Source organism: Lutaonella thermophila (genome assembly GCF_055387725.1).
Genome location: NZ_AP043783.1, coordinates 461218 through 518888 on the forward strand (window position 1 = coordinate 461218; position 57671 = coordinate 518888).

The following is a 57671-nucleotide window of genomic DNA, read 5'->3' on the forward strand; positions in this document are numbered from 1 at the left end:
TAAAAACGTTTTCTTATTTTCTAAAATATCACCTCCTACTTGTTTACCAAAGGTTTCGGGATTTCCAAAGGCATCAAGATAATCGTCTTGAATTTGAAAAGCCAATCCTAAATGCACTCCAAAATCATACATGTGTTGTGCATCCTCTTCTGATGCATCAGCAATATAGGCTCCCATTTTTAATGCACACCCTAATAAAACAGCTGTTTTGCCTTTAATCATGTTTAAATAATCTGAAAGCGAAACCTGTTGTTGTTGTTCAAAATCCATATCATATTGCTGTCCTTCGCATACGTGTAGTGCTGTTTCAGAAAAAAGCTTAATCAATTTTACTTGCAACTCTGCCGGATATGTTTCAAAAAATTGATAGGCTTTAACAAGCATGGCATCTCCGGATAATATTCCTGTATTCACATCCCATTTTTCATGAACAGTTGGTTGCCCTCGCCTTACAGGAGCATCATCCATAATATCATCATGTATTAATGAGAAGTTATGAAAAAATTCTACTGCTAATGCTGCCGGAATCGCATCGGTATAACTTCCAGAGAAAGCATCGGCAGTCATTAAAGTTAAAACCGGTCTTAAACGTTTACCGCCCAACTGCAAAATATATGCTAAAGGACGGTAAAGCCCTTGTGGCTGCTTTTTAAAACTATAAGCCGTTATGGCTTGCAATATTGTTTGCTGGTATTGTTCTGTACTACGCATACGGTAAAATTAGCTCGACTAAAATACTATAAAGCCAACGTAAATTAAGATAAATGTAATGTTAAAAAATTGTAAAACTTTGGAAACTTTTATTGTTTATAAAGTTTCCTGGGCTATATTTGCGCTCCTTTATTATAGATTACATGCGTAATAAAATTTTAGAAAAAGCAGCCGATTTATTTTTAACCTATGGTTTTAAGAGCGTTACCATGGATGATATTGCCGATGCGCTGGGCATATCTAAAAAAACCATTTACGCACACTTTGAAACTAAAACTGCTTTAGTTAAAGACGTTTCTTTTTATATGTTCGAAATTATATCGTACGGTATAAATTGTATCTGCGATTTAAAAAAGAACCCCATTGAAGAGCTCTACGAGATAAAGAGCTTTGTTATGCATCATTTAAAAGACGAAAAATCCTCCCCGCAATATCAGCTTCAAAAATATTACCCTAAAATTTTTGAAACCCTTAAAAAAAAGCAATTCGAAGTAATGAATGCTTGTATTACAGAAAACCTAAACCGAGGTATTGAGCAAGGTTTTTATCGTAAAACAATTGATGTTGATTTTGTTACCAAAATATACTTTAACGGTATTATGGGCTTAAAAAACCCTGAATTTTTTTCACCTAAACACTATGCCATGAACTCTTTAATGGAGATGTATTTAGAATACCATGTAAGAGCCATAGCAACAACAAAAGGATTAGAAACTTTAAATGCTATTTTAAGTTCACAACATGAAAAATAAACTACTGTTTACATGCTGCTTTATGTTTAGCCTAAGTATTGTTGCACAGCAACAACCACAAGAGTTTTCTTTAAACGAGGCTATTGCTTATGCATTAGAAAATAATTACAATGCCATAAATGCCAATAGAGATATAGAGGCTGCTAAAAAACAAAAGTGGGAGACTACAACCATGGGGCTTCCGCAAATAGATGCCAGCATAGACTACCAGAATTTTTTAAAACAACCGGTTTCGTTAGTTCCGGCCCAATTTTTTGGTGGTGAGCCCGGAGAATTTGCCGAAGTTGTTTTTGGAACTAAGCAAAATGTAAATGCAACCGCAACATTAAAACAATTAATATTTGATGGCTCTTATCTGGTTGGTTTACAGTCTGCCAAAGTATTTCTGGAAATCTCAAAAAACGCCAAAGAAAAAACTAATCTAGAAGTTAGAAAGGCGGTTATTAATGCCTACGGAAATGTGCTTCTTGCAAAAGAAAGCGTTACTATTTTAGAGAAAAATAAAGCTACACTACAAAAAAATCTTTTTGAGACTAAAAAACTCTATGAAAATGGCTTAACCGAAGAAGAAAATGTAGAGCAACTTCAAATTACGTTAATGGCTACAGAAAACAGTTTAAACAATGCTAAACGAATGCATACTATTGCCAAAAAACTGTTTAATCTTACTTTAGGAATAGATGTTGACATACCCGTTAAACTAACCGACGAGCTATCTGCTTTAGCGCTAAAAAATATAGACAGCACATTACTTTCTGCAACAGAAGATGTTACAGAAAACATTGATTATAAAATAGCCGAAAACAACAAGCGCTCTAAAGAGCTCTTAGTAAAGCTCGAAAAAAGCAAAGCCTTGCCAACCTTAAATGCTTTTATAAATGGTGGCTACACCGGAAACAGCAACGAGTTTAACTTTTTTGATAGCGAGCAACAATGGTTTGGCTCATCGTTGGTTGGAGTTAGTTTAAATATTCCAATTTTTAGCTCTTTAGGTCGTACCGCTAAAACTCAGCGCGCTAAAATTAACTTAGAAAAAGCCAAAACAGAGTTAACCCAAAAAGAGCAAGAACTTAAAATGCAGATTGCTGCAGCTAAAAGCGATTACAAATTTGCCATAGAGCAATTTACAACTGCACAGCAAAATCTTGCCTTGGCAGAAAGAATAGAGCAAAAAAATCAGACTAAATATTTTGAGGGTATTGCAACAAGTTTTGATTTAAGGCAAGCGCAAACTCAGCTATACAATTCGCAACAAGAATATTTACAATCAATGCTTAACCTTATTACTAAAAAAGCAGAATTAGAAACACTTTTAAATACCGTACCACTTAATTAAAACAATACTTATGAGAAAAATAGTTATCATAATACTACTTGCTTCTTTTGTGTTATCATGCGGAGGCGGTCAAAAAAAATCTGTAGAGGCCATAATAGAGAGTGGTGATTTAGAAAGTATGCGAGCTAAACGCTCAGAATTGGTTATTCAGCAACAAAACATTAGCAATCAATTACAAGAATTAGATAAAGCTATCGGAGCATTAGATACCATAAAAAAACTACCTCTTGTTACCACAATAACCGCAAAAGACACTGTTTTTAAGCACTATTTAGAGCTACAAGGAAGTGTTACCACTAAAGAAATGGTAACCATATACCCCGAATTTTCGGGCACGCTTACACAGGTGCTAGTAAAAGAAGGGCAAAAAGTAGCTAAAGGACAAATTCTTGCTAAAATAGATGATGGTGGTTTAAGCCAACAATTAGCGCAACTTAAAATTCAGGCAGATTTAGCTAAAACTACTTTTGAGCGTCAACAACGTTTATGGGAGCAAAAAATTGGCTCAGAAATACAGTACCTGCAAGCAAAATCTAATTTTGAAGCACAACAAGAAGCTGTAAAACAAATGCAAAGTCAGCTGGAGAAAACTATAGTTAGAGCGCCATTCTCTGGTGTTATTGATGATGTAATTACAGAACGTGGTACCGTGGTAGCCCCCGGAACCCCATTAATGCTGCTGGTTAATTTAAACAACATGTATATTGAAGCTGATGTGCCGGAAAAGTATATAACTAGTGTTACACCGGGTAAAGAAGCCAAGGTTTATTTTCCAATTTTAAACGAAACACTTACAACAACAGTACGTCAGGTTGGTAATTATATTAAGCCTAACAACCGTTCTTTTAGAGCCGAAGTTGGTATACCAAATACTAACAATAAAGTAAAACCCAACTTAACCGCCAAGGTACATATAAACGATTATACCAACCCTAATGCCATTTTATTACCGCAAAGTATTATTTCTGAAAACGCTAACGGACAACAATATGTTTATGTTGTAACTAACACTAACGGTAACAACGAAGCTGTTGCCAAACGCACCTACATTAAAACAGGAAAAATACAAGGTGATTTTGTAGAGATTGTAGAAGGACTTTCTAACGGTGATTTAATTATAGAGGAAGGCGCCAGAAGCGTACAAGACGGACAAAAAGTTAAGATATTAAACTAATCTCTTATGAGCGATTTTAATAAAAAGGTTAATAAAGAATTTAAACTGTCTTCTTGGGCTATAGACCACACAACCATAATGTATGTGATGTCTGCCCTATTTTTAATAGTTGGCTTATCGGCATATTTTAGTATGCCCAGAGAGAGTTTCCCGGAAATTAAAGAAACCAAAATATACATAAGCACTCCTTTTCCCGGGAATACAGCAGAAGATATAGAAAAACTCATTGTAGATCCGCTTGAAGAGCGCTTAAAAAATGTTAGTAACGTTGTAGAGGTAACTTCTACATCGCAAGAAGATTACGGTATTATAATTGTTGAGTTTGATGAAGACATCTCTGTAGAATCTGCTAAACTTAAAGTTAAAGACGAGGTAGATGCTGAAAAAGCCGGAGAAGATTGGCCCACCTTTAACGGTGCAAAAGTAGAGCCGAATGTATTTGATTTAAACTTCTCTGAAGAGATGCCTATTCTTAACATAAACATCTCTGGAGATTACCCTGTAGAAAAATTAAAAGAATTTGCAGAATACCTTGAAGATGAAATAGAAGATTTACCCGAAATTAAACAAGCCGATATTAGAGGGGCACAAGAAAAAGAGGTAGAAGTTGCTGTAGATATTTATAAAATGATGGCTGCACAAGTAAGTTTTACCGATGTAATAAATGCCATCAGAAACGGTAACGTAACCATCTCTGCAGGTAGTTTAATTAAGAGCGGGCAACGCAGAACGTTGCGTGTTCTGGGAGAAGTAGAAAACCCCTCTGAGCTTGAAGAATTTGTAGTAAAATCAGAAAAAGGAGCTATTTACTTAAAAGACATTGCTTCTGTTAACTTTAGAGAAAAAGATAAAACCACCTACGCAAGAGAACTTGGGCAAAACGTTGTAATGCTCGATGTTAAAAAGCGTTCCGGTAAAAATATGGTTGCTGCAGCACAGCAAATACAACAAATAGTTGCAGATGCCAAAGCCAATGTATTCCCATCAGATTTAAAAGTTTCCATTGCTAACGATCAGTCCGAAAAAACCATAAACCAAGTAGACGACCTTGTAAACAACATTATTTTTGGTATTATACTGGTTGTAACTGTATTAATGTTCTTTTTAGGGTTTAGGAATGCTCTCTTTGTTGGTTTTGCCATCCCTATGTCTATGTTCATGTCGTTCATGATATTAAATGCCTTAGGCTACACCATGAACACCATGATTTTATTTGGCCTTATTATGGGGTTAGGAATGATGGTAGATAACGGTATTGTTGTGGTAGAAAACGTTTATCGTTTAATGGATCAGGAAGGCATGAGCCGTATAGAAGCTGCTAAAAAAGGAATTGGCGAGATTGCTTACCCAATAATTATATCAACTGTAACTACGGTAGCTGCTTTTGTTCCGCTTGGTCTATGGCCGGGTGTTATGGGAGAGTTCATGATTTATTTCCCAATTACTTTATCAGTTGTACTTGGTTCATCATTATTTGTGGCCATTTTTATTAACTCTGTAATGGTCTCACAATTCATGGAAGTTGGCGAAAAACAACTTACCAAAAAACAACTAATCAGGCTAAGTATTTTACTGGGTGGTTTTGGTATTTTTATTTATTTGATAGGTGGTCAGGTAAGAGGCCTCGGAACTTTAATGATAGTGCTTGCGGGAATGTTTTGGCTATACCGTTATTACATTAAACAAGCTACACACTTCTTTCAAAACAACATATTATCTAAATGGGAAAACTGGTATGAAAAGTCAATCAGATTTGCCCTTAGTAAACGTAAACCTTACCTGTTTGCTTTCGGTACAGTGCTATTACTGGTTATATCGGTAATGATGTTTGGCATGTCGGTTGGTAGCGGAAGAACCAAAGTTGAGTTTTTCCCTGATAACAAGCCTAACCAAATTGTAGTTTATATTGAGTATCCGCAAGGTACCGATATTACAAAAACCAATGAACTCACAAAAGATATAGAAAAACGTGTATATGCCGTGTTGTATGATGAAGAGTATATGGATGGCGATTATAACTTCATGGTAGAATCTGCCGTATCTCAAGTTGGTGAAGGTGCCGGCAACCCTCAAACTGACGGAGGGTCGGCTGCCGAAATGCCTCATAGAGCAAAAATAACAGCTACCATGAGAGAGTTTAAATACAGACGTGGCAAAGACAGCGAAGTGCTCAGAAAAAAGGTTCAAGAAGCGCTTAAAGGCATTTATCCCGGAGTAGCTATTTCGGTAGAAAAAGATCCGGTAGGACCTCCGGCAGGATATCCTATAAATATAGAGCTTAAAGGTGATGATTACGATTTACTAATTGCCACTGCAGAGCGCATGCGCGATTTTATAAACAGTAAAAACATTCCGGGTATAGAAGAATTAAAAATAGACGTAAATAAAGCCAAACCTGCCATGGAAGTTACTATAGATAGAAAAAAGGCCGGAGAATTAGGAGTCTCTGTAGGGCAAATTGGCACACAATTACGTCGCTCTATTTTTGGAGAAAAAGCAGCCGTTTATAAAAAGGATGGTGAAGATTATGATATATATGTTCGATTTAATGAAGAAAACAGGTACAATAAAAACTCATTATTTAATCAGAATATAATTTTTAGAGATCCTGCTTCCGGACAAATTAAAGAAATTCCGGTTTCGGCTGTTGCAACACAACAAAACACATCGTCTTTTAGTGCTATTAAGCACCGTAACTTAAAACGTGTTGTAGTTGTATATTCCGGCCTGGCACCCGGTTATACTGATGCCGGAGCAATTGTATCTCAAATACAAGCAGAGATGGCTGAGTTTGACAAACCAGATGGTGTTGAGTTTGATTTTACAGGACAAATAGAGGAGCAAAACAAACAGATGTCGTTTTTACTTAGCGCATTAATTTCCGGTTTAGGCCTCATAATGTTTATTCTGGTATTCCAGTTTAACTCGGTTTCTAAGCCTTCTATAATCATGACGGCTATATTCTTGAGTTTTATAGGTGTATTTTTAGGATTAATTGCTACCGGATGGCCTTTTGTGATTATGATGACTATGATGGGGATTATATCATTAGCCGGAATTGTAGTAAATAATGGTGTTGTGCTGTTAGATTATACTCAATTGTTAATTGATAGAAAAAAAGTTGAACTTGGAATTCCTGAGGATAAATACTTACCAATGCAGCATGTTTTAGAGGCAATTGTTAAAGGAGGGAAAGCTCGTTTACGCCCTGTAATACTAACGGCAATTACTACTGTTTTAGGATTAATACCACTTGCCATTGGTTTAAATATTGACTTTTTCTCGTTGTTTAGCGAATTCGACCCTAAGATTTATTTAGGAGGAGATAATGTTATTTTCTGGGGGCCTTTAGCATGGACCGTTATTTTTGGGTTAATATTTGCAACATTCTTAACCCTAATAATTGTTCCGGTGTTATTTTACTTGGTTACCAAACTTAAATACGCAATATTTACAAATAAGCGAGTGCAAGTGCAAGCTTAAAACATTTTTTATATAAAATGAAAAAGGCTGTTTCTATAAAAAGAATACAGCCTTTTTCGCTTTGGTTGGCTAATTACACTTTAAAATTTAAAAGTAAGTCCACCGTTAATCACGGTACCGTTAAACCCGAACTGGTTAACTTCCCAGGGATATTTAAATCTACCACCTAAATCGGTAATAACATCACCAAAGGTGTTAATTTCATCAGGATAAACGTTTAATAAGTTATTTGCTGAAGCTTTTAAAGTAATTTTATCAGAAATATTAAATCTAACTAATAAATCTGTAATTACTTTTCCGGCGAAAGTTTGGTCTTTACCAGGGTCTGCCGGGTGTCTCCAGGTAACTTCTCCAAAATACGTGTTGTTTAATGCAATATCAAACTTTCCAACAGCATACTCCAATCCGAGTACACCTTTTAAGTTAGGTCTTGCAGTAGTAATTCTAGACTGCTCTTCTCTGTTAAAGATATCAGTATAGCCGGCATTAGCTAAGGTTTCAGGAACGTTAACTGTACCATCTATATCTGTTTCATTCCAGTTAAAGGCAGCATTAATATCTAATTTACCATTACCAAGCTCTATACCTTTATAGTTGGCAACTAAGTCTATACCTTGGCTTTTGGTATCTACCGCATTTACGAAGAATTTAATACTGGTTACATTAAAGTCGTCTAGTATTTGCTCAACTACATTTTGTGGGTTCCCCGGTGATCCGGTGATATATCCAATTTCGTTGGTAAATAATACTCTGTTATCTAATTTAATGTTATAGTAATCTAAAGACACCGAGAAATTTGGTGCAAATCTGTACGTAAAACCGGCAGCAATATTAAATGATTCTTCTGCATCTAACGGATCAATTCCTAACCCCTTAATTACCGGGCTTACATTATTAAATGTACCTTGGTTAGAGACTGTTCCTCCAGATACTAACGTTTGTATGTTACTTAAATAAATTTGGTGTAAAGATGGCGCTCTAAAACCGGTATTAACAGACGCTCTTATAGCTCCTTTTTCATCCGGAAGTAAGTAACGACCACTTATTTTCCAGCTTAAATTGTCACCAAAATCACTATAATCTTCGTATCTGATAGCTCCAGCTAATAAAAACTCTTCTGTAGCATCCCAATCTAAACCGGCATAAACACCAATGTTAGAACGTGTTTCTTCTAAAGCGTTAGATGGTTGTAATCCCGGGAAAGATTGCGCTCCGCCACCAAAATACGAAGCCGGCTCACCTGCTAATGTTGTAAAGCGCTCTCTACGAACTTCTGTTCCTAAAGAAACTACAACATTACCAAAATCTTTATTAATGTCTAAGTTTCCAATATCGTTACTAAAGGTATAACCACCTGCTTCAAATCTGGTTGGACTAGATGCTCCTAAATCTACGTTTAGTGTGTTTCCAATAGTGTAATCTACAGCGTTTCTACCAAATGTATAGCTGATATCAAAATTCCAATCTCCAAGCATTTTCCAACGGTTACCTACAGTAGCTGTGTTGTCGCGAATATCTGTTTCGAAGGTTGGTTGAAAACCTTGATATTCTGTGCCGGGCTCATGTAATAAATTAAATGGATCCGGAATCCAGTAAGGTGCTCTGTAAAGAGCAAAACTCTTACCGTCTCTCTTTTGTAAGCTTCCAAAGAAATAGAACTCGCTCGACTCTCCATAAGGAAATCCTGCATTAAATGCCAATCCAAACTTATCATATTCAGGCTGCCCAACGGTCATTCCTAAATCAGGGTTTTCGGCTAACCAAGAGCCCCAAGTAGGATCGTTAGCAGAAACGCCAAATAAACTATCTTCACCCGGAGTTCCTGGTCTGTTAGTGCTATCTTGATGATAGTATTCTGCAGTAAAGTTAAAATACCCTCCACCATCAAACGATAACGCGGTATTTATATCACCACTATACGTAAATCCGTCTCCTTCTGTAGTTACACCGGTTCCTAAATTAACAGTGGTGAGCTCTACATTATCTTTTAAAATTATATTTATTACCCCTGCAATAGCATCAGAACCGTATTGTGCAGCTGCACCATCACGTAATACCTCTACGCGCTCTATAGCAGCAGCAGGAATACTTTTCATGTCTACACCTACTTCACCACGTCCGGGTGTTTCGTTTACATATACTAAAGCACTTTGGTTTTTACGCTTTCCGTTTACTAAAACTAACGTACGGCTTGGCCCTAAGTTTCTGAGTTCAGAAGGGTCAAAGTGCGCTGTAGCATCCGAAATGGTTTGATTGGTAGAGTTATAAGATGGTACTCTATAAGCAATCATCTTATCTACTTCAGGCTGAGCACTAACAGCTAACTCTGCAGCCCCAATATTATCTATCGGAACCGGAGACTCTAATACCGTTCTTGGTTTGGCTCTGTTACCAACTAGCACAACTTCATCTAAAGCAACTCCTTCTTGCAACGAAACATTTATTGTTCCGGCCGAAGTAACTTCTACTTCTTGGGTCTTGTAACCAACTGATGAGAATACAAGTGTAGCCGGAAAAGAGGGCACCGATATGGTGTAGTTTCCATTAAAATCAGTGTTAGTTCCTTTTGTGGTTCCTTTAATCACTACATTCACTCCCGGTAGTGGTTCTCCTGTTGATTGGTCTGTTACAACCCCTTTAACTTCTCCCTGTGCCAACATTAAAGCGGGCGTAAAAAACAGCAGAAAAGCACACAACTTTTTAAGTAACTTCATTTTCATATCTATAAAGAATTAGTTAGTTAATTAAAAATATTGTCAAATATAGAAAATTAATAAATAAGTAAGTTTTTTGTTAAAAAACTAAAAAAGCCAAGGCTTAACCTTGGCTTTATTATTAAACCGTTAATTAATTAGTTAAAAGCTGTAATTTAACCCAAGAGTAAAGTTAGCACCTAACTGCCCTTGCTGTTGTACTTCTGATGAGTAAATAAAACGGCTACCCGCCTGTGCTGTGTTTGTAGAAGGCAGTGTCTCATCCGGGTAAACATCAAACATGTTATTAATAACACCTGTTAAGCTAAGTCTGTCTGTAAACTTGTAGGTTAAGCTTAAATCGGTTACTAATTTAGATGATAACTCTTGGTCTTCTCCTCCAGATTCTGGAGCGGTTACTGTTACCGGACCAAATAATGTGTTGTTTAGCCCAACATTTACTTTAGGAGTATCATAATCTAATCCTAAAATAAACTTAGATCTTGGTCTTGAGTTAGTAATTAAACCACGCTCCTCACGAGCAAAAATATTATACCCGTTTTGAGCTAATACATCTGGCGTAGCAATAGCGTCTATTGTTGTTTTATTAAAGTTAGCCGCTAAATTAGCATTAAGCCTCCCGTTACCCATCTCAATATTGTTATAGCTTAAAACTATATCTGCTCCGGTTGTCTTTGTGTCTCCTGCATTAATAAAAAACTGTACAGCAACAACATTGTTGTCTTCTAAAATTTGCTCAACAGGGTTGGTTGTAGTATCATCGTCATCCGATCCAATTTGAGATGAGAATAATACTCTATCATCTACATTTATTTGATAAAAATCTACCGATGCAGAGAAATGACGGTTAAACTTGTAAGTTACTCCTGCCGATAAGTTTCTAGAGGTTTCAGCAAATAATTTAGGCACTCCTAACGCTTGTACTGCAGGGTTATCGTTTGCTAATGTACCTTGTAATAATGGCTCTGATGAACCTGCTACAATTATGTACTGGCTATTGGTTAAGTGACGCTGGTGTAACGTTGGCGCTCTGAACCCAGTGCTGTATGAAGCTCTAATAGCGCCATCTTCTCCTAATTTGTAACGACCGTTAACTTTCCATGAGAAATTATCACCAAAATCAGTAAAATCCTCATAACGCCCGGCAACACCAATTAATAAATCGTCATTAATATCATAGTCTAATCCGGCATACGCTGCAAAGTTGCTTCTGGTAACATCTACTGCTTCTTCCGGCTTTATACCTGCGAATGAGTCTGATCCTGATTTGTAGTATGAAATTGGATCTCCTTCATGTCCTTGAAAGTATTCTTTCTTGTATTCAAAACCAAAAGAAGCGTTAAATTGGTCTGAGAATGATTTTGTAAAGTCTAAGTTTCCAATAATATTTCTTAAGGTATAACCTCCCGGATGAAAAGTTCTCGGTGAAGTTCCGTTATCTGCTAAATAATCTCTATTTACAGAGTTGTTTACAGTATACATTACATTGTTTGCCCCGTGCGTGAAACTAGCATCTGCATAAAAACCTTCTCCTAACATAAAATTAATTCCCGCTACGTTCATGTAGTCTTTAATTTTAGTCTCGAAGGTAGGCTGATATCCCATAAAATCTTCAGGACGGGTTAAAAATCCAGAGTCAGCAACATCTCTTCTCCAGTATGGAGCTCTGTAGTAAGCAAAGCTTCTACCGGTTCTAACGCTGTATCCGTGAAAAGAGTAAAACTCTGCATTTTCTCCAACCGGATGTGAAAGGTTTACAAATAAATCACCTTTTTCCATATCTGGTTGTCCTACTTTCATTCCTAAATCCGGATTATCTATAGCCCACTGAATTTCATTTGGTCTTGCATCAGAAGGAAGGTCTGCAGTACCAGGCGTACCGGCTCTGTTGGTTAACTCTTGGTTGTAATATCCTAAAGTAACATTAATATAACCACCATCTCCAAAATTAAAAGCAGTATTAAAGTCTGCTGCAAAATTAAATCCGTCACCTTCTGAGGTAATTCCGGTTCTTGCAGAAATAGTAGAATACTCTACATTTTTCTTTAATACCATGTTAATTACACCGGCAATAGCATCAGATCCGTACTGTGCTGATGCACCATCACGTAACACTTCTACACGTTCTATGGCTGCCGTTGGAATACTTCTTAAATCTATACCAACTTCACCTTTACCAGGCGTTCTGTTTAAGTAAACTTGAGCACTTTGGTTTTTTCTTTTTCCGTTAATTAAAACAAGTGTTCTACTTGGCCCCAATCCTCTTAAATCAGCCGGATCATAGTGTGCGGTAGCATCAGATATTGCTTGGTTTTGTGCGTTAAAAGACGGCACTTTAAACGTAAGCATTCGCTCTATGGTTGGCTTACCACTGTTTACCAACTCTTCAACACCAATATTATCAATCGGTACAGGAGAGTCTAAAATAGTTCTGGGTTTAGCACGGTTACCTAAAATAATAACTTCATCTAGTGCAACGCCTTCTTGTAATGTTACACTAATTCTACCCGGACCGGCAACTTGAACTTCTTTGGTGTTAAATCCTACCGAAGAAAACACAAGCGTTGCCGGAAATTCATCTAAAGTAATTTCAAAATTTCCATCAAAATCGGTTGTGGTTCCCTTAGTTGTTCCTTTAACAACAACATTCACTCCCGGCAACGGGTCTCCATTACCACTGTCAGTAACAGTTCCGGTTACTTCACCCCCTTGTGCCCACATAGCAAATGGCGCAACAAAAAAGAGCAAAGCCCATACTTTGTTTCGTAAGTTTAATTTCATAAATATTAATTTGATTGGTTAATAGGCTGACAATATTCTAACATTTTAACATTTTTTACAAAAAATTTTAAGTTTTTTTTCACAAATAGCCCCTACGCAATATTCTATCAAAAAGCCTTATTTACTCATAATAAATGTTTTAGTTAAAAAGATACTTTTATACCTTTGCACCTTAATTTTTAGCTTTAAAAATGTATAGAAGTCATACCTGTGGAGAATTACGTATTGCACAAATAAACCAACAAGTAACGCTTGCCGGTTGGGTTCAAAAAATTAGAGATAAAGGATTTATGATTTGGGTAGATCTACGTGATCGTTACGGGATTACTCAATTAATTTTTGATGAAGAAAGAACACCCGAAGCTGTTTTTGAGCAAGCAAAAAAATTAGGGCGTGAATTTGTTATACAAGTAACAGGAACTGTTATTGAGCGCGAAGCTAAAAACCCAAATCTTGCTACAGGTGATATAGAAATTTTAGTAACAGATTTAACAATATTAAATAGTGCCAAAGTACCTCCTTTTACCATTGAAGATGAAACAGATGGTGGAGAAGACCTTAGAATGAAATACAGGTACTTAGATATTAGGCGAACCCCGGTAAAAAACAACTTGTTATTTAGGCATAAAGTTGCTATTGCCGTTAGAAACTACTTATCTAACAATGGTTTTGTAGAGGTAGAAACGCCTTATTTAATTAAATCTACGCCAGAAGGTGCACGTGATTTTCTGGTGCCTTCAAGAATGAATAAAGGTGAGTTTTATGCCTTACCACAATCTCCTCAAACCTTTAAGCAGTTACTTATGGTTGGAGGATTAGATAAGTATTTTCAAATTGTAAAATGCTTTAGAGACGAAGATTTAAGAGCAGACAGACAGCCGGAGTTTACACAGATAGACTGTGAAATGGCTTTTGTTGAGCAAGAAGATATCCTGAACACTTTTGAAGGATTAACCAAATTTCTTTTAGAAGAAATTAAAGGAGTTACTGTAGATTCTTTCCCAAGAATAACCTACCAGGAAGCCATTAAGCGCTACGGAAATGATAAGCCTGATATTAGATTTGGGATGGAGTTTGGTGAGCTGAATGATATTGCTCAGCACAGAGATTTTGGTATTTTTAATAATGCAGAACTTGTTGTAGGTATTGCCGTTCCCGGTGCTGCCTCTTTTACCAGAAAAGAGATAGATAAACTTATAGATTGGGTAAAAAGACCACAAATAGGTGCCTCTGGAATGGTATATGTAAAATGCAACGAAGATGGAACCTACAAATCGTCTGTAGATAAATTTTACAATCAAGAAGATTTGGCACTTTGGGCTGACAGAACCGGTGCTAACCCCGGCGATTTAATTTGTATTCTCTCCGGCGAAGCTAAAAAAGTTAGACCTCAACTAAGCGCACTTAGAATGGAGCTTGCAGAGCGCTTAGGGTTAAGAAAACCTGATGAGTTTGCTCCGCTTTGGGTTGTAGATTTCCCATTGCTTGAATGGGATGATGAGACTGAGCGCTATCATGCAATGCACCATCCGTTTACAGCACCAAAACCGGAAGATATTCCGTTATTAGATACCAACCCTGAACAAGTAAGAGCCAATGCTTACGACTTGGTTTTAAATGGTAATGAAATTGGCGGTGGTTCTATTAGAATTTTTAATAAAGAGCTTCAATCTAAAATGTTTGATCTTTTAGGTTTTAGCAAAGAAGAAGCCGAAGCGCAATTTGGTTTCTTAATGAACGCTTTCCAATATGGTGCTCCGCCTCATGGTGGTATTGCTTTTGGTTTTGATAGGTTAGTTGCCATATTAGGCGGCCAAGAAACTATTAGAGATTTTATTGCGTTTCCTAAAAACAATGCCGGAAGAGATGTAATGATAGATGCACCGGCACCTATAGACAACGAGCAACTTGACGAATTGCATATAAAGCTGAAGTTAGATTAGCTTACGGCAACTATTTTTTGATTGCTATTCTAAACAAATACAGTAATTTAGTGCAGTATGGCAACTCAAAAAAAGTCAGTACTAACTCGTTTCTTAATTTGGAGATACAAGCACATCTCTAACAAAAATTTTATTTTCATTTTAAGTGTCTTAGTGGGGTTATTGGCAGGGTTAGCATCTGTTACACTTAAAAATATAACTTTCACTATTCAGTCTGCTTTAGAGCAAGGCATTATTTTCTCTAAAAATCAACTCTATTTTGTTTTGCCTTTGATAGGATTGATTTTAGTATATTTTATTGCCCGATTTATAATTAAAAAACCGATTGAGCAAGCTATCCCATCTATACTTTTTTCTTTATCTAAGAAAAATGGGATTATAGAACCCTCTAAAATATTTTACCCGCTAATAACAGCTCCGCTTACTGTTGGTTTTGGAGGATCTGTTGGATTACTCGGTCCTGCCGTGGCAAGTGGTGCAGCCATAAGCTCTAACATAAGCAGGTTATTTCATATAGATAGTAAAACCAGAATTTTACTCATAGCTTGTGCTGCATCTGGAGCAATTTCGTCTATTTTTAAATCGCCAATTGCTGCCATTATTTTTGCTGTAGAGGTATTTAGTTTAGATTTAACTTTAACGTCTCTTTTACCGTTATTGTTAGCCTCTGTTTCGTCGGTACTCACATCGTACTTTTTTTTAGGAGACGACCATTTATTTAGCTTTACCGTTACCGACAAATTTGCTATACAAGACACTCCATTTTATATTATTTTGGGAGCAGGCACAGCAATTGCGTCGGTTTATTTTACCAAAATGTATTTTGGTATTCAACAAGTATTTGGCAAGTTTAAATCAGCTTTATTTAAACTCTTAATTGGTGGTGGTATCATTGGTGTAATGCTTTATTTTATTCCGGCTTTATATGGTGAAGGTTTTGGTTTTATAAATAATTTATTGGCCGGAAATGATATTGCCGCTTTAGGCAAAACCCCTTTTGATGCGATTATAGAAAAAAGCTGGGTTATTATTGGTTTGCTAGTTGGCATTACCATTTTTAAAGCCATTGCAATGACCCTAACCTTTGCTGCAGGTGGTGCCGGAGGAATTTTTATTCCTACTATGGTTATGGGTAGTGCGCTGGGCAATGTAGTAGCAAAAGTTATAAATAATTTAGGGTTAGACATACATGTTTCTGAAGCAAACTTTACACTAGTTGGAATGTCTGGGCTTATTGCCGGTGTATTGCACGCACCGTTAACCGCTATATTTTTAATTGCAGAAATCACGGGAGGATATGAGCTTTTTGTGCCTTTAATGATTACAACAGCTATCTCTTTTATAATTACCAAAAACACCTTAGAACACACCATTTATACGCGAGAATTAGCAGAAAAAGGAGCACTGCTAACACACAATAAAGATCAAACGGTATTAACATTAATGAAGTTAGACCGCGTTATAGAAAATAAGTTTGTAAAACTTACACCCAATATGACCCTGGGAGAAATGCTGCATGAAGGGGTTGCTAAATCTACCCGAAATTTATTTCCAGTTGTAAACCAAGAAGATGAGCTAGTGGGCATTGTTTTATTAGATGATATAAGAGAAATTATGTTCGACACCTCTTTGTACAATAAAATAACTGTAAAAACCCTTATGCACGATGCCCCAGAGTACATTATATACGAAGAAGACAACATGAAACAAGTAATGAAAAAGTTTCAAGATAGTGGCGCTTGGAATTTACCTGTTATTAAAAATGGTAAATACGCAGGATTTGTATCTAAATCTAAATTACTTACCGCATACAGAAGAAAGTTAATTACCTTTACTAGATAATGTTCTGGTCATGAAATACATAATATTACTAACATTTTTAATAGACTTGGGGCTTTTAATAACCGGTTTTATTTTACAAGGAAAACAGCATCCGTTAGCCGAAAAATTTATTGGTTTTGGTGTATTAGCCCTTTTTTTAGTGGTTATGCCTCTTTTTATATACTACAGATATCGTAATAAAAGTGCAAAAGACTATATGATTACCAAAGAAACTCTTGATAAAATGCGAGACAAAAACATATAACCACCTGAAAAAGAACTGCTTTTGAAATAAAAAGCAGAAAAAACAGGCGTTTTTGTAATATAAACACTAATTTTGTTTTTTAATTTTTATTTATTTATAATGACTGGAACAGTAAAATTTTTCAATGAATCTAAAGGTTATGGATTCATTACCAACGAAGAAACTGGCAATGACATTTTTGTACACGTTAGCTCTCTTAACGGTGTAGAAATTCGTCAAGGTGACAAAGTAGAATATGTTGAAGAAGAAGGTAGAAAAGGCATGATGGCTTCGCAAGTGCAAGTTATCTAAATTATAGAGTATTTTATTTTGATTACGATTTTTAAAAGCGCAACATTAGTTGCGCTTTTTTAGTTTAAATTTCTTTTTTGTATAAAAAATCGCTTAAGCAAGTCTGCAGCTTCATTTTCTAAAATCCCTCCTACTACTTTTGTTTTTGGGTGCAGTTTAGTTTTTAACACTTTAAATCCTCTTTTATGATCTGCAGCCCCATAAACAATTCTAGAAATTTGACTCCAATATAATGCCCCTGCACACATTTGGCATGGCTCTAATGTTACATACAATGTGCAATCTGTTAGGTATTTTCCGCCTAAGTAATTTGCGGCTGCAGTAATAGCCTGCATCTCGGCATGGGCAGTTACATCATTTAACGTTTCTGTTAGGTTATGTGCTCTGGCAATAATGGTGTTGTTTATAACCACAACCGCCCCAACAGGAATTTCGTCTTTATCAAAAGCAGCTTCTGCTTCTTGCAGTGCTTTCTTCATAAAGTATGCATCATCAAATATTGGCTCCATGCCACAAAAATACAATTTACAACCATGCATAATCTACTTAGGCAAGAATTTTGATAATGCACACTATTAAATAGCTTAAAAACAGGTATGCCAAGAACTAAATAATTGTAATTTTGTAGGCTAACAGCAATGAAAGCGAGACTCTTAGAACATATAAACTCACCAGCCGACCTTAAAAAGCTAAACATTCAAGAGCTTAAACAGTTAGCAAAAGAGCTCCGAGAGTTTATAATTAACATTGTTGCCACTAAAGAAGGGCATTTGGGTGCCAGCCTAGGAGTTGTAGAACTAACTATTGCACTACATTATGTTTTTGATACCCCAAATGATTTACTAATTTGGGATGTTGGCCACCAAGCTTACGGTCATAAAATTTTAACCGGCCGAAGAGATTCTTTTCATACCAACCGAACATTAGGAGGGCTTAGTGGTTTCCCTAAACGCTCAGAAAGTGAATTCGATACTTTTGGAGTGGGGCATTCTTCTACTTCAATATCGGCAGCTTTAGGAATGGCTATAGCTTCTAAACTATCAGGCAACCACGCTAAACATCATATTGCAGTAATTGGCGATGCATCTATAGCAAGCGGGATGGCTTTTGAAGGTTTAAACCATGCCGGTGTGACAGATGCTAATTTGCTTATTGTTTTAAACGATAACGCTATTGGCATAGACCCAAGTGTTGGTGCATTAAAGCAATACTTAACCCAAGTAAAAACTAATAAAAGGCTTGCACAAAATAATATTATTAAGGCACTTAATTTTGATTATTCCGGTCCAATAGATGGTCATGATTTGCATTTGCTGATTGAAGAGCTTACACGTTTAAAGCAAATTAATGGACCTAAATTTTTACATGTAATTACCACTAAAGGGAAAGGATTAAAACTAGCAGAAGAAGATCAGGTTAAGTATCACGCTCCCGGAAAATTTGATGCTAAAACCGGTAAATTGCTTCCGGCAGACTCAACTCCTAAACCACCTAAATATCAAGATGTATTTGGACATACACTTGTAGAACTTGCCAAAAAAAACACTAAAATAATAGGCATTACTCCTGCAATGCCAACGGGAAGTTCTTTAAAATATATGATGGATGTTTTTCCGGATAGAGCATTAGATGTTGGTATTGCAGAGCAACATGCTGTTACATTAGCTGCCGGTATGGCTACACAAGGTTTAGTCCCTTTTTGCAATATCTACTCCACATTTTTACAGCGTGCTTACGATCAGGTAATTCACGATGTGGCGCTGCAAAACTTACCGGTTATTTTTTGTTTAGATCGCTCAGGAATAGTTGGTCAGGATGGTGCTACACATCATGGTGTTTTTGATCTGGCTTATTTACGCTGCATTCCAAACTTAATAGTATTTGCTCCTTTAAACGAAATAGAGCTCAGAAACATAATGTACACGGCTCAAAAAGGACTACAAAACCCAATTGCAATCAGATACCCCAGAGGCAGAGGTGTAACTTTACATTGGCAATTACCTTTTAATGAGATACAAATTGGCCAATCAGAACAACTAAAAAAAGGGTCAACTATAGCTGTGCTTACTATTGGACATATTGGTAATGTTGTTACTGATGCAATTAAAGAAACTAAAACCCCACAAGCTATTGGGCATTACAATATGCGCTTTGTAAAACCTTTAGATCATAAAGCTTTGCATAAAATTTGCGCATCGTATAACCATATAATTACAGTAGAAGATGGTTGTTTACAAGGAGGTTTTGGTAGCGCCGTTTTAGAGTTTATGGTAGAGAATAAATACACCATGCCTGTTACAAGGTTAGGTGTTCCGGATAAGTTTATAGAACACGGTACAGTTACAGAGTTACACCAAGAAATAGGTTTAGATAAAGATTCTATTGTTAAAACATTAAATACGTTGGTAGCTAATTATGAGTAATTACTTAAAGCAGGCTATAGGTTTAGTGCTATTTATATGCGCAACTGCTACTTGGGGACAGCAAATAAATTTAGATGCTTTTAAAGACTCTACCTACTGGAAACCAGTGGCAATTAAAGTACTGTCTCAACCAAAAAACGGCTTAAAATTAAGCACTAAAAAGTTTAGAGTTCCGAATGATCAATTAGCGAGCACAAAAATTAGAACAGTTTTTCTGGTGCCTACTTTTTGGGAAAAAAAGAATCACTTTGGGTTAACCATCAGCGAAGTTGCTTTTGTTAATTGGAATGCAGGTGGTAATAACTCAGTTTCTGCACTAGGAAATGTACAGCTGGTTAGAAATTACAAAAGCAAAAAATCACAATGGAATAATGAGCTTATATTTAAATATGGTATTAACTCACAAGAAGGAGAAAAGCTCAGAAAAACAGATGATCAAATTCACTTTAGTTCTACCTACGGTTACAGGAAAGACACGCTTTCTAACTGGTTTTTTTCTGTGAAAACAAATTTTAAAACTCAATTTTCAGATGGTTTTAAATATCCAGACAGAGAGAATCCTATCTCTAGATTTATGGCGCCCGGATATTTTTTCTTAGGGTTAGGTGCAGAGTATTCTCCTTTAGCAGGCATTTTCTCTGTTTACCTTTCTCCGCTAACCCAAAAAACCACTTTTGTATTAGACCAAACATTAGCAAACCAAGGGGCTTTTGGGGTAAAAAAAGCTGTGTTTGATGACGATGGTAATATTATAGAAAAAGGAGAAAAACACAGAACAGAATTGGGCATCTTAGTTAATAGCAATTGGGAACAAGAGATAGCTAAAAACATCACATTAAGGAACAGGATTAGCCTTTATACAGATTATCTAAATAGTTTTGGGAATATTGATGTTGATTGGGAAGTGAATTTTGATTTTGTTGTAAACAATAGCATTAAAGCAAATTTAGGAGCACATACCAAGTTTGATGACGATGTGCGCTTTGATGAAGTAAAAAATGAAGACGGCGAAGTAATTTCTTCTACCACCAAAATTCAATTTAAACAAGTATTAGGCATAGGCATAGCTTATACTTTTTAGCTTTTTACACTTGCTGCCCCATAATTTTTGCGTGTAAGGTTACCGCTTTACCATCTGTTAAGCTGGCAATATACGAGCACGTATTTAATAAAATTTGGTACGGTGTTAATTGTGTATTTTGATAATATTCCGGTAAGCTTCTAACAACCAATTTCTCGTAGCTTCCTGCTTTGTTTTCGTGCATATTTATGAGTGCAGAGGTATACACATGAAGCAAATCTGATAAAATTTTATACCCGGCAATTTCTTTTTCTATAACCTCATCAGATTGGTATATTTTGGCTACACTAACCTTTATTATATCATCTATTTGTGCTTTAAACCTACTCTTATCTAACAATGCAGTATTAAATTCTCCTTCTAAAATCTGTTCTTCTTGTTTCATAAAAACAGATACTGCTTCATTTATAAGTGTGTTTATGGCTAATGCCCGCAAATAACTTAGCCTGTCTTCTTTAAATTGTAAAGAACCGTACTTTTTAGGGTTAATACTATCCCCTACCAATTTAATTAAATATTCTAATGCATACTCTTCGGGTATTAAGCCTAAGTTTATACCGTCTTCAAAATCTATTATGGTATAACAAATGTCATCGGCTGCTTCAACTAAATATGTTAGTGGATGCCTGCTAAAAGCAATATCAGAGCCTGAAAGTGAAGGTTTAAGACCAAGTTCTTGAGCTATATCTGCTACAATATCTTTTTGAGCCTGAAAAAAACCGAATTTTTTATGAGCAATATGCGATGTTGGTTTTTTTGGCAAAGACTCTTTTGGGTATTTCATGAATGCTCCCAGAGTGGCATAACTTAATCGTAACCCTCCCGGTACTCCCTCTCTACTGTCGGTTACAATTTTAAGTCCGTTTGCATTCCCTTCAAAATCAACTAAATCTTGGTATTCCTTATCGGTTAAAAAGCGTTTAAACTGTTTTCCCGCTCCGGTTTTAAAATAGGTGCCTATAGCTTTCTCTCCGCTATGTCCAAACGGTGGGTTGCCAATATCGTGCATTAAAGACGCTGCAGCTACAATAGCCCCGAAGTCGTTAAACTTAAAACCGTGAATATTTTGTAAATGCGGATGTTTTTTTAAAATCTGTTTTCCGGCCAACCTCCCTAAACTACGTCCAACTACAGAAACCTCTAAACTATGTGTTAATCGGGTATGTACAAAATCTGTTTTAGAAAGTGGTATTACTTGGGTTTTGTCTTGCAGGCTTCTAAATGCCGAAGAAAATATTATTCGGTCATAATCTACTTCAAAACCAAGTCTGGTTTCATCTTGCTCTATTCGTAATCTTTTATTCGTATCTCCAAATCGTTTTAATGAAAGTAGTTGTTCCCAGTTCATAAAATAGGTAATAAAAAGCGCTTGCAAGATACACAAATTAACCCTTAAAGTTAAGATAACATAACTGCTTGTTTGGTAACGTTCAGTTAACCTTATCGTGAAGAATGTTTAACCCGTTGTTAACGCTCACTTTACATGTACAAGGTTCCTTTGCGGTGACAAAAACTACAATCACATCAAATGAAAAAATTAATAGTTCTTTTATTCTTTATAGCAATAGGAATTAGCTACGGACAGACAGGAAGTGTTGCGGGTAAAATTTTAGACAAAGAAATGAATAATGAGCCGCTACCCTTTGCAAGTGTTATTATAAAAGGAACCACAAAAGGAACGACTACAGATTTTGACGGTCTTTTTGAAATAGGCAATTTACAACCCGGAAACTATACCGTTGTAATTAGCTACGTAGGATACGAAACCTTAGAAATAGAAAATGTTGTTGTTGAGGCCGGTAAAGCAGCCAATGTTAATGCTACATTGGCGGCCAGCAGTGTTAGTTTAGAAGAAGTAACCGTAGTAACTGTTGCCCGTAAAGATTCTGAAACCGCTTTATTATTAGACCAAAAAAAGGCAGTAGAAATTAAAGAAAGTATTGGAGCACAAGCCTTAACAAAGTTAGGCGTATCTGATGCTGCTACTGCAACCACTAAAATATCTGGGGTTACCAGTAGTGAAGGTTCCGGAGATGTATTTGTAAGAGGTTTGGGAGACAGATACCTTATTACTACCATGAACGGTCTGCCTGTTCCCTCTGATGATGTTGAACGAAAAAATATAGATTTAGGCTTATTCCCTACCAGAATAATTCAGAATGTAAGTATTAGTAAAACCTATGCCGTTAAAAGTTCTGCAGATGAGGCTTCTGGTGCAGTAGATATTACCACACGAGAGTTAGCCGGGTCAGAAGAATACAGTATTGGTGTAAACACAGGTATTAATACCAATGTTGCACGTAACGAAGTTTACGATAATTTTAAAGTATCTCCTAACACTAACAATACCCAATTTGGCTTTTATACTCAAGAGCTGAATACGTTTGATGCAATTACCCAACAAACGTGGAACACACAACAATTACAAGCACCGGTAAATTATGGTATTAATACTACTTTAGGTAAAAAATTTGGTGAAAAGTTAGCCGTTATATTAACTGCTTCACAGAATACCAAACACGAACACACTAAAGGTGTTTTCAGACAATTCAGATCTAATTTTATAGATGATTCTATCCCCGATGTAGAAACTTTTGCAAAAAAAATTACAACAACTGTTTTAGCCGATGCTACTTTTTTTGCCAACGAAAAAAACAAACTTAAAGCTACTTCTTTATTTGTAAATAAATTAACTGATCAGGTTTTTGAAGGTGGTAGAGGTATGCAAGCCACTATTTTTGAAGAAACCGAGCCGGCAGAAGGACTTTTTCAGTTTATTCGTGACCAAAATGTTATTCAAACACGTCTTTGGGTTGCTCAACTATCAGGTAAACACACCATAACAGATAAATACAGTATTAATTGGGCCGGAGGATACAATTTTGTTGATGCTTCTGAACCAAACAGAATAAGAAACGAAATTAATTTTAATGAAGACTTAATTCAATTAGGTAGAACCGGAGGTTTTCAGCAAAGAAAATCAAAGCAAACAATAGAAGACGAAGAGTTTAATGGATTACTTAATAACGAGCTTTCTTTAGTAGACAAAGAAAACCATAGTGTAGCTGTGTCTTTTGGCGCTAATTACCGTAATAAAGAGCGTAAATTCGGTTCGCAGTTTATCGGCGTAGAAGAAGCTTTTACAAATGCTATAAATCCGAGCTCAATAGACAATTTAAGTGCCATTTTTAATACACAAAATTTTGAAGACGGTGTATTAAAGTACAACATTTTACAACCAGACAGATATTTAGGAGAACTCAAATCTGTTGGTACTTACGCCAACGTTGCTATTACATTAAACAAGTTTAACATAAATGCCGGTTTACGCTACCAAGTAGATGACATTTATGTACTGTATGATGTTGGTAATATTCCGGGAAGAATAGGTGAATCAGATAAATCATACGATAATATTTACCCAAGCTTCAATATAAAATACAATATTAACGAGCAGCACGCTTTACGCTTTGCAACCAGCCAAACTATAACGCTTCCGGAGTTTAAAGAAATTGCTCCTTTTGAGTATGTTTCTCCTACCGGGCAAGTAACCAGAGGTAACCCAAATTTACAAGCTTCTACCAACTTTAATTACGATTTAAAATGGGAGTATTTTCCGAGCAATGCAGAGCTTATATCAATTGCAGCATTCTACAAGACCATAGAAGACCCTATTAACAAAGTACAAGATAGAGGTTCTGCCGGAGTTTTCTCTTTCTTTAATTCAGGAGACAAAGCCACAGTTTATGGTTTAGAATTAGAAACCAGAATTGGAATAATTAAACCGGAAGACAATGAGTCTTCAGAGCTTAATTTAAACTTTAACGCAACAAGAATGTGGCATGAACAAGACCTTAAAGAAGTATTTGATGAGAACGGGAACTTTGTTAGAACCTTTAGATATAAAGGATTAACAGAAACAGGCTTGCAAGGAGCATCAGACTGGATTGTAAACACTTCGCTAAACTTCACTACAAATGGCGACAACCCATTAGATGCTACTCTTACTGCAAATTATGCATCAGATAAAATATTTGCTTTAGGAGCTCCTGAAATTCAATCTGCAAGTGAGCAATTTTACAATGACGCCATAATAGAAAAAGGGTTTGTTACGCTAGATGCAGTAGTTAGTAAAAGAATAAACAATTTAACCATACGATTAACCGGTAAAAACCTATTAAATCCAACTATAAAAAGAACACAACTTAATAAACCAAGCACCACCAATATTGAAGCCGAAGAAACCGTACGATCGTACACCAATGGAGTTCAAATTGGGTTAGGGTTTAGCTACAACTTTAAATAACACAATTAATATTTATTACAATGAAAACAACCAAACACATTAAAAATTATTTTTTAGCAACATTGTTTGCTGTAGCAATTTCTGCTTGCAGCAGTAGCGACGATGGGTTTATAAACCCAAACAATGGTAACGGTAACAATGGTAATGCTGTAGAGTTAACGGGAGATGTTACTGAAAGCAGAACATTAGATCCCTCTAAAGAGTACAAGCTTACCGGAGTGTTTACTGTTAAGTCTGGAGCTACACTTACCATCCCTGCCGGAACCACCATTGTATCAGAAAAAGGAACAGACAGATACATAGCCGTAGAGCAAGGTGCAGATATAATTATTCAAGGAACTGCCTCTAATCCGGTTGTTATGACATCAGAAAATGGTGATCCTGGAGACTGGGGAGGCCTTTTAATATGTGGAGAAGCTGTAACAACAGAAGGCATAGATGCTGTTGCAGAAGTTGGAGGCTTGGTGTACGGAGGTACAGATAACAACGACAACTCAGGTAGTATTAACTATTTAATTATTAAAGGTTCCGGAGCTCAAATAAATTCTGAGTCTCAATACAACGGATTAACGCTTTATGCTGTAGGTTCTGGTACTACCATTAGTAATGTTGCCATTTTAAATGGTGCAGATGATGGTGTTGAATTTTTTGGAGGTACGGTGTCGGTTACTAATCTATACTTAGAAAACAACGAAGACGACGCTGTAGATTGGACAGAAGGTTGGAGCGGTACCATAACAAATACGTATGTCTTACATACCATTCAAGGGTTTTCAACAGCTGTTGAAGCCGATGGAGAAAATCAAAATCCTAAGCTAATTAACTTTACAGCTATATCCACTACAGGTGGTACTGCTTTACAATTTAAAAAAGAATCTGGTGCAACCATTACAGGATTATCTTTAGCCGGTTATACTACTTCTATTGATATGAAAGATAATGGTCCACTCTCTAATATACAAATAGATGGTGAAGATGCCGATCCGTTTAATAGCTACACTACTCAAGCAACAGTAAATGTTAATGATTTTGCTTGGGTAGATTCTAACTTAACTCTAGACCAATCTGTTTTACAAGGGACATTAAATACTACACGTACTTTAGATCCTAATGTATCGTACCAATTAAACTCTACTTTCATAGTAGAAGATGGTGGTAAATTAATCATCCCGGCAGGTACTAAAATTACTGCTGCTGCAGAAGGTACTGCCGTTTACATTGCAGTATTAAAAGGAGGGCAAATAGAAATTAATGGTACTCCAGATAACCCGGTTGTTATGTCTTCTCCTAATGCAAATCCTGGGGATTGGGGCGGATTAACAATTTGCGGAGATGCAACAACCACAGAAGGTGTTAATGCAGTAGCAGAAATTGGTGGATTTATTTATGGTGGTAATAATGATTCTGATAACTCCGGAGTAATAAAAAACCTGGTAATTTTAGGAACCGGAGCGCAAATTAATTCAGAATCTCAATACAACGGAATCTCTTTCTATGCAGTTGGTTCTGGAACTACAGTAGAAAACATTGCGGTAATTAACGGTGCAGATGATGGGGTTGAGTTTTTTGGAGGTACGGTGTCGGTAACTAACTTATACTTAGAAAACAACGAAGACGACGCTGTAGATTGGACAGAAGGTTGGAACGGAAGCGTAACTAACACTTATGTAAAGCACAGTATAAATGGTTTCTCAACAGCAGTAGAAGCCGATGGAGTTAACAACAACCCATCATTAATTAATTTTACGGCTGTTTCTACAACCGGAGGTACTGCTTTGCAATTTAAAAAACAATCGGGTGCTACCATCACCAATATTTATCTTGATGGTTACGATACCAATGTAGATATGAAAGATAACGGCCCTTTATCTAACATACAAATAGATGGCGAGGACGCATCTACAACAGCAGATTATAACACCGGAACCCAAGTAGATATTTCTACCTGGACATGGAAAGACGCCCGATTACAATAAAACATTTTACACTTAAAATAAAAAAGGCAGCCTATTTTGGCTGCCTTTTCTTATATATTCTAAGTAAGTTATTCTTGCTTTATTGCTAAGGCTTCTTTGCCTGTCCATTCTACTACATTAGCTACTCTATAACCTATAAAATCTACTTCTTTTAAGTTTTCATCAGCCCAAAAAAACCATTTTCCTACTTTTTTACCATTTTCATAGTGGGCTATAGCAGTTTTTTTTCCGTTAACATGATAACTAACCCATTTGCCGTGTAGCTTTCCTTCTTCATTAAAAAAACCGTGCTGGCTTACTTTGCCATTGTCATAATAAAAAGTAGCTTCAATTATGTCGCCCTTTTTAATGTATGTTGCGGTCTCTTTCTCTTGGGCATTAGCTTTTAAAATAAACATAAAAACTAATGTTATAAATACATATTTTTTCATGGATTCTTGGATTAACGTTATTCAAAAATAATCAAAATTTTACATTTAGCAAACATTTACATAACGTTAAATTAACATTGATATTTTATGTATTTGATTTTCAGTGTTTTAAATCATGTGAACAATTAAACAATATTACAGTCTACTTTTAAATAGTAAAGATTACTTAAAGTTAAAATCACACCTGCTTTGCATTAAAAAAAGAATTTCGCGATGTCTTATAAGGCACGTTTTATATATACATTAGTTTTTGTCAACCTTGTATTATTACTTAAACATAGCTACCTCCGGCCAAGGTAGCTTAATTTTTTATTATCAATTAAGTTTTAGTTATTTGCAACGACAAATGCAAATAATAATGAAACTGAGACTTTGGTTGGCAGGATTACTGCTATCTTTTGGCTTTGTAAATGCACAAGAAACTACCGAAACTACTTTTGGAAAGGGAATTTTAGATGTAGTAGCTAAAGATAGTACTTGGAGCATGAATTTTTCTGCAAGAATACAGCTTTTATCATCCTTTACGTGGGATGAAGTTGATAATGATTTTGTAAACCCAGAGCAGAGTACCCTAATCAGACGTGCTCGTTTAAAATTTAACGGATTTGCTTTTTCTCCAAAACTCAAGTATAAAATAGAGTTAGGACTATCTAACAGAGATATCTCTGGAGCTTCTGTTTATACTCACAATGCTCCAAGGTATATACTTGATGCTTACATTAAGTGGAATTTTTATCAAAACTTTGAGCTTTGGGTCGGTCAGGCAAAATTACCGGGTAACAGGGAGCGTGTTATTTCGTCTGGAAACATGCAATTGGTAGATCGTTCTTTACTAAACAGCAGGTTTAACATAGACCGAGACATCGGTATTCAATTACGTCATCACTTTACACTTGGAAACAACTTTATAGTTAAAGAAATATTTGCCATATCTCAAGGAGAGGGGCGTAATATAACGCGTGGTAATTTAGGAGGTCATCAATACACTTCAAGAATCGAGTTATTGCCATTTGGCGCATTTAAAAGCAAGGGAGATTATTCGGGTAGTGATTTAAAACTTGAACCCAAACCTAAATTAGCCATCGGAATTACTTTTGATCATAATAACAATGCCGTAAAAACCAGAAGTAACTTAGGTTCTTACATGGAAACAGATTATGGTTTACACGAAACTAATATAAACACCTGGTTTGTAGATGCAATGTACAAGCATAATGGGTTTTCGTTTATGGGAGAATACGCTCACAGAGACGCCTCTAACCCAATTGCTACAAACTCTGACGGCTCTGCAACAGGAGATGTTGTAGAGGTTGGAGAATCTTTAAACCTTCAAATGGGGTATTTGTTTAAAAACAACTTAGAGCTTGCCGGAAGGTATACCAATGTTAAAACAGATGCATCTATAACCGGAAAATTACCTCAACATCAGTACACCCTAGGAGTATCAAAATTTATAGTAGGTCATAAACTAAAAGTACAATCAGATATAAGTTATTTAGATAACGAGGGCGGTAACAACCAACTAATGTTTAGGTTGCAGTTAGATTTACATTTTTAAAGAAATAACAATTTGATAACAATTGTGCAGTACTTTATACAGAAATTTGCATGATTTTATTCTAAACTAACTATGGAGAATATTTATTTTTTAATGATTGTTGCGTTAGCGGTTTTAGCAGTTGCAGACCTTATTGTTGGGGTTAGTAACGATGCCGTTAACTTTTTAAACTCTGCATTAGGTTCTAAAGCATTACCTGTTAGAACCATAATGATTACGGCAAGTATTGGTATTGCCTGTGGGGCATTATTTTCTAGTGGTATGATGGAGGTTGCCCGAAAAGGAATCATGAATCCCGGACAATTTTACTTTGATGAGATCATGATTATTTTCATGGCAGTAATGATAACCGATATCTTACTGTTAGATTTCTTTAACACACTGGGAATGCCAACTTCTACCACGGTATCTATTGTGTTTGAGCTTTTAGGTGCTTCTGTAGCTGTAGCTTTAATAAAAATTTACGCAGATGGTGGTTCTGCAACAGAACTAAGCAACTATATAAACACGGCTAAAGCCACACAAATTATTTTGGGTATTTTGCTCTCTGTTGGTATTGCCTTTACCGTAGGTGCAATTGTGCAGTATATCTCTAGAGTATTATTATCTTTTGAGTTTGAAAAGCTTCCAAAATGGGTTAGTATTGTTTTTGGTGGTTTAGCTGCAACTGCCATAACTTACTTTATTTTAATAAAGGGGCTTAAAGGAGCTTCGTTTGTTGATAAAGCTACTTTAGAGTTTGTAAAAAACAACACATTACAAGTAGTATTATACAGCCTGGTTTTCTGGGTTTCTGTTTGTGCTATAATTGTTGGTGTTTTAAAAATTAACGTTTATAAATTCATAATTTTAATAGGAACCTTTGCTTTAGCACTTGCTTTTGCTGGTAACGATTTGGTTAACTTTATTGGTGTACCAATAGCTGCATGGCAATCTTATGAGGCTTGGGCTGCATCTGGTATGGCAGCATCAGAGTTTAGCATGGGTGTATTAGCCAGTAAAGTGCCTACCCCTACATTATTATTAGGTGTTGCAGGTTTAATAATGGTATTAACGCTTTGGTTCTCTAAAAAGTCAAGACACGTAACCGAAACAGAAATTAATTTATCTAGACAAGGAGAAGCTAAAGAGCGTTTTCAGCCTAACTTTTTATCACGTAGCATTGTTCGTTTAGCCAATGGTTTATCGGTTAGTTATAGCACCTTATTACCAAATACAACAAAACAATTTATAAATAAGCGTTTTGAGAAGCCTGCTGCTCTTGCTATTTCTGCTAAAAAAGCTAAAGATATGCCGGCTTTTGATATGGTTAGAGCCTCTGTAAACCTTATGGTTGCCAGTATTCTAATATCTATAGCTACTTCAATGAAATTACCTCTATCTACAACCTACGTAACGTTTATGGTTGCCATGGGTACTTCATTAGCAGATAGAGCTTGGGGTAACGAAAGTGCTGTTTACAGAGTTGCCGGAGTATTAAATGTTATTGGAGGTTGGTTCTTAACAGCAATCATTGCCTTTATAGCATCATCTACAGTTGCTTATTTAATTAATATACACGTGCCTTCTATGGTAGCAATATTATTATTGCTAGCGGTATTACTTCTGGTTAGAAATGCTATTAACTATTCAAACAAATTAAAAGCCGAAAAAGAAATTAATGGTTTAAGTAGCGCAGAAAGTAGCTCAGTTCAAGGTGTTATGGATGAGAGTGCTGCCAACATTAAATCATTCTTAACCAGAGGAAATAAAATTTATTCTAATACTATAGATGGGCTTTCTAGACTTGAACTTAAAAAGCTTAAAAAGAGTAAAAAAGGTATAGATAAGTTAAATGATGAGGTAGAAGAACTTCGCGATAATATTTTCTACTTTATTAAAAACTTAGATGAGTCTAGTTTACATGCCAGCGATTTCTATATTAACATGTTAGCTTATTTGCAAGACATGAGCCAATCATTAGAGTACATTGCTAAAATAAGCCATAAGCATGTTAACAATAACCACAATAAGCTACGCTTTAAGCAGTTAAAAGACTTAAAAGAAATAGAAGAAAACGTAGATGCTTTATTCTCTGAGATGGCTTCTATTTTTGAGCGTAAATCTTTCGAGGAGCTTGGCGGTGTATTAGAAAAAATGCCTGGTATTTTTGATTTGATTATTAAGAAAATTAAAAAGCAGGTTGAGCGCACCAGAAAAGAAGAATCTAGCGCTAAAAACACTACCTTGTACTTTAATTTATTACAAGAAACTCAAGATTTATTAGTGGCTGCAAACAACTTAATAGATTTATACTATAAGCCACAAGAGTAAGCAATATTTAAGCAGAAAACTAAAGGAGCATGATTTTCATGCTCCTTTTTTTATACCTTTCTAAAAATTTTAAAAAATGAAAAACCTGTTTTTGCTTTTTAGCTTTTGTTTAATAAGTAATGTTTGGTCTCAGCAATTAACCGGGCCACAAGTAGTAGAACGAGCTATTGCTTACCACGACCCAAATAACAATTGGGCTACATTTAACGATACGTTATTAGTAACCATGAAAACACCCACACAACCCAACAGAAATAGTACCATTGTTATTAACTTACCCAAACGCTACTTTTATGTAAAGGCAACAAGAGGTAACAACACCACAGAATACACCATTAACAAAGGAGAGTGCCAAATTGCCTTTAACGGTAACACAACCATACCGGATAGTATTGCAAAAGCTCATAACTTAAATTGTGATAGAGCCAATCTTTACAAAAACTACTACACGTATTTATATGGTTTACCCATGAAATTAAAAGATGCCGGCACCAATATTCATCCTAACGTATCAAAAAAAACATTTAAAGGAAAAGAGTATTTAGTTGTTAAAGTTATTTACGATGCAAATGTAGGATCTGATGTTTGGTATTTTTATTTTAATCCCAAAACCTACGCTATGGAGGTATACCAATTTTTTAAGACCGATGAAAAAGGAAAAGAAAAGCCCGATAGCGGAGAATACATTTTATTAACCGGAATAAAAGAAGTTAGCGGAATTAAAATACCAAAAAACAGAGCTTGGTATTATAACAAAGACAATAAATATCTGGGCACAGATTATTTAAAGTAAAAAGAAAAAGGGAAGCTCCCCAGCTTCCCTTACGGTTAAGTTTTAGGTGTGAAGTTTTATTATGAGCCACACATAAGACAATCGTCTTCCCCTTGGCTTTCTTTAGAACGAGCTATCATTTCTTTAAGCTCTTCTGGAGTTAGGGGTTGTACTTCACCTGCTGCATTACCTTGTTCTACTTTAGGTTGTACAACCGTTGCAGTAGTAGGTGCCTTTTCGGTTACTTTTTCTTTTTTCTTGGTATTATCTAACGTAAACTTAATAGCATCTACAGCAGATTTTGTTCTTAAGTAATACATACCTGTTTTTAATCCGCTTTTCCAAGCATAAAAATGCATAGAAGTAAGCTTTGCAAAGGTTGCGTTTTCCATGAATAAGTTAAGTGATTGCGATTGGTCTATAAAATACCCTCGCTGACGAGACATATCTATAATGTCTTTCATACTCAACTCCCAAACGGTTTTATATAATTCTTTAATGTCTTGCGGAATTACATCTATATTTTGCACCGATCCGTTATTGCGCATAAGCTCTTGTTTAAGCTCTTCGTTCCACAATCCAAGTCTAACCAAATCTTCTAACAAGTGCTTGTTAACTACAATAAACTCTCCAGAGAGTACTCGGCGTGTATAAATGTTAGAGGTATAAGGCTCAAAACATTCATTATTTCCTAGTATCTGAGACGTAGATGCTGTTGGCATTGGCGCTACTAACAATGAGTTTCTTACACCGTGTTTAAGCACTTGCTTTCTGAGTTTACCCCAATCCCATCTTCCGCTTAAGTCTTCGTCTTTTATTCCCCAAAGATTAAACTGAAACTCTCCTTTAGATATTGGTGAACCTTCGTATGTTTCATACGGACCGTCTTTTTTAGCTTCTTCCATAGAGGCAGTAACGGCTGCATAATACAGGGTTTCAAAAATATCTTGGTTTAGTTTTTTAGCCTCATCACTTGTAAATGGTAATCGAAGCATAATAAACGCATCTGCCAATCCTTGAACACCTAAACCAACCGGACGATGACGCATATTAGAGCGCTTTGCTTCTTCTACCGGATAGTAATTTCTATCTATTACTCGGTTTAAGTTTTTAGTAACACGCTTTGTTACTTTAAAGAGTTCTTTATGATCAAACTCGCCATTTTTAACAAACATTGGCAAGGCAATAGAAGCCAAATTACATACAGCTACCTCATCTGGCGAAGTGTACTCCATTATTTCTGTACATAGGTTAGATGAGCGTATTGTACCTAAATTTTTCTGGTTAGATTTTCTGTTTGCTGCATCTTTGTACAACATGTAAGGAGTACCCGTTTCTATTTGCGATTCGAGGATTTTCTCCCATAACTCACGTGCTTTAATGGTTTTGCGACCTTTGCCTTCTTGCTCGTATTTGGTGTAGAGAGCTTCAAACTCTTCACTATGGGTATCAAATAGCCCCGGACATTCGTTAGGACACATTAGAGTCCATTGTCCGTCTTCTTGCACACGCTTCATAAACAAATCCGGAATCCAAAGTGCATAAAACAAATCTCGGGCACGCATCTCTTCTTTACCGTGGTTTTTCTTTAAATCAAGAAAATCAAAAATATCGGCATGCCATGGTTCTACATAAATTGCAAAGCTTCCTTTTCTTTTTCCGCCTCCTTGGTCTACGTAACGCGCTGTATCGTTAAATACTCTAAGCATGGGTACAACTCCGTTAGAGGTACCATTGGTTCCGGCTATGTAGCTTCCTGTAGCTCTAATGTTGTGTATAGAAAGGCCAATACCTCCAGCAGATTGAGAAATTTTTGCGGTCTGTTTTAAAGTATCATAAATACCCTCAATGCTATCGTCTTTCATGGTTAATAAAAAGCAAGACGACATTTGAGGCTTTGGTGTCCCCGAGTTAAATAAGGTTGGTGTAGCGTGTGTAAAGTACTTTTTAGACATGAGTTCGTACGTTTCTATAACGCTATCTATATCGTCTAAATGTATTCCAACCGATACACGCATAAGCATATGCTGTGGGCGCTCTGCTATTTTACCATTAATTTTTAGCAGGTATGAGCGCTCTAAGGTTTTAAAACCAAAATAATCGTAGCCAAAATCGCGGTTATAAATTATGGTAGAGTCTAAGGTGTCTGCATGCTCCATAATTACCTTGTACACCTCGTCAGAAAGTAATGGTGCTTTTTTACCGGTTCTGGGGTTTACATAATTGTACAAATCTGTCATGGTTTCAGAAAACGACTTCTTTGTGTTTTTATGTAAGTTAGAAACCGATATTCTTGCAGCCAGCCTTGCATAATCAGGATGTGTAGTAGTCATTGTGGCAGCAATTTCGGCAGCCAAATTATCTAATTCAGAAGTGGTTACACCGTCGTATAATCCTTCAATTACACGCATTGCCACTTTTACAGGGTCTACCAGGCTATTTAAGCCGTAACATAATTTTCTGATTCGAGCCGTTATCTTATCAAACATTACGGGCTCTTTTCTGCCGTCTCTTTTTACTACGTACATAAGCTACATTTATTTTGGTTAATATTTAGGTAGGCTCAGCCTTGACCGCCAGGGCCGAGTTTTCTTTTTTTAATGGTTAATTACGCCTGTTAGGCGCTATTTATTTTTTTGATTAAAAATCGGCGTCGAAACTAATTTTGTTTTCGTCAGACTCTTTGTTAAGCACTCCCGCTTTTTGATATTCTGATACACGCTTTTCAAAGAAATTAGTTTTTCCTTGTAGCGAAATCATATCCATAAAATCAAACGGGTTGGTAGCATTATACTCTTTTTCACAACCTAACTCTACTAAAAGCCTATCGGTTACAAACTCAAGATACTGGGTCATGAGTTTAGCATTCATTCCAATAAGGCTTACCGGTAGAGATTCTGTAATAAATTCACGTTCTATATCTAACGCATCAATAATAATTTCTTTAATGCGCTCTTTAGGTACTTTATTTACTAAGTGGTTATTGTGAAGATGTACTGCAAAATCACAGTGCATGCCTTCGTCTCTAGAAATTAGCTCGTTAGAGAACGTTAACCCCGGCATTAAACCACGTTTTTTAAGCCAAAAAATAGAGCAAAATGCACCAGAGAAAAATATTCCTTCTACAGCTGCAAAGGCTATTAAACGTTCTGCAAAGCTGGGCGACTCTATCCAACGTAAAGCCCACTCTGCTTTTTTCTTAATAGCCGGAAAGTTTTCTATGGCTTTAAATAAGGTGTTTTTTTCTGCCTCGTCTTTTACGTAAGTATCTATAAGTAGTGAGTAGGTTTCTGAATGAATATTCTCCATCATAATCTGAAACCCGTAAAAGAATTTAGCCTCTGTATATTGTACTTCGTTTACAAAGTTTTCAGCTAAGTTTTCATTTACAATACCATCAGAAGCAGCAAAAAACGCTAATATGTGCTTTATAAAATAACGCTCATCGTCTGTTAATTTGTTGTTCCAGTCAGCTAAATCTTGATGTAAATCTATCTCTTCGGCTGTCCAAAAACAGGCTTCTTGTTTTTTGTACCACTCCCAAATATCGTGGTGTTGAATTGGAAAAAGTACAAATCTATCTTTGTTTTCTTGTAAAATGGGTTCTACTGCAGCTGACATTTCTTTGTATTTTAAGGGGTTAGTGTTACTCTTTTTGGGATTGCTTGGGACTAACAAAGATTTAAAATTGCCAACAAAATTGAAAGGCAGTTTTTTGTTTTTACCGATAAAGTTTTTCACAAATTGTTGAAATGTGCAATGAGCTATTGTAGGTATTGGGATAGGCAAGAAATTGTTTTTTACTTTTTTGAAAAACAATTAACTAAAACCTTTTTACCAAATAATTATTCGTTTTTTTTAAGCTCTTTAGCTACTTGCTCTAACTGGTTATACCAATCTTCGCCAAATTTTCTAATTAAAGCCTCTTTTACAAATTTGTAGATTGGAACTTGTAGCGATGTGCCCAATGTACACGCGTCATTACAAATATGCCACTGATGATAATTTACAGCAGCAAACGACGCATACTTTTTTATTCTAACCGGATATAGATGACACGATATTGGTTTTTTAAAACTTATTTTGTCTGCATTGTAAGCTTCTTCTATACCGCATTTAGCAATTCCGCTGTCGTTAAAAACCACATAGGCACATTCACTCCCGTTTACTAAAGGTGTTTCGGGCTCACCGTCTAATCCGGTAACCCAAGTTCCTTGCTCCTCTATGGCTTTTATGCCTTCTTCTCTTAAAAACGGTTTAATGGCAGGATATAACTTTTCGAGTGTTTTGGTTTCTTCTTCATCTAGCGGAGCGCCCGCCTCACCTTCAACACAACAAGCGCCTTTGCATGCATTTAAATTACACACAAAATCGTTCTCTAAAATCTCTTCAGAAACTATGGTATGCTTTAACTGAAACATGGCGCAAAGATATCTTTTTTAATCTTAGAAAACACAATCAATTTTAACGGCATAATGCTGTGTAAACGTTTAGATATTAGTATTTTTGCGCCCAAAATAAAAGGCTTTCAAAATGAATTTAGATTTAAAACAAATCATATCGTCGGGAATGGTGCTGTTTGCTATTATAGATATTTTTGGAAGCATCCCTATTATTGTAAGCTTACGCAAAAAAGTAGGTCGTATAGAATCGGGCAAAGCATCAATTGTTGCTGCTTCTATTATGGTTGCTTTTTTGTTTGTAGGTGAAGAGATTTTAAAACTGATTGGAATTGACGTAAACTCGTTTGCTGTTGCGGGTTCGTTTGTACTGTTTTTTCTGGCTTTAGAAATGATTTTAGGTATTACCCTGTACAGAGACGATGCTCCAGAAACAGCATCGATTGTGCCCATTGCTTTTCCGTTAATTGCCGGAGCAGGAACCATGACATCTTTGTTAGCATTACGAGCAGAATATGATGTAGAGAATATAATTGTTGCAATAATTATTAATATTATAATTGTTTACATTGTTTTAAAATCGTCGGGGAAAATTGAAAAATTCCTTGGAAAATCAGGATTAGGTGTAATTAGAAAAATATTTGGAGTTGTTTTATTAGCAATTGCCGTAAAACTATTTGCTGCTAATATTGCCGCTCTGTTTTAACCCATATATATTCATGAAAACATTTACAGCCATATTAATACTTTTAGGAATAGGTTTAATAGCTTATAATTTAACATTAGTAGACTTTAATAACCCTTTGGTTGGCGATAGCCTTGTGGCAATAATTGGTGTAGTTGCTGCCCTTTGTGCTATTGTTTTATTAGTTATTTTAAACTTATCTAAAAAAATTCAAGATAAAGTTAATAACAAATAATGTTTGATGTTTTAATTATTGGAGGTGGTGCTGCAGGTATGCAATGCGCTTTAGTGTTAGGGTCTGCCCAAAATAAACCCTACGCCGAAGGAAAAAAAATTGGCATTATAATGCACCAAAAGGCATCGCACTTACAAAACGCTTTGTTTAATAATGTTTTAGGACTGGCTCCCGGAACAACCGGCAAGCAAATATTAGAACAAGGCAAACAACAGCTGGCCAATTTATATCCGCATGTAGTACAAATAGAAAAAGAAAAAGTAATTTCAGTATCCGGACAAGCTCCCAACTTTACAGTTACTACCAACAAAAACAGCTATACCGCAAAATGTATTGTTGTAGCTGTTGGGTATACTAAGTTTTTTGCTATAGATGGACTTACGCAATACGTAGTGCCCCACAAACTATCTGAGCCCAGTAAAGAACGTATTCAGCTTACAAACGAAAACTATAAAGTTACAGACGGTATTTATGTTGCAGGTACTTTGGCCGGAGGTAGAAGTCAGTTTGCTATTGCAGCAGGAAGTGGTGCACAAGTAGCAACAGATATTTTAACCGAATGGAACAACGGTAAGCACACCAAGGTTCATGATAAGGTTGTTAATTAACTAAATCATCATTAACGCTAAGTTCTAAAACTCTACGAATAACATTATCATCTTGGTTACGAATTCTGTTAGCCAAGTTAGTACCAAAAAGTTGTTCGGCTAATGATGCTTTTATGTGTTTGCGTAAACTTTCTTTATAAGGGTTAAAGTTTATGTTTAAACCACTACTTTTTGCATAGGCTATAAATGCATTAACTAATTCTTGAGAAGTTTCAAAATTTAACAAAAACTCATTAGGAGTATACCCTGCGTATAAGTCTCTATTAGCATCTAAATGTTCAAAAATAAAATAGCCCATTATACCCGATTCAAAAATGGTATCCATATAGCGTTGTGTTCGGGTTTTATTGGCTGGCACGAACACATCAGGAATAATCCCTCCACCGCCATACACCGTTTTTCCTTTGGGTGTAGTAAATTTTAAAGAATCAGGTAGTTGAATACTATCAACAGATTTCATCTCACCGTTAGTGTATCGGTTATGAAAATCATTATAATACTCTTCGGTGCCATTACTGTATGGTCTTTGTATTGATCTTCCTGTTGGTGTATAATAACGAGAAATTGTTAACCTTACTGCAGAACCATCGGGTAATGCCATTTCGCGCTGCACCAATCCTTTACCAAATGATCTTCTGCCAACTATTGTGCCTACATCGTTATCTTGGAGTGCTCCGGCTACAATTTCGCTTGCAGAGGCGGAGTTCTCGTTTAGTAACACAAACACCTCGCCATTTTCAAAATCTCCTTTTTCTGTAGCAAAGGTTTTTTCTATGGTTCCTTTTTTATTTTTAGTAAACAGTATAAGCTTACCGTCTTCTAAAAATTCGTCTGCAATTTGCTCTGCAACCCCTAAATATCCTCCGGGATTATCTCTTAAATCTAACGCTAATTGTACAGCCCCTTGCTGTTGTAAAATGTTTAGTGCTTCTTTAAACTCTCTATAGGTAGATTCTGCAAACCTATTAATACTAATGTACCCTAATTTATCTGACAGCATATAGTATGCATCTACACTTTTTATGGGAACCTCACCTCGTTTTATATTAAAGGTTAACCATTTATTTTCTTTCTTTCTATAAACCTTTAATGTAACCGGAGTATTAGGTAGTCCTTTTAGTTTCCGAATAACTTCTTCACTCTCTATGTTTTTATTAAAAAGGGTGTCGCCATTTGCAATCATTATTCTATCGCCTGGTAAAATACCTGCTTTTATACTTGGTCCGCCTTCTAAGGGTCTGATGACCGCCAAGGTGTCCTTATACATATAAAAACTAATGCCTATTCCTACAAAGTCTCCTTTCATGCTCTCATTTACCTGCTGCATTTCGCTTTTTGGTATATAAACAGAATGTGGGTCTAGCTTTTCTAAAATATTATTTACGGTAACATCTACAATGCTATCGGTGTTAACATCATCTACATATTCATGATCTATATAATCTATTAACCTATTAAGTTTATCTTTTTTAGAATTGGTAGAGATAGAAAAAAAGCGTTCCGGACGATCATTAAAATTTAACTTTCCGCCAATAAAAATTCCGGCTGCAATTGCTGCAGCTAATAAAAAAGGAAGTAAATAGTTTTTATTTTTAGGCATATAATGTAAAACTAACCCTAATCGTCTAAGTTAGGGATATGTGTTAATTGAACGCCGGCTTTTTTAAGAAATTGTAATCCGGAGTCGTCTTTATAAGCATTTTGATACACCACACGTTTTATTCCGGCCTGATGTACTAATTTGCTACACTCTTTGCATGGCGATAACGTTATGTAAAGCGTTGCGCCTTCGCAAGATTGGGTAGAGGCTGCCACTTTTAAAATTGCGTTTGCCTCTGCATGAAGCACATACCATTTGGTATACCCTTCTTCGTCTTCACAAATGTTTTCAAAACCTGTTGGCGTACCATTGTAACCGTCTGATATAATCATGCGATCTTTTACAATTATGGCTCCAACCTGTTTTCTTTTACAGTACGATAGTTTTCCCCACTCTGAGGCCATTCGTAAATAGGCCTTATCGTAACGTTCTTGTTTTTTTTGCGACATCTGATAACGAATATAACGGGTTTGTGTTTGTGTAGCAACCCTTTTCACGTTAATTTTAAGCTAAAACTAATACGGATAGGTATTTTGCAGCATTGGTATAACAATACCAATTATAATAGCAGAGACAATTAAAATCCAATCTCTTCTGGTAACTCTAAATATATTCTGAAAAATAAACCCTATCAATAGCGTAAGCAGTACAATTACTATTTGTGCTACTTCTATTCCTAACGCAAACTCAATTAACGGTAATGCTTTGCTTTCTTCGCCGGCAATAATTTGTTTAAAGTAGTTAGAAAATCCAAAACCATGAATTAGCCCAAAAAACAATGTAAACACAAAAGCCATAGCCAAAGTTTCATTATTTTTTTTACGGGCTGTTACAATATTATACAAGGCTGTTGCAAAAATGGTAACCGGTATTAAAAACTCTATTAAAGTAGCATTAATAGTTACAATTTTATATACCGATAAAAACAAAGAAAGCGTATGCCCAAGCGTAAATATAGACACTAGTATAAGTACCCTCTTCCAATCTTTAAATGCATAGGGCACAGTTAGTGCTAATAAAAATAGAATGTGATCGTAGGCATTAAGATCTAGTACGTGGTTGAGTCCTAACTTAAAATAAAGCCAAAATTGAGACATGTTTAATTTTTTTAGTTTGAGGAGTTTCAAACTTACAATATATTTAAGAAATTAAAAACCTCGTTCTCGCTGTATTTCTTCGTAGGCTTTTTGAACTTCTTTAAATTTCTCTTCGGCTCCTTTTTTTATGGCTTCATCTTGACTTTGAACTTTATCCGGATGGTATTTTTTAACCATGGTTCTGTATGCTTTTTTAATCTCAGCATTTGTAGCATCGGGGCTTACTTCAAGAATTTTATACGCATTGTCTGCTGCTTTAACAAACATGGCTTTTATACTCTCAAAATCATGATGCCCTATGCGCAAGTAACCTGCTAATTCCTGAATTTTATCTATTTCTGCTTGTGTTACTTTACCATCTGCTTGTGCTATGCCAAATAAAAAGTGTAATAATTGCAACCGTACTTCATAACGAGTTCTTTGTCTAAAAAAGGCGCAAATTTCTGCGGCAGAAACTCCTTGTTTTTTTACTACTTCATTAAAAATTCTAAACACATGATTTGCACGCTCTTTACCGTATGAAGCTACAAAATACTGACGTACAAAATCTAACTCTGTTTGAGTTGCTTTACCATCGGCTTTAATTACAATAGAGCATAAAGAGAGTAAATTAAGCTCGAATTCTGATTGAGAAACCGTTTGCCTTTGTGTGCCAAAAACCGATGTGTAACTGCTTTTATTATCGTCAAAAAAACTTCCAATAAAAAAACCTATAATAGCTCCGGGAAATCTAAACAACAAATAACCAATTAAGGCCAAAAACCACCTAATCATGCTATAAATTTTAGCGCAAATATACTGTTTTGCCTTGGTTAAATTAATACCTAAAGCGTCTGTACAAAGGCTTTATGTTTTATCCTTTTTATTACAGTTGCAAATAGCCTTAAATATGCCCTCAATTTTGTATCTTTGCACTACTTATAAAAAAATGAATTATGTATCCAGCCGAATTAGTAAAACCAATGCGAGAAGACCTAACTGCTGTTGGTTTTAAAGAGTTGCACACTCCCGAAGAAGTAGACCAAGCATTAGCACAAAAAGGAACTACTTTAGTTATGGTTAACTCTGTTTGCGGATGTGCTGCTGCCAACGCTCGTCCGGGCGCTCGTATGAGTTTACAAAACAATAAAAAACCAGATTATTTAGTAACTGTTTTTGCAGGAGTAGATAAAGAAGCTACCGAAAGAGCCAGAAGCTATATGGTTCCGTTTCCGCCATCATCGCCAAGTATTGCTTTGTTTAAAGATGGTGAGTTGGTACATATGCTAGAGCGCCATCATATAGAAGGACGTCCTGCAGAACTAATTGCCGAAAATTTAATGGAGGCATATAACGAACACTGTTAAACTAAATTTTACCTGTCTTTATATGTAAACCTCTGGAGCTGCCATTTCAGAGGTTTCTTTTTTAAAAAAATGAAAAAAGCTATCGCCTATTTACTAGCCACTTTATACTATTTAGTTTTTGGCTTGTTGTTGGTTCTTTTTCATCCTATACAATGGTTATGCTTAAAACTTTTTGGGTATCAGGCTCATAAAAAAAGTGTAGATATATTAAACTTTTTTTTAACCCAATGCTTGCTTTTATTAGGCACAAGAGTTGTATTTTTTAATAAACACAAGCTACCAACCAATAAGCCTCTGATTATTGTTGCCAACCACCAAAGCATGTACGATATCCCTCCTATAATATGGTACATGAGAAAGCATCATCCTAAGTTTATAAGCAAAAAAGAACTCGGTAAAGGCATTCCGAGTGTATCGTTTAATTTACGCCATGGAGGCTCTGCTTTAATCGATAGAAAAAATCCTGAACAAGCCATTACCGCTATTAAAAATTTAGCAGATTATGCCGAAAAGCATTGCCGATCTGTAGTAATATTTCCTGAAGGAACAAGAAGCCGTACCGGTAAGCCAAAACCCTTTCAGGTGGGTGGTTTAAAAACATTGTTTGAGAAAATGCCCAATGCTTTAGTGGTGCCTATTACTATAAATAATTCTTGGAAAACGTTACAATATGGTAAATTCCCTATGGGAATTGGAAACCTAATTACTTTTACTGTTCATAAACCATTAGTGGTTGCCCAGTACAACAATCCAATAGAACTTATAAAAACTGTTGAAAAAACAATAACCCAAGCTGTGAAAGTATGACCAATTCTGAAATAATTGAAAAAACTATTGCTTTTGTAAAAAAAACATTGGAAAATGCAGAAGGCGGACACGATTGGTTTCATATAGAACGTGTTTTTAAAAATGCCATGTTAATTGCAAAAGATGAGCAAGCAGATCCGTTAATTGTTGGGTTAGGAGCCTTATTACACGATATTGCCGATAGTAAATTTCATGATGGTGATGAAACAGTTGGTCCTAAAAAAGCACGTGCCTTTTTACATTCTTTAGGTGTTGCAAATGCTATTACAGACCATGTTGTAGCAATAATAGAAAACGTATCATTTAAAGGCGGTAATACATCCCGTACTTTTGCATCGAAAGAGCTTGATGTTGTGCAAGATGCAGACAGGCTTGATGCCATAGGAGCAATCGGTATTGCTCGCGCTTTTAATTACGGAGGTTTTAAAAATCGTAAGCTATATGATCCTGCAATAGCGCCTAAATTAAATATGAGTAAAGAAGAGTATAAAAAATCTTCATCGCCCACCATTAATCATTTTTATGAAAAGTTGCTGCTGCTAAAAGATAGAATGAACACTAAAACCGGTCAGAAACTCGCACTACAACGCCACGCTTTCATGGAACATTTTCTTGAGCAGTTTTATGCTGAATGGAATGGAGAACGATAACATTACATACAAGACCATAAAAGGAGTTCCCAACGCACAACTACTCTCTGAAATAGTTTTGTTGTACACTGCTATTTTTAATGATGCCGATGTGTCCTTCTTTTACAAAAGAATACAAGAAAATCCCAACCTTTTTAGTGTTCTTGCTTATTATAATAATAAGTTAGTTGGATTTAAAATTGGATATCCCAAAAACAAACTTGTTTTTTATAGCTGGATAGGTGGTGTAGATGAAAGTTTTAGAGAAAAAGGCATTGGTAAAACTTTAGCTTTAACACAAGAGCAATGGGTAAGAAAGCAAGGGTTTAAAAGTATTCAAACTAAATCTATGAACCGTTTTAAACCCATGATGATTTTAAACCTAAAAAACGGTTTTAATATTATAAAAGTTTATACTAACGATAGCGGACAAACAAAAGTTGTTTTTGAGAAAGTTTTAGAATAGTTTTAACTGCCCGTCTTTGTATTGCTCATGTAAAGCTGTGTTTAGTAGTGGCATTTTCTTATTCTTAAAATACTTTTGCTTAGCCAACTTAACCATAGCATGTATTTGCTCGGCTATTTTACCTTCGCCTCTATTTCTGAGTCTAAATCTACTATCATTTAATGTGCCTCCATGACACTCTTGAATTTGATGTAGCACTTTTTGAGCTCTATCCGGAAGTGTTTTTTTAATCCAATCTGCAAAAATATCTCCTATAGCTCCATTTAATCTAACTACTGTAAACCCAAAAGATAATGCTCCATTATCTGCAACAGCTTTTGCCATAGGCAAAATTTCATGACTGTTAATGGCCGGTATTATTGGGGCCAACATTGCATTAACCGGAATACCGTTTTCTGATAATTTTTTAATGGTTTCTAACCTTTTTTTAATACTGGCTGTTCTGGGCTCTAAAATTCTGCGGGTTTCTTCAGACAACGAAGTAACCGAAATATTTACGGCAATTAAACCATCTTTATTTAGTTCTTTTAAAACATCTAAGTCTCTTAAAATATATGCGTTTTTGGTGATTATGGCTACCGGATGTTTGTATTTTAAAAACACCTCTAAACACGCTCTTGTAAGTTTAAATTTCTGCTCGGCAGGTTGGTAGCAATCTGTATTTCCGGAAAGCACAATAGGGTGCGCTTTCCATTTTTTACTTTTTAGTTTTTGCTCTAATAAGTATGGAGCATTTTTTTTGATTAAAATTTTACGCTCAAAATCCAATCCTGCACTGTAACCCCAAAACTCATGCGCATTGCGAGCATAACAATATACACACCCATGTTCGCAACCTTGGTAAGGATTCATGGAGTACATCATTCCAACATCCGGGCTATCTACTTTATTAACAATAGTTTTAGGGAAAACAGGTATGTATTGTGTTTTATTACTTTGTGATTGTTCTCCTTCTTTGTGGCAATATTCTAAAAAATCAGCTCTTAATTCGTGAGAGTTTTCAGAAAATCTGTTGGGCACATTACGCTGTGCACCTCTTCCTTTTATGTAGTTTTTATCTGCCACTTTGCCAATTACTCAGTATCAAAGTTACTAAAATATATAGGCGTATTTTAGTGGCAAAATGTTAAAAAGCTAAGGCAAGGTAATCTTAAAAAGCTGTTTCCTGCTTCCGCGTCTTGCTAAAAAATATACTGCCTTTTCTTGCTTGCTTATAAGTGCTCTAGAAACCATTAACGGTGCTGCAGCATCGTCTTCTTCCAGCACTTTTTTATAGGTTAAATCTCCTTGTTCATTAAGTTTAACAGCAAATACATCTGGAGTTCTGGTATAACTTTCTCTAAACAGTAATCTGTTATTAGATAGTTTTTGAGGTTGCTCTCCAGAATTAATAAAAAACAAAACATCTTGGTTAGCAAGCATTGTTGTGTAAGATACGTAAGCTTCGTCTCCGGTTGTAACTTCTTTTTTGTTAATATTTCTGGCCCACTTTAAATTACCATTACCAGACACTTTAACACAAATAATATCATTGTAATGATGCCTGTACACCCACATACCAGAACCACTTGAGTTTGTTTGATAGTTTTTGGTGTAATAATACTCTTCGGCTGTAATTATTAAGTCGCCATTGGGGGGTTCCAGCAAGTTTCTAAACAGTAAATTATCTATTTCTTTGTTTTTTGCAACCCCATATTTATCTATCATAAACTGCTCTGAAAACGGAATGTTTTTTTGGCTTAATAAGGAAAGGTTTGAAGGATTTATTTGAAAATAAGAAACCCCGTTATACCTGTTACCTCCTCTTTTAGAATAAAAGCCCAAGGCAACCAATTTGTTATTTGTAAATGTAGTTTTAAGGGATGCTAACTGAAAATCAGGAAAGCCAAAGTTTTGCTGTAATAATTGATTATCGGCAACTTTATAAAGCTCGTATTGGTAACGACCTAATGTTCCTTCAGAACGTTTTTTTCTAATAAAATGTGCCTTAGCCAGCAAGTAAACTTCTTTATTGTTTGGATGCCATGTAAAATTTTCGAATACTAAATTCTTGTTGCTTAGTTTTCCTTGTAAATCTGCTTCAAATTTTAGGTTAAGATTGCTATCAAAACAAAAAGCTTTCTGCATTGCATACTCTTTTTGTTTATTGTTAACCCAAATCACCACTTGTTGTGTTTTTGGATGTATTAGTAGTTGCGTTTGAAAGTTAGTGTTAAACTCATCACTCTTAACATCTAACACATTAATTTTTTCTTCTTTATTGGCCCTAACAGAAACTAATTTTCTGGGAATAAAACTAATAGAATCTAAACTTGTACTGTTAGCCAGGTACGTATAAGAGAGCATTTTTTTATCGTAAAAAAACTCTATAAAATGCAATCTATTATTACTAAATTGAGTTCCTAATACTTGTGTTTTATTGGGCTCATATTTGTATTCGTTAATTAAATTTAAATTGTTGTCGTATCGCTCAATAAAATATCCTTTAGGCCTTAAAATAATCCCTCCGTATATGGCTCTTACAATTACAATATCTCCCTCTTTAGTTTCATAACTATTTACAATTGTAGAGTACTTATAGCGGTCTTTGTATACCTCGCTTTTAGTGTAAGATATTTGCAATTTCTGAGCTGTAATTTGGCTACTAAATAGGCACAAAAGCAAAATAAGGCTAAGTTTTTTCATAACACGGTAGGGTATTAAGCACTAAGAGTTAGACAACATTGCCTAACCCTTAATGTAAACGTAAATATTATGTAAATAGTTTATTGTTTACCAGGAAAATTAGCCTTGCGTTTTTCTAAAAAAGCTGTAGTACCTTCTTTAAAATCGGCTGTACCAAAACATTCACCAAAGGCTTTAATTTCTGCAGTATAGCCTTCTCTGTTAAATCCGGCATTTACGGCTTTAATGGCGTAACTTATAGCTACCGGCGAATTACTAACCACTTTTTGAGCAATGTTTTTACAAAAATCTAACAGTTCTTCTTGCGGTACAACATGGTTTACCAGCCCATAGTTTAATGCTTTCTCTGCATCTATCATTTGGGCAGTCATTATAAGCTCCATCGCTCTACCTTTTCCTATAAGCTGTGGTAATCTTTGGGTTCCGCCATACCCCGGAATTACTCCTAAAGAAACTTCCGGAAGACCCATTTTTGCATTATTACTTGCTACTCTAAAATGGCATGACATGGCCAGCTCTAATCCGCCTCCAAGCGCAAAACCGTTTACAGCTGCAATTACAGGAGTTGATAAATTTTCAACAAAATCAAACAATAATTCTTGTCCGTTTTTAGCTAGTTGTTCTCCTTCTGTGATAGAAAAATGAGCAAATTCAGAGATGTCTGCTCCGGCAACAAAAGCTTTCTCTCCGCTTCCTGTAACAATAATGCATTTAACATCATTATTGTTATCTAAATCTGAAAACGCTTGATGAAGCTCTTGTATAGTTTCTCTGTTTAAAGCGTTTAGTTTTTTGGGCCTGTTAATAGTTACAACAGCAATTTGGTTGTCTGTAGTTATTAGAATATTATTAAAGCTCATTGTTAGTAGTATTAAATTATACTTCTTTTGGGAATGTTACAGTAAACACCGTGCCTTTTCCCGGTTGCGATGTAAAGGTAATACTTCCGTTGTAGGTTTCCACAATATTTTTTACCATTCCTAATCCTAGTCCCATACCGCTACTTTTAGTTGTAAATTTTGGCTCAAATACTTTGTCTTTGTGTTCATCTAAAATACCTAAACCGTTATCTGCGACTTGAATTTTCACGGTGTTTTTGTTAGATGTTACAGACACCAGAATTCTGGGATCTCTATCTTCAGGAATTGCCTGTATGGCATTTTTAACCAAGTTATTTATAATTCTGATAAGTTGTGTACGATCTAGTTTAGCAATGATTTCATCTTCGTCTGCAATAAATCGAATAAAATCTTCATTGAAAATTTCTAACGCCAGCTTTACAATTTTAACTACGTTAAGCGTCTCTGTTTGTTGCGCCGGCATATTTGCAAAGTTTGAAAAAGCCGATGCTATACTACTCATGGTATCTATTTGTTGAATAAGCGTTTTAGAAAACTCTGCCACTTTATTTTTTACATCGGGGTCTTTAGGATCAAATTTACGTTCAAAATTCTGAACGCTTAATCGCATAGGAGTTAGTGGGTTTTTAATTTCGTGAGCTACTTGTTTTGCCATTTCTCTCCAGGCTTGTTCTCTTTCGCTTCTGGCAAGTTTTACAGCGCTTTCTTCGAGCTCATCAACCATACTGTTATACGCATTAACTAATGATGCAATTTCTGTGCTGGGCTCTTTTAAAATAATCTTCTCATTACGTTCACTAAGGCGAGTTCTATCTAATTTATCTGAAATTGTTTTTAAGGAACGTGTTATGTATTTTGATATAAAATAGGCCAATACAATTGCAATCCCTAACATAAGCAAGTACACCATGCTGAGCCTAAATAAAAATTCTCTAAGCTCCATGGTATTAAACGAGTCGTCTTCAAAATAAGGAAGATTTAAAATCCCGATAGGCTTAAAATTCCTATCGGTAATGTATGTATATGACGCCTGAAACCTATCTCCGGCTGCAACTTTATGCTCTACATAACGTTTGTTTGGGCTTTTTGCCAAGGCTTCTAAAACCCCTTTAGGCAACTGCTTAGAAATAGAATCATTTTCAAATTTTGGTCTAGAGCTTATAATTAAATTACCTTCCAGGTCGTAAATATTAAAGTTTACGTTCTGTACATCGGCAATTTCATATATGGCTTTATTAAAAATTAAGCCTAAGTATTGGGTTTCTACCGGATAGGTTGTATGGCGTTCAAGCAAATAGTTTATGCTGGCCTGAACCTGATTTTCTTTTCGTTCTAACCTGTTTTGATGATAATCTCTGGATTGTTCTTTGTATTGATAAATGGTAACTAAGGCAATTAAGACCGATGCCATAATTACCAAAAATATCATAGAGAAAAATATGCGGGATCGTAACGATAAATTCTTAAACACCGTTTATGCATTTGCTCGTAAATATAACAATAATCAAGCCAAAGCCTACTTACAAAAAACACATAAAACAACTTATGCGTTCGGATTTTTTTCTCTTATGCGTTTGTAAAGCTTAATTCCTAACATAAGCAAAATGCCTAAAACCACAATTCCTAACACTCCAAAAATCCAGTTTATAGTGTTTTTTAAAATCACTAAAAAAACTACTGCAAAAAGTATAATTGTAGCACCTTCGTTCCAGATTCTCATAAAATTAGAGGAATACTTAATAACATCTTTTTGAAGTTGCTTAAAAATTTGATGTGTTTTTAAATGATATGCTATAAGCAACACTACAAATAAAAGTTTAACATGCATCCAGCCTTGAGAGAGCCACTCAGGAATTAAAAACAGCAACCATACTGCAAACAAAGTAGCTAAAATTGCAGAAGGCCAGGTAATTATGTACCACAACCTTTTGGCCATTACTTTAAGTTGATTACTGAGAATTTCTTTATCCGGACTTGGTTTTTCTTGGGCTTCTATATGGTATATAAATAATCTTGGTATGTAAAATAATCCGGCAAACCAAGTAATTACAAAAATTAAATGCAGTGATTTTATGTAGTTGTAGTACTCCATAGTATTTGTTTACAGAAAAAAGTCCCCGCAAAAATACGGGGACTCGTCTAATTTATTCTTCTTCTACAAACAAATAATCTAAATTAAGGTTATTAAACTCTTTGTTAAAGGCTTTAACCTCATCTGAAAGTAGTTTGTTAAATGTGTTTAATTGCGCTTCTATTTTTTTAGTAAGCTCATTCTTAACCGCAATATCTTGGTCTGTAGGAGGAAAATCGTCTATAGTTACCAAACTATTTAAATGCCCCAATTTATTGGTAAGTTTTATTGGGAAATTAAGCGGGTCTTGATTGCTCCTGTTTTTAGTTTGGTACAATGCTTTCTCTATTTCAGACAATTGCTCTTTAAGCTTATTGGCTTTTTCAATTAAAGGTTTTACCCTTGCATCATCTTTATATTGTTTTGCAAAGCCTTCTAATTGCTTATTAATATTGCGTATGGTTTTTATAGATTTATGAGCCTTATCTATTGTTGCATTAATGCTTGCAACAAACTCAAACTGCTTTTGCATATCGGCTACAGAAGCCTCTGCTCTTGGATCCGGAATAATTTTAAAGGGTTGTTTTTGGGTTTCTCCATTAACCGTTAAAGCAACCGTATAATCTCCGGGTACTGCTTTTGCCCCGTTTAAATTTGCCCACCATAAAATCATTCCCGGAAGTTTCTCTGCTCCATCATAACGGGTATCCCAAACAAAATGATTACCGCCTTTTTTTACTTTGAGTTTGTTTTTTTTATGGTGTGTAGAAAATGTTTTTATAGTATCGCCATCTTTCTCTAAAAAGGTTAACGAAACCGTATCCTTCTCTTTGTCAAAATTCTTTAAATAAAAATAAGTTATAACACCGTTTGGATGGTTTGTGCCGGCTGTTTTAGATTTAAATCCGCCTCCTCCTTTGGTACGGTAACTATCTTTAGGTTGGTATAAAATGGCATCTTTATTTTTTAGTTCATCGTTTAATTGATGTAATACTGTTAAATCGTCAATTATCCATAAACTTCTTCCTTGAGTTGCTACAATTAAGTTATTGTCTTTAATGGCTAAATCTGTAATTGGCACAATAGGTAGATTTAACTGAAATTTTTGCCAATTTGCACCATCATCAAAAGAAATATACATTCCTGTTTCGGTTCCGGCATAAAGCAATCCTCTGCGTTTTGGGTCTTCTCTAACTACACGTGTAAAATGCTCTGCATCTATACCATTGGTGATTTTTTGCCAAGTTTTACCGTAATCTGTTGTTTTGTATAGGTAGGGTGTAAAATCGCCTAATTTATAACGTGTTGCTGCAACGTAACACGTTCCGGCATCAAAAGCGCTCGGCTCTATACTATTTATCATAGACCACTCGGGCAGGTTTTTAGGAGTTACATTATCCCAAGTTTTACCACCGTCTTTAGTTACATGAATTAACCCATCATCACTACCAACCCATAGTAATCCTTCTTGTAAGGGGCTCTCATTTGCTGCAAAAATGGTACAATAGTACTCTACTCCGGTGTTATCTTGTGTTATTGGTCCGCCAGACGATTTAAGTTTTTCAGGATCGTTACGTGTTAAATCCGGACTGATAAGTTCCCAACTTTGCCCTTCGTTTGTTGTAACATGAACATGGTTAGAAAAGGTGTATAATTTTTTAGGATTGTGTTTGCTAAAAATTATTGGAAAATTCCATTGAAAACGATACTTCATTCCTTCAGCTCCATGTCCCATTGGGTTATCCGGCCAAACATTAATTGCTCTTACCGTTCCGTTTTTGTGGTTTACACGCGTTAAAAATCCTCCATAGCTACCACCATATACAATATCATTATCGGTTGGGTCTACTGCTATATGAGCCGATTCTCCACCGGCTGTACTTTCCCAATCATCTTCGTCTATGGTCCACCCATCGCTTCTATGTTTAATTCTAATAGTAGAATTATCTTGTTGAGCCGCATAAATTCTGTACGGATGTGCGTTATCTGTGGTTACCCTGTAAAATTGAGAAGTTGGTTGATTGTGGTATGTGCTCCAGGTTTCACCACCATCGTAGGTTATTTGAGCTCCTCCATCATCTCCAATAATCATTCTGTTGGGGTTTTCGGGGGCAATCCATAAATCATGATGGTCGCCATGCGGTGCATTGTGCGCAGAAAAGGTCTTACCACCATCGGTAGATTTGTGATAATTTACATTAAGAACATACACTATGTCTTCGTCTTGTGTATCGGCATATACACGCGTATAGTACCACGCGCGCTGGCGTAGTTTTCTTTCGCTATTAACGTAATGCCAAGTTTTTCCGGCATCATCACTTCGGTAAAGTCCTCCTTTATCTTTGTGTTCTACAATGGCCCAAACTCTATCCGGATTAACAGGGGAAACTGTTACGCCAATAATACCTAAAGTTCCTTGCGGGAAACCTTCGTTTTTAGAAATTTCAGTCCAAGTTTCACCACTATCGGTGCTTTTCCAGAGCGCAGAACCTTCTCCGCCACTACTTAAACTATAGGGTGTGCGTTGTACACGCCATGTAGATGCGTATAAAATTCGTGGGTTTGTAGGATCTAGTAATAAATCTACTGCACCGGCTTGGTCGTTCACAAATAAAACCTGTCTCCAGGTTTTGCCACCGTCGGTGCTTTTATAAATACCTCTTTCTTTAGTGGGTTTATAAATATTCCCCATAACTGCAGCATACACCGTATTGTAGTCTTTTGGGTGCACAGCAATTCGGGGTATATGTCTTGATTTTTCTAATCCGGAGGGTTTCCAGGTTTTACCGGCATCTACACTTTTCCAGATACCGTATCCTGAAGATACATTTCCTCTTACGGTTTTTTCACCTCCCCCGGCATAAAGCACATTGTGATCACTTTGGGCTACTGTTATAGCTCCAATAGATCCACCAAAAAATCCATCAGAAATGTTTTCCCAAGTACGTCCGCCATCTTCGGTTTTCCAGATACCTCCTCCAGTAGCTCCAAAATAATATAAATTAGGCTTACCCGGTACTCCGGTAACAGCTGCCGAGCGCCCTCCTCTAAATGGCCCTATTAACCTATACTCTAAAGCTCCGTAAAGCTCTTCCGGATAGCTTTGAGTGGTAGTTTTTTTTCGTTTGTTTTTTTGGGATTGAATTTGGTGTGGGGCAATAAGAAAACAGAGCATCACAATGCTCATTTGCAATATTAGTTTATTCATAATACATAGAGATAGTTAGTTAGCTAATAGCTAAAATTAACAATAATTTACTGCACGCAATTGGTTTTAATGTAACTTTAACACTACTTCTCTATGTAAAAAATAAGCCGTTACAATGGTAGATAACACATCGGCCAACGGAAAAGAAATCCAAACCCCTAATTCTCCATAAAATTTTGGTAGGATTAAAATTAACGGAATAAAGAAAAACCCTTGTCTGGTAAGTGTAAGTAGCAATGCAGGAATGGCTTTACCAACTGCCTGAAAGTAAGCAGCCCCAATTAATTGCACTACTACAATAGGTGTTGCTAAAAAAACCCATCGCATAGCTTGTGGCGCCCCTTTTAAAACATCAGGATCTGTAGTGAAAACTTTTGTTATGGTTTCCGGAAAAACCATAATAAAAACAAAAATTAATAGTCCTAATAATGCTGCATAGATAATGGCTGTTTTAATAGATTGCCTTACTCTAACGTATTGTTTAGCTCCGTAGTTATAGCCGGCAATAGGCAAAAATCCCTGTGTAATACCTAACACCGGAAACAGTGCAAACATGAGCATTCTGCCAATAATGGCATACACCGTTACAGATGCCTCACCTCCTAAATCAAACAAAATATTATTTAAAAACAAGTACGTAATGCTAACAACTGCCTGTCTTGCTAAGGTAACCCCTCCTAACGAAGCTATTTCGTTTACAATATTTTTTTGAAGACTAAAACTCGAAATAGTAAGTTTAAGCTCTGAGTTTTTTGAGATAAAAAACCACAAAATATATGCAAAGCAGAGTAGGTAAGAACCTGTAGTTGCCCAAGCCGCACCATACATCCCCCAGTTAAAAACTTTTATAAAAATATAGTCTAACAATAGGTTTCCAACGGAAGGTATAATCATGGCAACCATAGCAAACCTGGGTTTTCCTTCGGCTCTAATTACCGTGTTGCCCATCATGCAAAGTGCTAAAAAAGGTACTCCGTAAAGCACAATTACATAGTAAACTTTTGCCGGATTAAAAATAGCTCCTTTCCCTCCAAAACTCGGAATTAAACTATCTACGTACCATAAGCCAACCAACACTAATGTAATTGTAAGTAGTAGTGTGAGTGTTATTTGGTTGCCAAACGTTTTTACTGCTTTACTTTTATTCTTCGCCCCAAGTGCTCTGGATATAATAGACGAACCGCCAATACCTATTGCCATTCCTAAAGCTGCAATAAAAAACGAAACCGGCAGGACAACATTAATTGCTGCTATGGCAGTAGCACCAATCCAGTTCCCTACAAAAATAGTGTCTACTAAAATGTTTAAAGACATCACCAAGATGCCTATAGAAGCCGGAACAGCCTGTTTAACAAGCAATTTTCCAATTGGGTCTGTTCCTAATTGCGAGGCTGTAACTTTACTCATTTAAAACAGCCTTTTTTACTTGCGCCCATTGATTAATCCAATTACCCAAAACCTTAGCCCAATCGTCTCTATCATTTAAGCAAGGTATTACGTGGCATGCTTTGCCCCCGTTTTCTAAGAAATCTTCACGCGCTTCCATCCCAATTTCTTCGAGGGTTTCTAAACAATCAGACACAAAAGCAGGTGTTACAATGGCTAATTTTTTAATTCCTTTTTTAGCAAGCTCTTGTACGGTGGCATCTGTGTAGGGTTGTAACCAAGGATCTTTTCCTAACCTTGATTGAAAAGAGGTGCTATAGCTTCCTTCGGGCAATTGTAATTTGCTAACAACCTGTCTGGTAGTCTCGTAACATTGGTGACGATAACAGTAATTATGCGCCGGAGAAGGAGTTATACAACACGTGCCGTTTATTTTACAATGAGATTTAGTTACATCAGATTTAATTATATGTCTCTCCGGTACACCATGATACGAAAACAACAAATGATCCCACTCTTTGTCTTGTAAATATTCTTTGATAGATGTGCTTAACACATCAATATAATCCGGTTTTTTATAAAAGTGTTCAATGCTTTTTATTGTAAGATCCGGGAAATATTTTTTTTGAAGCTTCTGAGCCAATACCAAAATAGTTTCGGTAGTAGCCATAGCATATTGCGGATACAACGGAAGCAATAAAACCTCTTTAACTCCTTGATTGTAAAGTTGGGTAAGTCCTTTTTTTATAGACGGATTACCATACCTCATGGCTAACCCAACCGGAACCGTAGTTTCTTGCTGTACTTTGCGCTGAAGGCGCTCAGACAAAACAATTAAAGGAGAGCCTTCTTCCCACCATATTTTTTTATATGCTTCGGCAGATTTTTTAGGTCGTGTATTTAAAATAATTCCTTTAACTATAAAAGCGCGTAACAGGTAAGGCACATCTATTACCCTACCGTCCATTAAAAACTCATCTAAATAACGCTTTACATCTTTTGGTTCGGGGCTGTCCGGAGACCCTAAATTAACCAACAATACACCTTTACTCATGAATTATTTTGTGTTTTAACTGCTAAAGACATTAAGTATTTTTTGGGCGTTGTGCCGTATTTCTTTTTAAATGCTGCAATAAAGTGGCTGGCTGTGCTGTAGCCAACTTTTAACCCTACTTCGTTTACATTATGTGTGCCTGCTTCTAAGAGTTTTCGGGCTACCTCCATTTTGTAGTCAAATAAAAAACTGTAAACAGAATCTCCATAAATCTGTTTAAACCCTTCCTTTAGTTTTTTTAAGCTCAATCCAATTTCATCGGCTAATTCTTGTAGGCTCGGAGGCTCAGTCATTCTGGCTATAATTATATCTTTTGCTTTTCTGATTTTAAGTACATTGGCCTCGTCTGTTAAATAAGGGCATTGCTCAATATTAGCATCTTCACTTTTATTAAAATACAACCCTAGTGCTTCGTATGCCTTGCCTTTGTAATATATATGCTTTATAGATTGATTTAAGTTGAAGTTGATAATTTGATTAAGTACGATTGCTAAAGAGGGCGTTATTTTTTCGTCTTTATAATACTTTTTATCCTTATTCTCATCACTTAAAAACGTTATATAATCAGCCTCATTAGAAAACAATCCATGAAATTTTTTTATAGATATAAGCAACGAAACCAACCATGAATTTGGCGATACTTGTATATGAATAGGAAGGCTTCTTTGCGGATTGTATAACAACAATGAGTGTTCTTCTTGTAACGGAAGCTGATACCTGCCTTCATTAAATTGTAATAAACTGGTACCCTTTACACCAAAATGAAACTGAATGTAACTTTGGTCTATTGCTCGCTCAACTATTTGATTTTCAGAGGTATCGTTTTTATACGTAAGTACTAAAAACCCGTCATCTACTTGCGTTTCTGCAAAAGTACTTTTAGCGATATTTTTTGATGGCGATTTCAAATTAATTATTCTTTATTTATTTAGATTGATTCTAAACAAAGCTATTCGGAAGCATTGATTTCAGGGCAAAAGTATGACATTTATCATTTTATTTTAAAAAAATCACACAAAAAACGCATAACGACACTAAAAGTTCTTTTAGCGTTATTTTTTTTAAACGAAGGCTTATATTTTTGCCTCGAAATTGCAAATAGAGGTATGGAGCAATATCATGTATCTAAAGGCACTTTTTATGCCATAGGATTGAGCTATAAAAAGGCCGATGCAGAAATTAGAGGTCGGTTTAGTGTGAGTGAAGAGGCCAAGGCTGCTATTTTACAACAAGCAAAACAAAATGGCATAGAGAGTCTTGTTCTAATCTCTACTTGCAACCGTACAGAGATATATGGATTTGCACAACATCCGTATCAACTAATAAAACTACTTTGCGAGAATACTAAAGGAACCATAGAAGAGTTTCAGGAAGTAGCATACATCTACAAAAATCAAGACGCCATAAATCATATTTTTAGAGTTGGTTCCGGGTTAGACAGTCAGATTTTGGGTGACTTCGAGATTATTGCTCAAATAAAAAATGCTGCTGTTTATTCAAAAAAACTTGGGCTAATTAATGCCTTTACAGAGCGTTTAATTAACTCGGTTATTCAGTGTAGTAAACGTATAAAAACCGAAACAGAAATTTCTTCAGGAGCAACTTCTGTGTCGTTTGCATCGGTGCACTACATTTTAAATAATGTAGCCGATGTGTCTAACAAAAATATCTTGCTTTTTGGTGCCGGTAAAATAGGTAGAAACACTTGCGAAAACCTTATAAAGCATACCCAAAATAAGCACATAACGCTTATAAACCGTACCAAAGAAAAAGCAGAACAAATTGGCGGAAAATTTCAGGTAATTGTTAAAGATTATGCCGATTTGGCTTCAGAACTTAACAAAACAGACATTTTAATTGTAGCAACTGGAGCACAAAATCCTACCATTTACAAAGAGCTTATAACAACCAATAAGCCTTTGCTTATTTTAGATTTATCTATCCCAAAAAATGTTGCCGATAACGTTACAGAGCTTTCTAATGTTACACTGGTTCATTTAGATAAGCTTTCTAAAATGACAGATGAAACTTTAGAACGCCGAAAAGCCGAAGTACCCAAAGCCGAGGCTATCATAAACGAACTTAAAACAGAATTTACGGCTTGGTTAGAAACCCGTAAATTTGCACCAACCATTAAAGCTTTAAAAAAGAAACTAAAACATATAAAAGAAGCTGAGTTAGATTTTCAGAGAAAAAAAATTGAAAACTTTAACGAAGAGCAAGCTGCATTAATAAGCGATAGAATTATTCAGAAAATCACCACTCATTTTGCCAACCACTTAAAAGATAATATTGCTAACTCAGATCACAGTATTGAGCTCATAAACAAAGTTTTTCAATTAGACCAAGAGCATGCATAAAACCATTCGCATAGGCACTAGAGATAGTGAGCTCGCACTTTGG

46 protein-coding genes (2 of these 46 only partly in view) are annotated in these 57671 nt (G+C 35.8%); 24 read left to right on the forward strand and 22 right to left on the reverse strand.

The features are described 5' to 3' along the window. Positions 1 to 711, reverse strand: partial view of a polyprenyl synthetase family protein gene (locus ACZ5CF_RS02130; RefSeq protein ID WP_464580066.1) — the 5' portion only. Its footprint begins 261 nt before the window's first position; only the first 711 of its 972 coding nucleotides appear in the window; its start codon is at positions 709 to 711; the stop codon falls past the left edge of the window. Between the two features lie 143 nt (positions 712 to 854). On the opposite strand from ACZ5CF_RS02130, the gene ACZ5CF_RS02135 reads away from it, so the two are divergent. The 4 genes from ACZ5CF_RS02135 to ACZ5CF_RS02150 are packed head-to-tail and all read left to right on the forward strand — an operon-like array spanning position 855 to position 7456. Then, positions 855 to 1463, forward strand: a complete 609-nt coding sequence (locus ACZ5CF_RS02135; protein WP_464580068.1) for a TetR/AcrR family transcriptional regulator — start codon at positions 855 to 857, stop codon at positions 1461 to 1463. Further along, positions 1453 to 2799 (forward strand): TolC family protein, encoded by a 1347-nt coding sequence (locus ACZ5CF_RS02140; RefSeq protein ID WP_464580069.1) that lies wholly within the window; start codon positions 1453 to 1455, stop codon positions 2797 to 2799. The genes ACZ5CF_RS02135 and ACZ5CF_RS02140 overlap by 11 nt, the downstream gene beginning before the upstream one ends. Positions 2800 to 2809: 10 nt before the next feature. Beyond that, complete coding sequence (locus ACZ5CF_RS02145; protein ID WP_464580071.1) at positions 2810 to 3973, forward strand: efflux RND transporter periplasmic adaptor subunit; 1164 nt, start codon at positions 2810 to 2812, stop codon at positions 3971 to 3973. A gap of 6 nt (positions 3974 to 3979) precedes the next feature. Next, positions 3980 to 7456 (forward strand): efflux RND transporter permease subunit, encoded by a 3477-nt coding sequence (locus ACZ5CF_RS02150; RefSeq protein ID WP_464580073.1) that lies wholly within the window; start codon positions 3980 to 3982, stop codon positions 7454 to 7456. Positions 7457 to 7536: 80 nt separating this feature from the next. Here the strand turns inward: ACZ5CF_RS02150 and ACZ5CF_RS02155 are convergent, their stop codons facing one another. After that, positions 7537 to 10116 carry a TonB-dependent receptor gene (locus ACZ5CF_RS02155; protein ID WP_464580074.1) on the reverse strand — a complete coding sequence of 860 codons (2580 nt, stop codon included), beginning with the start codon at positions 10114 to 10116 and terminating at the stop codon, positions 7537 to 7539. 195 nt (positions 10117 to 10311) lie between these two features. Then, a complete protein-coding gene (locus ACZ5CF_RS02160) occupies positions 10312 to 12951 on the reverse strand; it encodes a TonB-dependent receptor (protein WP_464580075.1) in 2640 nt (879 codons plus the stop codon). A gap of 191 nt (positions 12952 to 13142) precedes the next feature. Between ACZ5CF_RS02160 and aspS the strand changes: the two genes are divergently transcribed. The 4 genes from aspS (at position 13143) to ACZ5CF_RS02180 (ending at position 17271) form a co-directional block, all read left to right on the forward strand. Beyond that, positions 13143 to 14894, forward strand: a complete 1752-nt coding sequence (gene aspS, locus ACZ5CF_RS02165; protein WP_464580077.1) for an aspartate--tRNA ligase — start codon at positions 13143 to 13145, stop codon at positions 14892 to 14894. A gap of 57 nt (positions 14895 to 14951) precedes the next feature. Then, a complete protein-coding gene (locus ACZ5CF_RS02170) occupies positions 14952 to 16736 on the forward strand; it encodes a chloride channel protein (RefSeq protein WP_464580078.1) in 1785 nt (594 codons plus the stop codon). 10 nt (positions 16737 to 16746) lie between these two features. Continuing rightward, a complete protein-coding gene (locus ACZ5CF_RS02175; protein WP_464580079.1) occupies positions 16747 to 16980 on the forward strand; it encodes a hypothetical protein in 234 nt (77 codons plus the stop codon). Positions 16981 to 17079: 99 nt separating this feature from the next. Further along, complete coding sequence (locus ACZ5CF_RS02180; protein WP_464580080.1) at positions 17080 to 17271, forward strand: cold-shock protein; 192 nt, start codon at positions 17080 to 17082, stop codon at positions 17269 to 17271. A gap of 59 nt (positions 17272 to 17330) precedes the next feature. On the opposite strand, the gene ACZ5CF_RS02185 is transcribed toward ACZ5CF_RS02180, so the two are convergent. Continuing rightward, positions 17331 to 17780 (reverse strand): nucleoside deaminase, encoded by a 450-nt coding sequence (locus ACZ5CF_RS02185; protein WP_464580082.1) that lies wholly within the window; start codon positions 17778 to 17780, stop codon positions 17331 to 17333. A 129-nt stretch (positions 17781 to 17909) separates the two neighbouring features. Here ACZ5CF_RS02185 and dxs point away from each other — a divergent pair, with 129 nt between their 5' ends. Together dxs and ACZ5CF_RS02195 are read left to right on the forward strand one after the other, a co-directional pair. Next, positions 17910 to 19694, forward strand: a complete 1785-nt coding sequence (gene dxs / locus ACZ5CF_RS02190) for a 1-deoxy-D-xylulose-5-phosphate synthase (RefSeq protein WP_464580083.1) — start codon at positions 17910 to 17912, stop codon at positions 19692 to 19694. Next, positions 19687 to 20775 (forward strand): DUF3078 domain-containing protein, encoded by a 1089-nt coding sequence (locus tag ACZ5CF_RS02195; protein ID WP_464580085.1) that lies wholly within the window; start codon positions 19687 to 19689, stop codon positions 20773 to 20775. Before dxs ends, ACZ5CF_RS02195 begins: the two co-directional genes overlap by 8 nt. A 4-nt stretch (positions 20776 to 20779) precedes the next feature. Here ACZ5CF_RS02195 and dgt read toward each other — a convergent pair whose 3' ends face one another. Further along, positions 20780 to 22123 carry a dGTP triphosphohydrolase gene (gene dgt, locus ACZ5CF_RS02200; protein ID WP_464580824.1) on the reverse strand — a complete coding sequence of 448 codons (1344 nt, stop codon included), beginning with the start codon at positions 22121 to 22123 and terminating at the stop codon, positions 20780 to 20782. A 180-nt stretch (positions 22124 to 22303) separates the two neighbouring features. On the opposite strand from dgt, the gene ACZ5CF_RS02205 reads away from it, so the two are divergent. Both ACZ5CF_RS02205 and ACZ5CF_RS02210 read left to right on the forward strand, forming a co-directional pair. Beyond that, complete coding sequence (locus tag ACZ5CF_RS02205) at positions 22304 to 25081, forward strand: TonB-dependent receptor (protein ID WP_464580086.1); 2778 nt, start codon at positions 22304 to 22306, stop codon at positions 25079 to 25081. A gap of 20 nt (positions 25082 to 25101) precedes the next feature. After that, complete coding sequence (locus tag ACZ5CF_RS02210) at positions 25102 to 27057, forward strand: hypothetical protein (protein WP_464580088.1); 1956 nt, start codon at positions 25102 to 25104, stop codon at positions 27055 to 27057. 68 nt (positions 27058 to 27125) lie between these two features. On the opposite strand, the gene ACZ5CF_RS02215 is transcribed toward ACZ5CF_RS02210, so the two are convergent. Next, positions 27126 to 27488 carry a toxin-antitoxin system YwqK family antitoxin gene (locus ACZ5CF_RS02215; protein ID WP_464580089.1) on the reverse strand — a complete coding sequence of 121 codons (363 nt, stop codon included), beginning with the start codon at positions 27486 to 27488 and terminating at the stop codon, positions 27126 to 27128. A gap of 358 nt (positions 27489 to 27846) precedes the next feature. Between ACZ5CF_RS02215 and ACZ5CF_RS02220 the strand changes: the two genes are divergently transcribed. The 3 genes from ACZ5CF_RS02220 (at position 27847) to ACZ5CF_RS02230 (ending at position 32152) form a co-directional block, all read left to right on the forward strand. Next, positions 27847 to 29046 carry a porin gene (locus tag ACZ5CF_RS02220; RefSeq protein ID WP_464580090.1) on the forward strand — a complete coding sequence of 400 codons (1200 nt, stop codon included), beginning with the start codon at positions 27847 to 27849 and terminating at the stop codon, positions 29044 to 29046. 72 nt (positions 29047 to 29118) lie between these two features. Next, complete coding sequence (locus tag ACZ5CF_RS02225; protein ID WP_464580091.1) at positions 29119 to 31359, forward strand: anion permease; 2241 nt, start codon at positions 29119 to 29121, stop codon at positions 31357 to 31359. A 76-nt stretch (positions 31360 to 31435) separates the two neighbouring features. Beyond that, complete coding sequence (locus tag ACZ5CF_RS02230; RefSeq protein WP_464580093.1) at positions 31436 to 32152, forward strand: DUF6503 family protein; 717 nt, start codon at positions 31436 to 31438, stop codon at positions 32150 to 32152. A gap of 59 nt (positions 32153 to 32211) precedes the next feature. On the opposite strand, the gene ACZ5CF_RS02235 is transcribed toward ACZ5CF_RS02230, so the two are convergent. The 3 genes from ACZ5CF_RS02235 to ACZ5CF_RS02245 form a co-directional block, all read right to left on the reverse strand. After that, positions 32212 to 34659, reverse strand: a complete 2448-nt coding sequence (locus ACZ5CF_RS02235; protein ID WP_464580095.1) for a ribonucleoside-diphosphate reductase subunit alpha — start codon at positions 34657 to 34659, stop codon at positions 32212 to 32214. A gap of 112 nt (positions 34660 to 34771) precedes the next feature. After that, positions 34772 to 35752 carry a ribonucleotide-diphosphate reductase subunit beta gene (locus tag ACZ5CF_RS02240; protein ID WP_464580096.1) on the reverse strand — a complete coding sequence of 327 codons (981 nt, stop codon included), beginning with the start codon at positions 35750 to 35752 and terminating at the stop codon, positions 34772 to 34774. 224 nt (positions 35753 to 35976) lie between these two features. Next, positions 35977 to 36552, reverse strand: a complete 576-nt coding sequence (locus ACZ5CF_RS02245) for a DUF3109 family protein (RefSeq protein ID WP_464580097.1) — start codon at positions 36550 to 36552, stop codon at positions 35977 to 35979. A 112-nt stretch (positions 36553 to 36664) separates the two neighbouring features. Here ACZ5CF_RS02245 and ACZ5CF_RS02250 point away from each other — a divergent pair, with 112 nt between their 5' ends. The 3 genes from ACZ5CF_RS02250 to ACZ5CF_RS02260 are packed head-to-tail and all read left to right on the forward strand — an operon-like array spanning position 36665 to position 38059. After that, on the forward strand, positions 36665 to 37237 hold the full coding sequence (locus ACZ5CF_RS02250) for a MarC family protein (RefSeq protein ID WP_464580098.1): 573 nt from the start codon (positions 36665 to 36667) through the stop codon (positions 37235 to 37237). Between the two features lie 13 nt (positions 37238 to 37250). Continuing rightward, a complete protein-coding gene (locus ACZ5CF_RS02255) occupies positions 37251 to 37451 on the forward strand; it encodes a hypothetical protein (RefSeq protein WP_464580099.1) in 201 nt (66 codons plus the stop codon). Further along, positions 37451 to 38059: an FAD-dependent oxidoreductase gene (locus ACZ5CF_RS02260; protein ID WP_464580100.1), complete on the forward strand. Its 609-nt coding sequence runs from the start codon at positions 37451 to 37453 to the stop codon at positions 38057 to 38059. Before ACZ5CF_RS02255 ends, ACZ5CF_RS02260 begins: the two co-directional genes overlap by 1 nt. On the opposite strand, the gene ACZ5CF_RS02265 is transcribed toward ACZ5CF_RS02260, so the two are convergent. From ACZ5CF_RS02265 to ACZ5CF_RS02280, 4 genes are all read right to left on the reverse strand, one after another. Then, positions 38052 to 39659, reverse strand: a complete 1608-nt coding sequence (locus tag ACZ5CF_RS02265; RefSeq protein WP_464580101.1) for a S41 family peptidase — start codon at positions 39657 to 39659, stop codon at positions 38052 to 38054. The genes ACZ5CF_RS02260 and ACZ5CF_RS02265 overlap by 8 nt on opposite strands. Before the next feature lie 17 nt (positions 39660 to 39676). Then, on the reverse strand, positions 39677 to 40108 hold the full coding sequence (locus tag ACZ5CF_RS02270) for a deoxycytidylate deaminase (protein WP_464580102.1): 432 nt from the start codon (positions 40106 to 40108) through the stop codon (positions 39677 to 39679). Positions 40109 to 40174: 66 nt separating this feature from the next. Beyond that, the gene (locus ACZ5CF_RS02275; RefSeq protein ID WP_464580103.1) at positions 40175 to 40756 is read right to left on the reverse strand and encodes a HupE/UreJ family protein; all 582 of its coding nucleotides are present in this window, start codon (positions 40754 to 40756) and stop codon (positions 40175 to 40177) included. Positions 40757 to 40807: 51 nt separating this feature from the next. Then, entirely contained in the window at positions 40808 to 41530 is a 723-nt protein-coding gene (locus ACZ5CF_RS02280) for a TerB family tellurite resistance protein (RefSeq protein ID WP_464580105.1), read from the reverse strand. A 161-nt stretch (positions 41531 to 41691) separates the two neighbouring features. Between ACZ5CF_RS02280 and ACZ5CF_RS02285 the strand changes: the two genes are divergently transcribed. The 4 genes from ACZ5CF_RS02285 (at position 41692) to ACZ5CF_RS02300 (ending at position 44004) form a co-directional block, all read left to right on the forward strand. Continuing rightward, positions 41692 to 42102, forward strand: a complete 411-nt coding sequence (locus tag ACZ5CF_RS02285; RefSeq protein WP_464580106.1) for a BrxA/BrxB family bacilliredoxin — start codon at positions 41692 to 41694, stop codon at positions 42100 to 42102. A 69-nt stretch (positions 42103 to 42171) separates the two neighbouring features. Beyond that, a complete protein-coding gene (locus ACZ5CF_RS02290) occupies positions 42172 to 42909 on the forward strand; it encodes a lysophospholipid acyltransferase family protein (protein WP_464580107.1) in 738 nt (245 codons plus the stop codon). Continuing rightward, the gene (locus ACZ5CF_RS02295; RefSeq protein WP_464580109.1) at positions 42906 to 43559 is read left to right on the forward strand and encodes an HD domain-containing protein; all 654 of its coding nucleotides are present in this window, start codon (positions 42906 to 42908) and stop codon (positions 43557 to 43559) included. Before ACZ5CF_RS02290 ends, ACZ5CF_RS02295 begins: the two co-directional genes overlap by 4 nt. After that, positions 43546 to 44004 (forward strand): GNAT family N-acetyltransferase, encoded by a 459-nt coding sequence (locus ACZ5CF_RS02300; RefSeq protein WP_464580110.1) that lies wholly within the window; start codon positions 43546 to 43548, stop codon positions 44002 to 44004. Before ACZ5CF_RS02295 ends, ACZ5CF_RS02300 begins: the two co-directional genes overlap by 14 nt. Here ACZ5CF_RS02300 and ACZ5CF_RS02305 read toward each other — a convergent pair. The 9 genes from ACZ5CF_RS02305 to ACZ5CF_RS02345 all read right to left on the reverse strand — a co-directional run bounded on the left by ACZ5CF_RS02305 (position 43996) and on the right by ACZ5CF_RS02345 (position 56176). Beyond that, positions 43996 to 45069: a PA0069 family radical SAM protein gene (locus ACZ5CF_RS02305; RefSeq protein ID WP_464580111.1), complete on the reverse strand. Its 1074-nt coding sequence runs from the start codon at positions 45067 to 45069 to the stop codon at positions 43996 to 43998. The two genes, ACZ5CF_RS02300 and ACZ5CF_RS02305, sit on opposite strands and share 9 nt — an antisense overlap. Positions 45070 to 45138: 69 nt before the next feature. Beyond that, positions 45139 to 46689, reverse strand: coding sequence for a hypothetical protein (locus tag ACZ5CF_RS02310; protein ID WP_464580113.1), 1551 nt, complete (start codon positions 46687 to 46689; stop codon positions 45139 to 45141). An 80-nt stretch (positions 46690 to 46769) separates the two neighbouring features. After that, a complete protein-coding gene (locus ACZ5CF_RS02315; RefSeq protein WP_464580114.1) occupies positions 46770 to 47549 on the reverse strand; it encodes an enoyl-CoA hydratase/isomerase family protein in 780 nt (259 codons plus the stop codon). 16 nt (positions 47550 to 47565) lie between these two features. Further along, positions 47566 to 48978 (reverse strand): sensor histidine kinase, encoded by a 1413-nt coding sequence (locus tag ACZ5CF_RS02320; RefSeq protein ID WP_464580116.1) that lies wholly within the window; start codon positions 48976 to 48978, stop codon positions 47566 to 47568. Between the two features lie 114 nt (positions 48979 to 49092). Beyond that, positions 49093 to 49641: a CopD family protein gene (locus tag ACZ5CF_RS02325; protein ID WP_464580118.1), complete on the reverse strand. Its 549-nt coding sequence runs from the start codon at positions 49639 to 49641 to the stop codon at positions 49093 to 49095. Between the two features lie 52 nt (positions 49642 to 49693). Further along, the gene (locus ACZ5CF_RS02330) at positions 49694 to 52795 is read right to left on the reverse strand and encodes a WD40/YVTN/BNR-like repeat-containing protein (RefSeq protein ID WP_464580825.1); all 3102 of its coding nucleotides are present in this window, start codon (positions 52793 to 52795) and stop codon (positions 49694 to 49696) included. 99 nt (positions 52796 to 52894) lie between these two features. Continuing rightward, positions 52895 to 54235, reverse strand: a complete 1341-nt coding sequence (locus ACZ5CF_RS02335) for an MATE family efflux transporter (RefSeq protein WP_464580119.1) — start codon at positions 54233 to 54235, stop codon at positions 52895 to 52897. Continuing rightward, positions 54228 to 55268 carry a ferrochelatase gene (hemH, locus tag ACZ5CF_RS02340; protein WP_464580120.1) on the reverse strand — a complete coding sequence of 347 codons (1041 nt, stop codon included), beginning with the start codon at positions 55266 to 55268 and terminating at the stop codon, positions 54228 to 54230. The genes ACZ5CF_RS02335 and hemH overlap by 8 nt, the downstream gene beginning before the upstream one ends. Next, entirely contained in the window at positions 55265 to 56176 is a 912-nt protein-coding gene (locus ACZ5CF_RS02345; RefSeq protein WP_464580121.1) for a helix-turn-helix transcriptional regulator, read from the reverse strand. Before ACZ5CF_RS02345 ends, hemH begins: the two co-directional genes overlap by 4 nt. A gap of 198 nt (positions 56177 to 56374) precedes the next feature. On the opposite strand from ACZ5CF_RS02345, the gene hemA reads away from it, so the two are divergent. Beyond that, complete coding sequence (gene hemA, locus ACZ5CF_RS02350) at positions 56375 to 57628, forward strand: glutamyl-tRNA reductase (protein WP_464580122.1); 1254 nt, start codon at positions 56375 to 56377, stop codon at positions 57626 to 57628. Next, positions 57621 to 57671, forward strand: partial view of a hydroxymethylbilane synthase gene (hemC, locus tag ACZ5CF_RS02355; RefSeq protein WP_464580123.1) — the start only. It continues 855 nt past the right edge of the window; the window shows 51 of its 906 coding nt (coding positions 1-51); its start codon is at positions 57621 to 57623; its stop codon lies beyond the right edge, outside the window. Before hemA ends, hemC begins: the two co-directional genes overlap by 8 nt.

What these genes read in the sequence shown, in the direction of transcription:
- ACZ5CF_RS02135 (WP_464580068.1), top strand. Translation starts at nt 855, where the DNA reads ATGCGTAATAAAATTTTAGAAAAAGCAGCCGATTTATTTTTAACCTAT.
- ACZ5CF_RS02140 (WP_464580069.1), top strand. Translation starts at nt 1,453, where the DNA reads ATGAAAAATAAACTACTGTTTACATGCTGCTTTATGTTTAGCCTAAGT.
- ACZ5CF_RS02145 (WP_464580071.1), top strand. Translation starts at nt 2,810, where the DNA reads ATGAGAAAAATAGTTATCATAATACTACTTGCTTCTTTTGTGTTATCA.
- ACZ5CF_RS02150 (WP_464580073.1), top strand. Translation starts at nt 3,980, where the DNA reads ATGAGCGATTTTAATAAAAAGGTTAATAAAGAATTTAAACTGTCTTCT.
- ACZ5CF_RS02155 (WP_464580074.1), bottom strand. Translation starts at nt 10,116, where the DNA reads ATGTTGGCACAGGGAGAAGTTAAAGGGGTTGTAACAGACCAATCAACA.
- ACZ5CF_RS02160 (WP_464580075.1), bottom strand. Translation starts at nt 12,951, where the DNA reads ATGAAATTAAACTTACGAAACAAAGTATGGGCTTTGCTCTTTTTTGTT.
- aspS (WP_464580077.1), top strand. Translation starts at nt 13,143, where the DNA reads ATGTATAGAAGTCATACCTGTGGAGAATTACGTATTGCACAAATAAAC.
- ACZ5CF_RS02170 (WP_464580078.1), top strand. Translation starts at nt 14,952, where the DNA reads ATGGCAACTCAAAAAAAGTCAGTACTAACTCGTTTCTTAATTTGGAGA.
- ACZ5CF_RS02175 (WP_464580079.1), top strand. Translation starts at nt 16,747, where the DNA reads ATGAAATACATAATATTACTAACATTTTTAATAGACTTGGGGCTTTTA.
- ACZ5CF_RS02180 (WP_464580080.1), top strand. Translation starts at nt 17,080, where the DNA reads ATGACTGGAACAGTAAAATTTTTCAATGAATCTAAAGGTTATGGATTC.
- ACZ5CF_RS02185 (WP_464580082.1), bottom strand. Translation starts at nt 17,780, where the DNA reads ATGGAGCCAATATTTGATGATGCATACTTTATGAAGAAAGCACTGCAA.
- dxs (WP_464580083.1), top strand. Translation starts at nt 17,910, where the DNA reads ATGAAAGCGAGACTCTTAGAACATATAAACTCACCAGCCGACCTTAAA.
- ACZ5CF_RS02195 (WP_464580085.1), top strand. Translation starts at nt 19,687, where the DNA reads ATGAGTAATTACTTAAAGCAGGCTATAGGTTTAGTGCTATTTATATGC.
- dgt (WP_464580824.1), bottom strand. Translation starts at nt 22,123, where the DNA reads ATGAACTGGGAACAACTACTTTCATTAAAACGATTTGGAGATACGAAT.
- ACZ5CF_RS02205 (WP_464580086.1), top strand. Translation starts at nt 22,304, where the DNA reads ATGAAAAAATTAATAGTTCTTTTATTCTTTATAGCAATAGGAATTAGC.
- ACZ5CF_RS02210 (WP_464580088.1), top strand. Translation starts at nt 25,102, where the DNA reads ATGAAAACAACCAAACACATTAAAAATTATTTTTTAGCAACATTGTTT.
- ACZ5CF_RS02215 (WP_464580089.1), bottom strand. Translation starts at nt 27,488, where the DNA reads ATGAAAAAATATGTATTTATAACATTAGTTTTTATGTTTATTTTAAAA.
- ACZ5CF_RS02220 (WP_464580090.1), top strand. Translation starts at nt 27,847, where the DNA reads ATGAAACTGAGACTTTGGTTGGCAGGATTACTGCTATCTTTTGGCTTT.
- ACZ5CF_RS02225 (WP_464580091.1), top strand. Translation starts at nt 29,119, where the DNA reads ATGGAGAATATTTATTTTTTAATGATTGTTGCGTTAGCGGTTTTAGCA.
- ACZ5CF_RS02230 (WP_464580093.1), top strand. Translation starts at nt 31,436, where the DNA reads ATGAAAAACCTGTTTTTGCTTTTTAGCTTTTGTTTAATAAGTAATGTT.
- ACZ5CF_RS02235 (WP_464580095.1), bottom strand. Translation starts at nt 34,659, where the DNA reads ATGTACGTAGTAAAAAGAGACGGCAGAAAAGAGCCCGTAATGTTTGAT.
- ACZ5CF_RS02240 (WP_464580096.1), bottom strand. Translation starts at nt 35,752, where the DNA reads ATGTCAGCTGCAGTAGAACCCATTTTACAAGAAAACAAAGATAGATTT.
- ACZ5CF_RS02245 (WP_464580097.1), bottom strand. Translation starts at nt 36,552, where the DNA reads ATGTTTCAGTTAAAGCATACCATAGTTTCTGAAGAGATTTTAGAGAAC.
- ACZ5CF_RS02250 (WP_464580098.1), top strand. Translation starts at nt 36,665, where the DNA reads ATGAATTTAGATTTAAAACAAATCATATCGTCGGGAATGGTGCTGTTT.
- ACZ5CF_RS02255 (WP_464580099.1), top strand. Translation starts at nt 37,251, where the DNA reads ATGAAAACATTTACAGCCATATTAATACTTTTAGGAATAGGTTTAATA.
- ACZ5CF_RS02260 (WP_464580100.1), top strand. Translation starts at nt 37,451, where the DNA reads ATGTTTGATGTTTTAATTATTGGAGGTGGTGCTGCAGGTATGCAATGC.
- ACZ5CF_RS02265 (WP_464580101.1), bottom strand. Translation starts at nt 39,659, where the DNA reads ATGCCTAAAAATAAAAACTATTTACTTCCTTTTTTATTAGCTGCAGCA.
- ACZ5CF_RS02270 (WP_464580102.1), bottom strand. Translation starts at nt 40,108, where the DNA reads ATGTCGCAAAAAAAACAAGAACGTTACGATAAGGCCTATTTACGAATG.
- ACZ5CF_RS02275 (WP_464580103.1), bottom strand. Translation starts at nt 40,756, where the DNA reads ATGTCTCAATTTTGGCTTTATTTTAAGTTAGGACTCAACCACGTACTA.
- ACZ5CF_RS02280 (WP_464580105.1), bottom strand. Translation starts at nt 41,530, where the DNA reads ATGATTAGGTGGTTTTTGGCCTTAATTGGTTATTTGTTGTTTAGATTT.
- ACZ5CF_RS02285 (WP_464580106.1), top strand. Translation starts at nt 41,692, where the DNA reads ATGTATCCAGCCGAATTAGTAAAACCAATGCGAGAAGACCTAACTGCT.
- ACZ5CF_RS02290 (WP_464580107.1), top strand. Translation starts at nt 42,172, where the DNA reads ATGAAAAAAGCTATCGCCTATTTACTAGCCACTTTATACTATTTAGTT.
- ACZ5CF_RS02295 (WP_464580109.1), top strand. Translation starts at nt 42,906, where the DNA reads ATGACCAATTCTGAAATAATTGAAAAAACTATTGCTTTTGTAAAAAAA.
- ACZ5CF_RS02300 (WP_464580110.1), top strand. Translation starts at nt 43,546, where the DNA reads ATGGAGAACGATAACATTACATACAAGACCATAAAAGGAGTTCCCAAC.
- ACZ5CF_RS02310 (WP_464580113.1), bottom strand. Translation starts at nt 46,689, where the DNA reads ATGAAAAAACTTAGCCTTATTTTGCTTTTGTGCCTATTTAGTAGCCAA.
- ACZ5CF_RS02315 (WP_464580114.1), bottom strand. Translation starts at nt 47,549, where the DNA reads ATGAGCTTTAATAATATTCTAATAACTACAGACAACCAAATTGCTGTT.
- ACZ5CF_RS02320 (WP_464580116.1), bottom strand. Translation starts at nt 48,978, where the DNA reads ATGATATTTTTGGTAATTATGGCATCGGTCTTAATTGCCTTAGTTACC.
- ACZ5CF_RS02325 (WP_464580118.1), bottom strand. Translation starts at nt 49,641, where the DNA reads ATGGAGTACTACAACTACATAAAATCACTGCATTTAATTTTTGTAATT.
- ACZ5CF_RS02330 (WP_464580825.1), bottom strand. Translation starts at nt 52,795, where the DNA reads ATGCTCTGTTTTCTTATTGCCCCACACCAAATTCAATCCCAAAAAAAC.
- ACZ5CF_RS02335 (WP_464580119.1), bottom strand. Translation starts at nt 54,235, where the DNA reads ATGAGTAAAGTTACAGCCTCGCAATTAGGAACAGACCCAATTGGAAAA.
- hemH (WP_464580120.1), bottom strand. Translation starts at nt 55,268, where the DNA reads ATGAGTAAAGGTGTATTGTTGGTTAATTTAGGGTCTCCGGACAGCCCC.
- hemA (WP_464580122.1), top strand. Translation starts at nt 56,375, where the DNA reads ATGGAGCAATATCATGTATCTAAAGGCACTTTTTATGCCATAGGATTG.